Genomic DNA, 56,768 nt, shown 5'->3' on the forward strand with positions numbered 1-56,768 from the left:
CGTCGCCGTCGCTGTGCGCAAGCACGCCGCGGTCATGAGGCACGCGTATGCCGCCCAGCATCACGTGGTCGCCCTCGCCGAAGGCGTGCACGTCGTAGCCCTGGCCGATCCGGACGTTCATGAGGTGGCGCCGTCCCGCGGGCCGCGGGACAGCACGAACTCGAATCGCGCCAGGTCGCCCGCGGTGGTGATCTTGAAGTTCTCCTCGTCGCCCTCGACCAGCAGCGGACGCATGCCCAGCAGTTCCATCGCCATCGCCTCGTCGGTCACCGCGACGCCGCCCTCGCGCGCGGACTCCAGCGCGCGGGTCAGCTGCAGGCGCCGGAACAGCTGCGGCGTCAGCGCGCGCCAGAGCCGCTCGCGCGGCTCGGTACGGTCGATGCCGCCATCGTCCCCGGCGCGCTTGAGCGTGTCGCGCACGGGCGCGGCCAGGATCGCGCCGACCGGATCGGCGCGGCCGCGCTCCAGCAGTGCGGTCAGGTCGTCGTGCCGCAGGTTCGGGCGCGCGGCGTCGTGCACCAGCACGAAATCGTCCACGCGCACCTCGTCCGGGAGCGCCTGCAGGCCGGCCAGCACGGAGTCGGCGCGCGATTCGCCGCCCGTGCAGCGCAGCAGCGGCGTCCCCGCCATCGCATCCCAACCCGGCCAGTGCGCATCGTCCGCCGCCAGCACCACCATCGCGCCGCGCACGCCGGGGTGCGAACACAGTGCCGAGAGCGTGTGGCCGATCAGCGGCTGCCCGGCGACCGGGGTGTACTGCTTGGGCAGGCCCGTGCCGAAGCGCGTGCCGCGCCCGGCGGCCACCACGATCGCCCACACCCCGCCGCTGCGCGCGGACTCCTGGGTCATGGCGTCTCCTCCGGTTCGTCCTCGGCCGCGGGCACCGGTGGCGCACCGTCCTCGTCGACCACCCGATAGAAGGTTTCGCCCGGCCGGATCATGCCCAGCTCGTTGCGCGCGCGTTCCTCGATCGCCGCCTCGCCCGACTTGAGGTCGGCCACCTCGGCGGCCAGCGCGGCGTTGCGCTGCTCCAGGCCCTCGTTCTGGCGCCGCTGCTGCTCCACCCGCGCGTCGAGCTCCTCGACCGCGCGGGTGCCGCCGACGCCGAACCACAGGCGATACTGCAGCCAGCCCAGCAGCACCACCAGCGCCAGCAGCAGCACGCGCAACCAGCGCATTGTCGCGGATCAGCGCTTGAGCGAAACGAACGCGTCGCGGCCGGCGTACGTCGCGCCCGCGCCGAGCTGCTCCTCGATCCGCAGCAGCTGGTTGTACTTGGCGACGCGGTCGCTGCGGCACAGCGAGCCGGTCTTGATCTGGGTGGCGGTGGTGGCCACGGCGATGTCGGAGATGGTGGTGTCCTCGGTCTCGCCAGAGCGGTGCGACACGACCGCCGCATAGCCGGCGGCATCGGCCATCGTGATCGCCTCCAGGGTCTCGGTCAGGGTGCCGATCTGGTTGACCTTGATCAGGATCGCGTTGGCGGTGCCGCTGTCGATGCCTTCGCGGAAGATCTTCGGGTTGGTGACGAACAGGTCGTCGCCCACCAGCTGCACCGTGCCACCGACGCGACCGGTCAGCTGCTTCCAGCCGTCCCAGTCGTCCTCGGCCATGCCGTCCTCGATCGACACGATCGGGTACTGCGCGGCCCAGTCGGCCAGGAAATCGACGAACTGCTCGCTCGTCAGGCGCTTGTTCTCGCCCACGAGGTTGTACTTGCCGCTGTCGAAGAACTCGCTCGACGCCACGTCCAGGCCGAGCAGCACGTCCTCGCCGGCGCTGTAGCCGGCCTTGCCGATCGCCTCGAGGATGGTGTCGAGCGCTTCGACGTTGCTGCGGAAATCCGGGGCGAAGCCGCCCTCGTCGCCCACCGCGGTGCTCAGGCCGTGGCCCTTGAGCACCGACTTGAGCGCGTGGAAGATCTCGGTGCCGCAGCGCAGCGCTTCGGAGAACGAGGCCGCGCCCACCGGCAGCACCATGAACTCCTGGAAATCGACGTTGTTGTCCGCATGTGCGCCGCCGTTGATGATGTTCATCATCGGCACCGGCAGCACCGGCGCGCGGTCGCCGGCCAGATGCTTCCACAGCGGCAGCTTCCGCGAAGCGGCCACGGCGTGCGCGTTGGCCAGCGATACCGCCAGCAGCGCGTTGGCGCCCAGCCGGCCCTTGTTCTCGGTGCCGTCGAGGTCGATCAGGCGCTTGTCCAGGCCGGCCTGGTCGGCGGCATCGAAGCCGGCCAGTGCGTCGGCGATCGGGCCGTTGACGTTGCCCACGGCCTTGAGCACGCCCTTGCCGAGGTAGCGCGTCTTGTCGCCGTCGCGCAACTCGACCGCTTCCTTGGCGCCGGTGGAGGCGCCCGACGGCACCGCCGCGCGGCCGAAGGATCCATCGGCCAGCGTCACTTCGGCTTCGAGGGTGGGATTACCGCGGGAATCGAGGATTTCGCGGGCGTGGATCTTGGCAATCGTGGTCATGGCGTGGAGTCGTGTTGAGGGAGAGTTCGGACGAAGTCGAGCAGTCTGGCTGACGCGGGCGTAGACGGATCGAGCCGGATAGACAACGGGTGCGGCATTGGTCCTATCGCGTCAGGATAACGCGTGACGAACACCAGATAGGTGCCGCCGGTGTTGCCAGGCGCGACGACCCAGGGACCACATGGCGCGGGCGGTATGCCTTCGATGGCCGGCAAGCCGGTCGACTCGAACAGGACGCCGCGAGTGGCCGGATCGCCCTTGATGGTTTCAAGTACAACGTATTTCATGCGCCCCATCTGGTAACGGGCGCCAAACGGCACGAACTGCGAGTAGCCGGCCAAATTCGCAACGAATACCTGGTCGCTCTGGCGTACGACCTGTGGCAGGTCCTGCTCAAGCACGCCACTGCCGATGGAACAGGCAACCAGATCCGGCGGTGACAGCAACAGGCCCAAGGAGAGCATTGCCGCGCACGATCGCATGGACTCAGAGGCTCGATTCGATGAACCCGTGCTGCTTGGTCACGCGGTCGAGCTCCAGCAGGGTCGCCAGCAGCGCTTCCATGCGGTCGAGCGGCCAGGCGTTGGGGCCGTCGCTGAGCGCGTTGGCGGGATCGGGATGGGTTTCCATGAACACGCCGGACACGCCCACCGCGACCGCCGCGCGCGCCAGCACCGGGACGAACTCGCGCTGGCCGCCGCTGGAGGTGCCCTGCCCGCCCGGCAGCTGCACCGAATGGGTGGCGTCGAACACCACCGGGCAGCCGGTGTCGCGCATCACGCTCAGGCTTCGCATGTCGGAGACCAGGTTGTTGTAACCGAAGCTGGCGCCGCGCTCGCAGACCATGATCTGGTCGTTGCCGGTGGCCTTCGCCTTCTCCACCACCGGCTTCATGTCCCAGGGCGCCAGGAACTGGCCCTTCTTGATGTTGACCGGCTTGCCGGCGCTGCAGACCTTGCGGATGAAATCGGTCTGGCGCACGAGGAAGGCGGGCGTCTGCAGCACGTCGACCACCGAGGCCACCTCGTCCATCGGCGTGTACTCGTGCACGTCGGTCAGCACCGGCACGCCGATCTGGCGCTTCACCTCGCCCAGCACGCGCAGGCCTTCCTCCATGCCGGGGCCGCGGAAGCTGGTGCCGGAGGTGCGGTTGGCCTTGTCGAAGCTGGACTTGAAGATGAAGTCGATGCCCAGGCGGCCCGTGATCTCCTTCAGCCGGCCGGCGACGTCGAGCTGCAGCTGTTCGCTCTCGACCACGCAGGGTCCGGCGATCAGGAAGAACGGCCGGTCCAGGCCGACCTCGAATCCGCACAGCTTCATGCCGACGCCTCCTTGAGCAGCTTGCCGCCGGCCGATCCTTCGTTGACCTTGTGCTCGCGCGCGGCGCGAACGAAGCCGATGAACAGCGGGTGCCCGCCGCGCGGGGTGGACAGGAATTCCGGATGCGCCTGGCAGGCGATGAACCAGGGGTGGTCCGGCAGTTCGATCATCTCCACAAGCAGGTCGTCCATTGACTTGGCGCTGATCACCAGGCCCGCGTCCTCGAGCTGGGTGCGGTAGCGGTTGTTGAACTCGTAGCGGTGGCGGTGGCGCTCGCCGACCACGCCCCGGCCATACAGCTCGCGCGCCTTCGTGCCCGGCTTGAGCCGCTGTTCCTGCAGGCCCAGGCGCATGGTGCCGCCGAGGTCGGACTTCTCGTCGCGCTTCTCGACCTCGCCCGAACTGGTGCGCCACTCGGTGATCAGGCCGATCACCGGGTGCGGGGTCTGGCGGTCGTTCTCGGTGCTGTTCGCGCCTTCCAGGCCGGCGAGATGGCGGGCCACGTCGACCACCGCCGCCTGCATGCCGTAGCAGATGCCGAAGTACGGGATGCCCTGCTCGCGCGCGTATTGCGCCACCAGCACCTTGCCCTCGAAGCCGCGGTCGCCGAAGCCGCCCGGCACCAGGATGCCGTCGACCCGGCCCAGCGCCTTCGCGGCGCCGTCGCGCTCGATGTCCTGCGATTCGATCCACTTCAGGTTCACGCGCGTGCGCTGGCGGATGCCGCCGTGCTTGAGCGCCTCGCCGACCGACTTGTACGCGTCCTTGTGGTCGACGTACTTGCCGACCACCGCGATGGTCACCTCGTCGATCGGATGCTCGGCCGCGTCCACCACGGCCAGCCACTCGGACAGGTCGGCCGACGCGGCGGCCTTGCCGTCCAGCCGCAGGCGCTCGACCACGATCTGGTCCAGCCCCTGCGCGTGCAGCCACATCGGGATCTTGTGGATGTTGTCCAGGTCCACCGCCGAGATCACCGCCTTCTCGGACACGTTGGTGAACGAGGCAATCTTGCGGCGCTCGCCGTCGGGCAGCGGCTGCTCGCTGCGGCACAGCAGCACGTCGGGCTGGATGCCGATCGAACGCAGCTCCTTGACCGAGTGCTGGGTCGGCTTGGTCTTGAGCTCGCCCGCCGCGGCGATGTACGGCACCAGGGTCAGGTGCATGAACATGGCCTTGTCCGGGCCGCGGTCGGTGCGGATCTGGCGGATGGCCTCGAGGAACGGCAGCGACTCGATGTCGCCCACCGTGCCGCCGATCTCCACCAGACCCACGTCGAAGCCCTGGGTAGCGGCGTCGATGCAGCGCTTGATCTCGTCGGTGATGTGCGGGATCACCTGCACGGTCGCGCCCAGGTAGTCGCCGCGGCGCTCCTTGCGGATCACGGCCTCGTAGATCTTGCCGGTGGTGATCGAGTTCCTGCCCGACAGGCGGACATTGATGAAGCGCTCGTAGTGGCCGAGGTCGAGGTCGGTCTCGGCGCCGTCGTCGGTGACGTACACCTCGCCGTGCTGGAACGGGCTCATGGTGCCCGGATCGACGTTGATGTACGGGTCCAGCTTCATCATCGTCACGGTCAGGCCGCGGGCCTCGAGGATCGCGGCCAGCGAGGCCGCCGCGATGCCCTTGCCGAGCGAGGACACCACGCCGCCGGTGACGAAAACGAGCGGAGTGACGGAACTGGGGGAAGTCATGGGGAGTGGGCACCCGCTGGAAAGCCCCATTCTACAGGGTCGCGCCCCACCCTGCCGGCCGGGACCGGTCGCAGCCCGCGCGACGGCCCGCCGCGATCCTTGACCACCCCGACGCCGGCCCGCATCCTGCGCGCCACCGCCGCCGCCGCTGCCGCATTCGCCGATGAATTCCCGCTACAACGCCGCCGACATCGAAGTCCTGTCCGGCCTGGATCCGGTCAAGCGCCGCCCCGGCATGTACACCGACACCACCCGCCCCAACCACCTGGCGCAGGAGGTGGTGGACAACGCGGTGGACGAGGCCCTGGCCGGCCATGCGCGCGAGATCGCGGTGACCCTGTTCAAGGACGGCAGCTGCGAGGTGTCCGACGACGGCCGCGGCATGCCCGTCGACATCCACCCGGAGGAGAAGATCCCGGGCGTGGAGCTGATCCTCACCCGGCTGCACGCCGGCGGCAAGTTCAGCAACAAGAACTACACCTTCTCCGGCGGCCTGCACGGCGTGGGCGTGAGCGTGGTCAACGCGCTGTCCACGCTGGTGGAAGTGCACATCAAGCGCGACGGCAGCGAGCACCGCATCAGCTTCCGCAACGGCGACCGCGCCAGCGCGCTGGAGGTGGTGGGCACGGTCGGCAGGAAGAACACCGGTACCCGGGTGCGGTTCTGGCCCGATCCGAAATACTTCGACTCGCCGAAGTTCGCGGTGCGCGCCCTGCGCCACCTGCTGCGCGCCAAGGCCGTGCTCTGCCCCGGCCTGACCGTGACCCTGCTGGACGAGGCCAGCGGCGAGCGCGACCGCTGGCACTACGAGGACGGCCTGCGCGACTACCTGCGCGGCGAGCTGGAGGGGCGCGAGCTGCTGCCGCCGGAGCTGTTCGTCGGCCAGCAGAAGAAGGACACCGAGATCGTCGACTGGGCGGTGGCCTGGGTGCCCGAGGGCGACCTGGTGCAGGAGAGCTACGTCAACCTGATCCCGACCGCCCAGCATGGCACCCACGTCAACGGCCTGCGCACCGGCTTCACCGACGCGCTGCGCGAGTTCTGCGACTTCCGCAACCTGCTGCCGCGCGGCGTGAAGCTGGCGCCCGAGGACGTCTGGGACCGGGTCTCGTTCGTGCTGTCGTTGAAGATGACCGACCCGCAGTTCAGCGGCCAGACCAAGGAGCGGCTGTCCTCACGCCAAGCCGCGGGCTTCGTCGAGGGCGCGGCGCACGACGCCTTCAGCCTCTGGCTCAACAGCCACACCGAGTTCGGCGAGAAGATCGCGCAGCTGGCGATCGAGCGCGCCAGCGCGCGGCTCAAGACCGAGAAGCAGATCGTCCGCAAGAAGGTCACCCAGGGCCCGGCCTTGCCGGGCAAGCTGGCCGACTGCATCAGCCAGGACCTCTCGCGCACCGAACTGTTCCTGGTGGAAGGCGACTCGGCCGGCGGTAGCGCCAAGCAGGCGCGCGACAAGGATTTCCAGGCGATCCTGCCGCTGCGCGGCAAGATCCTCAACACCTGGGAAGTGGCGTCCGGCGGAGTGCTCGCCTCGCAGGAGGTGCACGACCTGGCCGTGGCGATCGGCTGCGATCCGGGCAAGGACGACATCTCCGGCCTGCGCTACGGCAAGGTCGTGATCCTGGCCGACGCCGACTCCGATGGCCTGCACATCGCCACCCTGCTCTCGGCGCTGTTCCTCAGGCACTTTCCTGCGCTGGTGCGCGCTGGCCACATCTTCGTGGCGATGCCACCGCTGTTCCGCGTCGACGTGGGCAAGCAGGTGTTCTACGCGCTGGACGAGGAGGAGAAGCGCCTGCTGCTGGAGAAGATCGAGCGCGAGAAGGCGGAGTCGAAGAAGGGCCTTGGGCAGGTCAACGTGACCCGCTTCAAGGGCCTGGGCGAGATGAACCCCTCGCAGCTGCGCGAATCCACGATCCACCCCGACACCCGCCGCCTGGTGCAGCTGACCATCGACGACGACGGGGAAACCCGCGGGCTGATGGACATGCTGCTGGCGAAGAAGCGGGCTTCGGACCGGAAGGCGTGGCTCGAACAGAAGGGCGACCTGGCGACGCTCGAGGTCTAGGCAGGCGATTCGTTCGCGTGGGCCGTCGCGACGGCCTCGCCGTCATCGCGGCGCATCGCGTCCGGCGGCCATCGCGTCGGCTGACACACGGCAGCCCGTCGCGACCGGACAGGCCACGCCGCGACCGGGAGGCCTTTGCGGCGAATGTCCCCCGATCGCGACGCGGCTCGGCTGACGGCCGATCGCGTATCGGATGTCTTCTGGCCGGAGCTACCGCGCGAGGGGGCATGCCGGATCGGGGTGTGACCGGGATGAAACCAAGGACGCATCGTGCCCTTGCTCGATCCGGCGCTGAAGACTTGCATTCGTCCTGCGCTGCCGATGGACGAGACGCATGTAAAAGGAATATCCGCAGGGCTGATGCGCTCGGCCCCTTTCTCCGAGCTCCCGCGGATTCAGACACGCTGGCTGCGGGTGTGCCCGGGGACGAAATCAAGGAGGAGGCGACGCCCTGCAGGGCGTCGTCGGGGGACATTCGTCACCGGGCGCACCCGCAGCCGGCGTCACCGCGCGTCGACCCGGTGGCAGCGGCTTTGCCGCGCTCGATCCGTCCACGCATGAACCGGTCGCAACACGACCGATGCTCGAAGGCGATCGAAATACAACTCTGCTCCGGGCATCGCCCGAAGGCTCGACTCAGTCCGCGGCAACCGCCTGCCACCGCAGCACGGTGCCGTCCTTGCGGTCGGGCCGGGGACCCGGCCGGTCGGCGGCATAGGGTTCGCCGCTCTCGGGCAGGATGCCGAGGTAGCGGTTCGTCTTCAGCGACAGCAGCATGAACTCGCCGCGCAGCAGGTCCTGCCACAGGAACAGGCTGGCGTCGGACTCGGGCAGCAGGCGCACGTCGGCCGACAGTCCGATGCCGACCACGGTCAGGAAGCCGCTGCCGTCCATCGCCTCCAGCGCCACCCGGCCACGGCCGCGGTCGTGCACGCGGAAACGCGCACCCGCTTCGCCCGCTTCCTTCGCATCGGCCGCCACCGGCTGCAACACGCCCAGCGGATGCACGCGCGCCACCGTGCCGTCGCCCAGGTTGTGCAACGCGACCACCTGTCCCAGCGCCAGGTTGCGCGAACGGTCCGCCAGCGGCTCGTCGACCCGGAATTCGTCGAAGTCCGCATGGCCGCCATCGCGGCCTTCCGCGTTGTAGGCGAACAGCGCGTAGCGCGTGCCCTGGAAGGTCTTGAGCTGGTAGGGCAGCCGCACCGGCCCGCCGATGTCGGTGAAGCGCTCGCCGTCGGCGCTCCACGAGAACTGCGCCAGGTCCTGGTCGTAGTCGCCCGCGACGCGCAGGAACACGCGCGGCGATGCCAGCGGCACGTCGACATGGCGATCGCCCAGCTGCGAATGCCAGCGCAGCGTCGCGCCTTCGCGGCCCTGCACCACGCCCAGCCACGCCGCCGGCATGTTGAGCAGGCCGAGGCCGGCGACGTCGCCATCGGTCAGGGCTGATGCATCCAGCTGGACGGTCGCCGTGGACTCCGGCCCGATCACGCGCTGGGTCAGCGTGTTGCGTGCCCACAGGAAACCGTCGGCCGGCCGGGCGTGCAGCCGCAGCGCGCCCGGCCGCTCATCGAGCGACCAGCGCCCGCCCAGCGGCGCATGGTTCCACTGCCACACCGGCTGCAGCGTGGGCGCGGAGAAATCGTCGCTGCGCGTATAGGTCGCGCGCGGCGCGGTGTCGGTGCCCACGTCGGGCTTGAACCAGGTGCGCGGCGAACGGCCAAGGTTGCCCGCCAGGCCGAAGTACGGCCAGCCCTCGTGCCAGGTCACCGGCGAGAGGTAGGTGGTGCGGCCGATGGATTTGACGTCCATCATCGAGAAGCCCCACCAGCTGCCGTCGGGCGCCTGCACGATGCCGCCCTGGTGCAGCGGCACCGCCCCGAGCGCGTTGTCGCCCGGCTTGTGCATCGAGAACGCGGTGGCGCCGGTGGGCACCGGCGTGCGCTGGCCCACGCCGTTCTCCCACCAGCCGCGCTGGGTGCCCATGGTTTCGCTGGCGCTGATCGCCACCGTCTCCCACGGCCCGTCGAGCGCATCGGCGCGCGCGGCCTGCATGCGGCCCACCGGCGCATAGTTCGCGCTGATGATGTAGTAGCGTCCGTCCACCTTGTAGAAGTGGTGGCCCTCGCCCATGCCGTTGCCGGCCGGGATGATCACCCGTTCACTGCCCTCGACCACGCCGCTCAGGTCCGGCTTCAGCTCGACCAGGCGCACCTCGTTGTAGTTGAACACCGCCCAGACGCGGCCGTCGTCGTCGAACAGCACCGACAGGTCGTGCAGGTTGCGCTCGATCACCGAACGGGTCCACGGCCCGGCGGCATCGCGGGCGCTGAACACGTGCAGCCCGCGCCCGTTGATGTTGGCGAAGATGTGGAAGCGGCCATCGTGGTGGCGCAGGCTCGGCGCCCAGATGCCCTGCCCGTACAGGTCGCGGCCGTCCTCGAGCCGGTACTCGGCGCCGGGCGGGAAATCGGGCATCGCGTAGGAGACGAACTCCCAGTTCACCAGGTCGCGCGAGCGCAGCACCGGCAGCCCGGGCACCGCGTGCATGGTGGTGCCGGTCATGTAGAACCAGTCGCCGACCCGGATCAGGTCGGGGTCGGAGAACTCGTCGTGGAACAGAGGGTTGGTGTAGGTGCCGTTGCCGTTGTCGGCCATCCAGGTGGCGGCAGGCGGCCCGGAGGCCTGAACGGCGCCCAGCGCGAACAGCAGGACCAGCCAGACACCGGACGCACGCATCAGCCTGACTCCTCCACCGCATCGCGTGACGCGCGGCCGGCCGACGCGCCGGTCCGGCACACCAGGCGGCCACCGAGCGCCACGTGCGTCCGCCCCGCGCCCGGCATCGGACAGGCATCCCAGCCGCCGCATGCGGACCACCGTGCGTCGCGGCGCTCGCTCACACGGCTCCGTCGCGGCGCGCCAGCAGCCGCTGCATCAGGCAGAACGCCAGCAGCAGCGCGCCGATCGCGATCCGCGTCCACCACGAGCTGAGCGTGCCGTCGAACACGATCAGGGTCTGGATCAGGCCAAGGACCAGCACGCCGAACACCGTCCCGAGCACGTACCCGCTGCCGCCGGCCAGCAGGGTGCCGCCGATCACCACCGCGGCGATGGCGTCGAGCTCCAGCCCGCTGGCGTGCAGGCTGTAGCCGCTGAGCATGTAGAACGTGTAGACCACGCCGGCCAGCGCCGAGCAGAAGCCGCTGAGCGCGTACACCCGCACCAGGGTGGCGTCGACCGCCAGGCCCATCAGCCGCGCCGACTGCTCGTTGCCGCCGATCGCGTACACCGTGCGCCCGAAACGGGTCAGCCCCGCCAGCACCGCGCCGGCGGCCACCACCAGCAGCGCGATCACCGCGCCCACCGACAGCGACGCCCCGCCGCCGACCGGGATCCGCAGTCCCGCCACCGCCACGTGGAACGCGTGGTCGATGCCGATCGAATCCACGCTCACCAGCGTGGCCGCGCCGCGCGCCAGGAACATGCCGGCCAGCGTCACCACGAACGGCTGCAGCCGGTAGCGCTGGATGATCGCGCCCATCGTCCCGCCGAACGCGGTGCCGGCCACCAGCACCGCCGCGATCGCCGCCAGCGGGTGCCAGCCGTGGTGCTGCACCAGGCTGGCCAGCAGCACCGTGCTGAAGGCGACCACCGCGCCCACCGACAGGTCGATGCCGCCGGTGAGGATCACGAACGTCATGCCCACCGCCACGATCAGCACGAAGCCGTTGTCGATGAACAGGTTCAGGAACACCTGGGGGCGCAGGAAGCCGTCGTACAGCACGCCCCCGGCGACCGCCATCGCCACGAACAGCGAGACCGTCACCGCCAGCGAGAGGTAGCGCGGGTCGCGCCAGAGGCGCCCGAGCCCGCCGGCGTGCAGCAGCCCGCGCACGGGCACGGCGCTCATGCCGGCGCCCCGCGCGTGCGCCACAGCAGCGAGCGCGCCTGCGCGCGGAACTGCGGCGACTGCAGCAGCAGCACCACCAGCACCAGCAATGCCTTGACCACCAGGTTGACCTGCGGCGGCACGCCGATGGCGTAGATGGTGGTGGTCAGGGTCTGGATGATCAGCGCGCCGACCAGGCTGCCGGCGAGGCTGAAGCGCCCCCCCGCGAGCGCGGTGCCACCCAGCGCCACGGCCAGGATCGCGTCGAGTTCCAGCAGTTGCCCGGCGTTGTTGGCGTCGGCGCTGGCCACGTTGGCGCTCACCAGCACGCCCGCGATGCCCGCGCACAGCCCCGAGAACACGTACAGCGACAGCATGATCGCCCGCGCGCGCACGCCGGCCACGTGCGCGGCCACGGGGTTGTGGCCGATCGCGCGCACGAACAGGCCGAGCGCGGTGCGCCCCAGCAGCGCCTGCAGCGCCAGGAACAGCGCCAGCACCACGAACAGCGCGATCGGCAGCCCGAGCACGAAGCCGGTGCCGAGGAACACGTAGGGCGCGTAGTAGATCGTCAGGATCTGGCCGTCGCTGACGAGCTGCGCGATGCCGCGCCCGGCGACCATCAGGATCAGGGTGGCGATGATCGGCTGCATGCCCACCTTCACCACCAGCAGGCCGTTCCACAGGCCGCACAGCGCGGCGGCCGCGAGCGCCGCGGCCACCGCGGCGAACAGCGGCGCGAGGCCCTCGCCGCCGCCGGCGGTCATGCGCGCGATGGTCCAGGCCGCGACGGTGGCGGCGATCGCGAGCACCGCGCCGACGGAGATGTCCAGGCCGCGCACCGCGATCACCAGGGTCATGCCGAGCGAGACCAGGATCAGCGGCGCCGCGCGGTTGGCGATGTCGACGAGGTTCCCGTACAGGCGGCCATCGCGCCACTCCAGCGCCAGGAAGCCGGGGTTGAACAGGCCGTTGCCGAGCAGCAGCAGGGCCAGCGCGAGCAGCGGCCACGCCAGCGGATGCGCGACCGCGCGGCGCCACAGCGGCGCAGGGACCATCGGCCGGGGGTCGGGTGGTGCGCTCATGCGTGCCCCGCGATCAGGTCCATGACCTGCGCGCCGTCGCAGCCGCCGGGCAGTTCGCCCGCCTTGTGGCGGTCGCGCATCACCGCGATGCGGTCGCCCAGGCGCGTGAGTTCCTCGATCTCGGCGGAGATGAAGAGCACCGCCATGCCGGTGCGCGCGAGGCGCACCACCTCGGCCATGATGTCCTGCTTGGCGGCGATGTCGATGCCGCGCGTGGGTTCGTCCAGGATCAGGAGCGACGGCTGCGTCGCCAGCCAGCGCGCCAGCACCACCTTCTGCTGGTTGCCGCCGGACAGCGACCCGGCGGGCGCTTCGGTGCCGGCGGTGCGGATGCCCAGCAGTTCGACGTAGCGCCGCGCCAGTTCGTCCTGCGTCGCGCGCGGCAGCGAGCGCCGCCAGCCGCGCCGGGCCTGCAGCGCGAGCACGATATTCTCGCGCACCGACAGGCCGGCGACGATGCCTTCGGTCTTGCGCTCTTCCGGGCACAGTGCCAGCCCGCGCGCGACCGCCTCGGCCGGATGCCGGAACTGCACCGGACGGTCGTCCACGCGCAGTTCGCCCGCGTCGGCGCGATCGAGCCCGAACAGCAGCCGCGCCAGTTCGGTGCGGCCCGATCCCAGCAGCCCGCCCAGTCCCATGACCTCGCCCGCGCGCAGCTGCAGGTCGACCGGCTTGAGCGCACCTCGCCGCGCGAGTCCATGCGCCTGCAGCACCACCGGCGCGTCGCCGGGCACGGGCGTGCCCGCCTCGCGGCCGCCGGCCAGCGCGACTTCGCGCCCCACCATCGCCTTCACCAGCGCCGCGTGCGGCAGGTCGGCCGGCGCGTACTCGCCCACCAGCGTGCCGTTGCGCAGCACGGTGATGCGGTCGGACACCGCGTAGACCTGGTCGAGGAAGTGGGTGACGAACAGGATCGCCATGCCGCGCTCGCGCAACCGCCGCATCACCGCGAACAGCTGCCGCACTTCGTCCTCGTCCAGGCTCGAGGTCGGCTCGTCCAGGATCAGCACCTTCGCCGATACCCCCAGCGCACGCGCGATCGCCACCATCTGCTGGATCGCCACCGGATAGCCCGACAGCGGACGGTCCACGTCCAGCTCCAGCTGCAGTTCGGCCAGCAGCGCGCGCGCCTGGGCCCGCACCCGCGACCACCGCACCAGGCCGTAGCGGCGCGGGAAGCGGCCGGCGAACAGGTTCTCCGCCACCGACAGGTTCGGGCACAGGTTCACTTCCTGGTAGACCGTGCTGATGCCCAGGCGCTGCGCGTCGAGCGGGTCGGCCGGCGCGATCGTGCGACCGTCCAGCGTCACCGTGCCCGCGTCCGGCGCCTCGACGCCGGTCAGCAGCTTGATCAGGGTCGACTTGCCGGCGCCGTTCTGGCCCATCAGCGCGTGGATCTCGCCGGCGCGCAGGGTCAGCCCCGCGCCGTCGAGCGCGCGCGTCGCGCCGAAGCGCTTGCCGAGGCCTTCGGCATGGAGCACCACCGCGCGGGAGTCGCCGCCTTGCACGCTCATGCCGGCGTCAGTACTTGCGGTTCGGCAGCTCGGCCTCGGCCTGGTCCTGGGTGAACACGCCCTCTTCCACCATCACCCGCTTGGGCACCTCGCGCCCGGCGTGCACCTCGCGGATCAGGTCGGCCAGCTGCGGCCCGAGCAGCGGGTTGCACTCCACGGTGGCGTTGAGCTTGCCGGCCTTCATCGCCTCGAACGCGCCGCGCACGCCGTCGATCGAGACGATGCGGATGTCGGTGCCCGGCTTGCGCCCGGCTTCCTCGATCGCCTGGATCGCGCCGATCGCCATGTCGTCGTTGTGCGCGAACAGCACGTCGATGTTGTCGCCCTCGGCCTTGAGGAAGGCTTCCATCACTTCCTTGCCGCGGGCACGGGTGAAATCGCCGCTCTGCGAGCGCACGATCTGGAACCGGCTGTCGCCGTCGATCACTTCCTTGAAACCGCGCATGCGGTCGTTGGCCGGCGCCGAGCCGACGGTGCCCTGCAGTTCGACGATCCGGATCGGCCCCTGCTTGCCCTGGCTGTCCTCGATCACCCAGCGCGCGGCGCGGCGGCCTTCCTCGACGAAATCCGATCCGATCAGGGTCGCGTACAGCGAATCGTCGGCCACGTTGACCGCGCGGTCGGTCAGCACCACCGGGATGCCGGCGGTCTTGGCTTCGCGCAGCACGTTGTCCCAGCCGGTTTCGACCACCGGCGAGAACGCGATCACGTCCACGCCCTGGGCGATGAACGACCGCAGCGCCTTGATCTGGTTCTCCTGCTTCTGCTGCGCGTCGGAGAAGCGCAGGTTGAACTCGGGCGCCGCCAGCGCCTCGCGCACCGAACGCGTGTTGGCGGTGCGCCACTCGCTCTCCGCGCCCACCTGGCTGAAGCCGACGGTGATCGCATCGTCGCCGGCCGCCGCCTGGCCGCCCTCGCCGCCGCCGGAGCACCCGGCGAGCACCGCGGCGCACAGCAGCGCCGCCACTCCCACAACCTTCCGCATCATGTCCTCCCGGGACTCGAAACTGCTAGAGCGCTGCCGCCATGCTGCCATGGCGTGGCCGCGCGTGCGCCGCCTTCATCGGCGCGGTGGCCGTCGTCGCAACCGCTGTGGCCCGGCCGATCCATCGCGTCTTCGCTACAGCGCGCGCACGCCGCCGGGCGCGAAGCCCGCGGCCACGCTGCGCAGCGGGTTGCGCAACGGCGCGCCGAGCCCCGGCAGCTCGATCTCGAACACGTCGCCATCCTGCGCGCGCACGCCGTCGGCGAAGCTCAGCGTCGCGGTGCCGAAGAAGTGCAGGTGCACGTCGCCCGGCCGCCGGTGCGCGGCGTACTTGAAGTGGTGGTACTCGAGGTTCTCCAGCGAATGGCACATGTTGGCCTCGCCGGTGAGGAACGGCTTCTCCCATACCACCTCGTCGCCGCGGCGCAGGCGGCTGGTGCCGCGCAGGTCGCGCGGCAGCCCACCGGTGCGCAGCTCGGGCCCCACCGCGCAGGTGCGCAGCTTCGAGTGTGCCAGGTATAGGTAGTTCTGGCGCTCGGTGACGTGGTCGGAGAACTCGTTGCCGATCGCGAAACCCAGCCGGTGCGGCGTGCCGTCCGGACCGATGAGGTACAGGCCGACCAGTTCGGGCTCCTCGCCGCCGTCGAGCGCGAAGTCGGGCGACTCGAGCGGTGCGCCGGGCGCCACCACGTGGCTGCCGTCGCCCTTGTGGAACCACTCCGGCTGCGCGCCCGCGCTGCCGGCGGCCGGCATGCCGCCCTCCACGCCCCACTGGAACATGCGCATCGAGTCGGTGAGCGTGCCGTCCTGCGCCTGCTGCTGCAGCTTCTGGTGCATCGCGTCGCGCGCCGCGGCGCTGCCCAGGTGGGTCAGGCCGGTGCCGCTGACGTGGCAATGCGCGGGATCGGGATGGTGCAGCGGCGACAGCACCCGACCGTCGCGCAGCAGCGCGGCGTAGGCCAGGTGGGCGCCGCCGGGCACCTCGGCTGCGGCTTCGGCCAGGCTGGTGCCGGCCGCGATCGCGGTGCCGGCCAGGGCGTACATGCTTGCCGGACCGTCCAGCACGCGCACGCTCTGGCCTTCGGCGTCGACCACGCCCACGCGCACCTGGCCCGCATCGTCTTTCAGCTGGATCAGTCGCATGCGTCGCGGCCCATCGGTCCGGTGGAAGGTCGAACCCCGATTCTGCCGGCTCGATGGATATGCATCCAATTCATTCCGGCAAGAACACGATACCTGTTCTGGTATGGATCGACTCAGTCGTGGAACGCCTCCACCATCTCGCGCCGGCCAAGCATGAACGCGTCGGCCACGTGCCGCAGCGGCGCCAGGTCCACGTCCGAGCGCCCGGCCCGGACCAGCGCGGCGAAGTGCCGGTACAGCGAGGGGTATTCCTGCTCGGGTTCGGCGTGCACGGTCATTCCGTCGACCGACAGCGTCGCCCCGCCTCCGGACAGCCGCATCGTGCCGGCCCCGGTCTCGGCCTCGATATCCCAGGACTGCGGACCGGTCTGGCGCCAGTCGAACTCGGCCAGCAGGTCCAGCCCGTCGGCATCGGAGAAGCGGATCGTCGCGGCGATCGGCGCGTCGCGGTTCTCCGGGAATTCCAGCGTCGCTTCCGTGGCGAACACCGGCTGCGCCAGGATCCGGGTGACGATCGACAGCGCATTGATGCCCGGGTCGAACACGCCCAGCCCGCCGGGCTGCCAGATCCAGTCCTGCCCGGGATGCCACTGGCGCACGTCCTCCTTCCACGACACGCGCATCGAGCGCACCCGCGTACCGGCCAGGAACGCGCGCGCCGCCTCGACCGCCGGCGCATGGCGCGAATGCCAGCTGGCGAACAGGCTCACGCCCTTCGCATCGGCGCGCGCGGCGAGGTCCTCGACCTCCGACAGCGTGGCCCCGGGCGGCTTTTCCAGAAACACGTGCTTGCCGGCTTCGAGCGCCTGCACCGCGGCCGTGTAGCGGTACTGCGGCGGCATGCACAGCGAGACCGCATCGATCGACGGCACCGCCGCCAGCATCGCCTCGATCGTGCCGAAGTTCTCGATCCCCTCCACCCGCCCGTTGCGGCTGGCCGCCGCCACCAGCCGGTAATCGGCATTGCCGGCCACGGCGGGCAGGTGCTGGTCGCGCACGATCTTGCCGATGCCGACGATGGCGAGGTGGATGGTCATGGATGCGGTCTCCAGAAGCAGGCGCGAAGGCGCGGATGATGGCGGGGATGGCGGCGACGCGGGCGGTGCCGCCGGATCACGCGCGCTCGAGCGACGCGGCCACCTCGTCCCAGGCGCGATCGCGCCCCGGGCAGGCGAAGCGGTACACGATACGGCGCCGGTACGCCGTGCCCGGCCGCAACACCGCCGGCGGGAAGGCCGGCTGGTTGGGCGCGTCGGGATAGTCCTGCGGCTCCAGGCACAGCCCGTCGCCCAGCCCCGGATGCTGGCGCGCCAGCCCCTGGCCGCCGTAGAGCTGCAGCGCCGGCGCGTCGCAGTCGATGCGCATCGCCACGCCGCTGTGGGGCGAATACAGCTGCGCGGCGCAGGCGTGCCCGGCGTCCAGCACCAGGCAGTGGTCGAAGCCGCCGGCGATGCGCAGCTGCGGGTCGTCCCCGCCCAGCTGCGCCTGCAGCGTGGCGGCGGTGCGGAAATCGAACGGCGTGCCCGCGACCGGCTGCACCCGCCCCAGCGGGATGAGGGCATCGTCCACCGGCAGCATGCCCGCCACCGGCACCTGCAGCACCTGCGCAGCGGCCGGCACCGCCGCGCTGCCGGACAGGTTGAAATACGGGTGGTGGGTGGGATTGAACGCCGTGGGCGCATCGCTGCACGCCTCGAACACGAGCTCCAGCCGCGTGCCGTGGACGCGGTAGGTCGCGACCACGTCGAGGTTGCCCGGATACCCTTCCTCGCCATCGGGCGAATGCAGCCGCAGCACCAGCGCGTCGGGGCCGTGCGACTGCACCTCCCACAGCCGGCGCCCGAAGCCGAGGTGGCCGCCATGCAGGTGGTTGCGGCCTTCGTTGGCCGAGACCGCGTGGTCGCGGCCGTCGAGCGCGAAGCGCGCGCCGCCGATGCGGTTGCCGTAGCGCCCCACCAGGATCCCGAGGTAGGCGGGATCGGCGAAGTAGGCCTGTGCATCGGGCAGCCGCAGCACCGCATCCACCCGGCCGCCCGCGCCCGGCACCTGCAGCCGCGCGAGGATGCCGCCGAGGTCGAGGATCTCGGCGCACAGGCCGTCCGCGTCGCCAAGGCGACAGGAGTGCACCGTGCGACCGTCGTCGAGTTGCCCGAAGGGCCGGATCCGTTCCACGCGTGCATGTTCCCAGCGGCCATGGCCGGAGCGCGGCAGGATAGGGGCTGCAAGGCCTGGCGAGCCAGCCGGCTTCTGGCATGTCAGGCGCCGGGAACGGAATACGGGCCACGCTGCATGCGCCCGGGGCGCGAGGCGCCGGGCCACGCGGCCCCGCGGAGGCCGTGTCGTATCCTGCCCCGCATGCCACCGGGCCCGGGGACCCACACGTGAGCCACGAAGCCAAGCCCACGCCCGCGTCCACCGTTGGCGGGGATCGCGGAACCGACCATGCCGACGCGCGCGGCGACGCCGGCGCGGGGGACTTCATCGCACGCTGGCAGGGTGTGGCCGCCTCCGAGCTGTCCACCTCGCAGAGCTTCCTGATCGACCTGTGCCGCCTGCTCGGCGTGGACGCTCCGCATCCCACGCCCGAACAGGACTACATGTTCGAGCGGCCCATCAGCTTCGCGCATGGCGACGGCAGCACCAGCGCCGGCCGCATCGACCTGTATCGCCGCGGCGCCTTCGTGCTCGAATCCAAGAAAGTGCGCCTGGGCAGCCATACCAAGGGCTTCGACGATGCCCTGCTGCGCGCGCGCAGCCAGGCCGAGGGCTACGCACGGGCGTTGCCGGCGGCCGAGGGACGTCCGCCGTTCGTGGTGGTGGTGGATGTCGGCCAGCGCATCGAGCTGTATTCGGAGTTCAGCCGCTCCGGCGCCACCTACGTGCCGTTCCCCGACCCGCGCAGCCACCGCATCGCGCTGGACGACCTGCGCCGGCCCGAGGTCCGCGAGCGCCTGCGCCGGGTGTGGCTCGATCCGCTCTCGCTCGACCCCAGCCGCGAGTCCGCGCGCGTCACCCGCGAGATCGCCGACCGCCTCGCGCGGCTGGCGCGCAGCCTGGAGAAGGGCGCCGACGGCCAGCCCGGCCACGATCCCGAGGCCGTCGCCCGCTTCCTGATGCGCTGCCTGTTCACCATGTTCGCCGAGGACGTGGAACTGCTGCCGCGCGACAGCCTGCGCGACCTGCTGGCCCGCCATGCCGACCAGCCCGACGTGGCCATGCGCATGCTGGCCCAGCTGTGGCGTGACATGGACGCGGGCGGCTTTTCCGCCGTGCTGGCCGGCGAGGTGCTGCGCTTCAACGGCAAGCTGTTCAAGCAGCCCGACACCCTGCCGCTGGACCGCGACCAGATCGGCCTGCTGCTGGAGGCCGCCCGCGCCGACTGGAAGCACGTGGAGCCGGCCATCTTCGGCACCCTGCTCGAACGCGCGCTCAGCCCGAAGGACCGCCACAAGCTCGGCGCCCACTACACCCCGCGCGCCTACGTCGAGCGCCTGGTGCTGCCCACCGTGATCGAGCCGCTGCGCCGCGAGTGGAGCGAGGCCCAGGCCGCCGCCGGCACCCTGGCCGCCGAGGACAAGGCTGATGCCGCCGTAGCCGAACTGCGGCGCTTCCACCACCGCCTGTGCACCATGCGCGTGCTCGACCCGGCCTGCGGCTCGGGCAACTTCCTCTACGTGACGCTCGAACACCTCAAGCGGCTGGAGGGCGAAGTGCTCAACGCCCTGGACGAGCTGGGCGACCGCCAGACCGGCCTGGCCATCGGCGGGGAGCGCGCCGACGCCACCGCCGGCGAGACCGTCGATCCGCACAACCTGCTGGGCATCGAACTCAATCCGCGCGCCGCGGCGATTGCCGAGGTGGTGCTGTGGATCGGCTACCTGCAGTGGCATTACCGCACCCGCGGCGACGTGCACCCGCCGCAGCCGGTGATCCGCGACTTCCGCAACATCGAATGCCGCGACGCGGTGCTGGCCTTTGATCGCATGGAGTACGTCACCGACGAGCGCGGCGTGCCGGTGACCCGCTGGGACGGCGAAACCATGAAGCCCTCGCCGGTGACCGGCGAACCGGTGCCGGACGAAGCCGCACGCAAGCCGGTGGAGCGCTACGTCAACCCGCGCAAGGCCGCGTGGCCGGAGGCGGATTTCGTGGTGGGGAATCCGCCGTTCATTGGCAACAAGCGCATGCGCACGGCGCTGGGCGATGGCTATGTAGAGGCACTGCGTGGCGCTTGGCCGGAGGTGCCCGAAACCTCGGACTTCGTCATGTACTGGTGGCACTTCGCCGCGCAGCTCACGCGTCGCGGCGCCGTCGAGCGCTTCGGCTTTATCACCACCAACTCGATCCGTCAGGCTTTCAACCGTCGTGTCATAGAGACTGCACTAGCTTCGCCCGCATCCAAGGCAGCACAAACACCGTCTTCCCCGCGAAAGCGTGGATCCACTCTCGCCGAAGCCGCCACTGCAGACACAACCGAAGCGATCAAAAACAAGCCCGATCGTCCTTTGTGGCTGGTCTTCGCGATTCCTGACCACCCATGGGTCGATGCGACCGATGGCGCCGCAGTGCGTATCAGCGTGACCGTCGGGGAACGGAAGCCGCGGAGCGAAGGTACGCTGGGACGTCTAGCAAAGGTGATTGACGAGCGGCCTGGCGCGGAGCAGGAAACCGAAGTGACCCTCCAAGAGAAGCGGGGCGTATTGCAGACCGATCTGTCCGCCGGCGCCAACGTGGTCGGAGCGATGCGCCTGCAATCCAATCGCGGCATGTCGTTCATGGGCGTGATCCTTGTGGGCGGTGGCTTCGTGGTGGCGGCCGATGATCCTTTGCTTGCCGCTGAACCGGGCGCACTCCGCCGATACGTCAACGGACGTGATTTGGCGCAAAGCCCACGCAATGTCTGGGTGATCGATTTCTTTGGTCTGTCGGACGAGGCAGCGCGGCTACGTTATCCCGCCTCTTTCCAGCGAGTCTACGACCGCGTTCGACCGGAGCGACTGGAGGTAAAGCGCCAGTCCCATCGACGGGACTGGTGGCTTTTCGGCGAGAAGCGTCCCGCGATGCGCGAGGCACTTGCGGGTTTGCGTCGGTTCATTGGGACGACTGAAACCGCGAAGTTCCGCAACTTCGTCTTCCTGGACAGCGAGCTCCTGCCGGATCAGAAGGTGAGAGTAATTGCGGACGACAAGGGAGAAACGCTGGGCGTGCTGTCTTCCATCGTCCATGACCGCTGGGCATCTGCCGCAGGCGCACGCATGGGGGTCGGTAACGACCTCGTCTATAACAACACGACGTGCTTCGATCCTTTCCCCTTCCCAGACCTTCACGCTGCCGACAAATTCGGCGGCCCCATCGGCGTCGCCCTGGCCAACCCCGACGGCACCACCAGCGAAACGCACACCTACGGCGACTCTCCCTCCGACCGCATCCGCAACCTCGCCGAACAGCTCGACGCGCACCGCAAGCGCCAGCAGGCCGCGCATCCCGGCCTCACCCTGACCGGCATGTACAACGTGCTGGAGAAGCTGCGCAGCGGCGAGGCGCTGACCGCGAAGGAACGCAGCATCCACGAGCAGGGCCTGGTCTCGGTGCTGCGCCAGCTGCACGACGAACTCGACGCCGCCGTGCTGCAGGCCTACGGCTGGGGCGACCTGCTGCCGCTGCTGCGGGTGGCGCACGGCAACGACGCGCCCGCCGAAGGCCAGTCCCGCGAGGACGCGAAGCGCGCCTTCGACGAGGCCGTGCTGGAGCGGCTGGTGGCCCTCAACGCCGAGCGCGCGGCCGAGGAGGCCCGCGGCCACGTGCGCTGGCTGCGCCCCGACTTCCAGGCCCCCGACGCCCGCCGCGCGCCCGAACAGCAGGCGCTCGCCACCGTGGACGCAGCCACCGACGACGAGGCCGACACGCCCGCCGCCGCCGCCGCCGCGAAGCCGCAGCCCTGGCCGAAGGACACGGTGGAACAGGTGCGCGCCGTCGCCGACCTGCTCGCGGCCAGCCCGGTGCCGCTGTCCATCGACGACATCGCCGCGCGCTTCACCGCCCGCGGCCCCTGGAAGAAGCGGCTGCCGCGCCTGCTCGACATGCTGGTCGCGCTGGGCCGCGCGCAGGAACAGGAAGGCCGCTACGGTGCATGACGACCCCGTCGACTTCAGCCAGGTGCGGTTCCGCGACACGGACGTGCGCCACCTCCCGCGGCGCGAGGAGGCCCAGGGCACGCCGTTCTGGCGCATCGTCGGCGCGGTGTTCGTTGCCCTGTGCCTGTACGGGCTTCTACAGACGCTGGTGACGGTGGCGGTGGTGCGCCATGCGGTGAAGGACCTCGAACGGCAACTGCATGCGCTGCTGTCCGAACCGGCGCCATCCGCGCCCGCGGCTCCACCCGCCTACCACCATGCGCCCGCGCCGCGTCCCGCCACACCTCCGCTGCCGGCCTACGCCGGTCCGGTCGAGGCCCGCAGGGCCGGCCACGCCCGGGCCTGCATCGGCGGCTTCGTATCGAACCGCGTCGAGGGCGGCTGGAGCCAGACGCGCCGGCGCTGCACCGCCACCAGCGAATAACGGGCCGCCGCGGCGTTAACAACTCCTCCACCTGCACCAACGCCAGCTGAAGGCAGGACGGGACGTCAACGCAAACGCCGCTATATTCCGGTTCCCCAAGACGAAGGAGCACTGGCATGCCCAGCACCAAGCAGCGGTTCCCGAGCGCGCGCGTGGCCATCCTGGCGGTCGTCGCCGCCGTCGGCCTGTCCGCCTGCGCGACCTACGACGACGAATTCGCCGGCATCAACTCGCGCCTCGACCAGCTCGACACCCGCGTGCAGGGCGCGGCCCAGAGCGCGGAGTCGGCCAACCAGTCCGCGCAGCAGGCCAACCAGCGCCTGGACCAGCTGGAAGGCCGCGTGCAGCAGCTTGAGTCCTCGCCGCGCCGCACGCCGCGCGGCTGATCGCGGGGAGCCCCCTGCGTCCGGAACCGGTGCCGCCCCCGCGGCACCGGGTTCCCGCACTGCATCGCTGCATTAGAAGGAATCGCCCATCACCACCTGTCTGCCATCCATGATCCGTGCCCTCGCCGGCGCCCTTGCCCTCGCGTTGGCGAGCGGCGGCGTCGCCCATGCCGATGAATCCGCCGCACCGCCCGTCGAGAGCGTGGACCTGCTGCCGAAAGGCCAGGACGTCTCCGAGGCGGTGATCGAACTCGCGGGTTGGGTGGTGGCCAGCGAGGACACCCAGGGCTATCCATTCGCGGTCATCGACAAGGCTGCGGCCCAGATCCTGGTGTTCGGCGGCGACGGCCGCCTGCGCGGCGCCGCGCCGGGACTGTTCGGCTCGGCGGTCGGCGACCACACCGCCCCCGGCATCGCCGGCCTCGCGCTGCGCGAGATCCCGGGGCGCGACCGCACCACCCCGGCGGGCCGCTTCATCGGCGGCTACGGGCCCTCGATCGATGCCGGACGCGTGCTCTGGGTGGACTACGATTCGGCGGTATCGATCCATCCGACGGCCGCGGGCGTGCCGTCCGAGAAGCGCGCCGAACGCCTGGCCTCGCCCACGCCGGACGACAACCGGGTGACGCACGGCTGCATCAACGTGGCGCCGGAGTTCTACGACGCGATCGTCCGTCCCACGTTCGAACGTGGCGGCGTGTTCTACATCCTGCCCGACGAAGACTCGCTCGACGAGACTTTCCCGGAATTCGCGCAGAGCCGCGCGGCTGCGCAGGGTGGCGATACAGGAAGCAACCGGTCCGCGAGCCAGTGAACCCGGCTCCAGCGTTGCGCCGGGACACCAGGCGCGGAAGACCGCGCTTCGGCACCGGCGTTGCCCGTTCCGGCCGCCGGGTGGCGGCATGAGCGTCCTGGCCGAAATCGGTCGCGCACTCGCCCTCGAGTACGCGCTGCCGAGCGTGGCCACGCTGACGATCGTCGTGGCGCGCGTGCTCACCGCCGCCGTCCTCGGCGGCCTGATCGGCTTCGAACGCGAACGCAAGGGCCGGTCCGCCGGGTTCAAGACCCACATCCTGGTGTCGATCGGGTCGGCCCTGTTCGTGCTGGCGCCGGCCATGTCGGGCGTGCCGATGGAGGACATCACGCGGGTGATGCAGGGCATCGTGTCGGGCATCGGCTTCCTGGGTGCGGGCGCCATCATCAAGATGGACAAGGATGCGCGCGTGGAAGGCCTCACCACCGCGGCGGGCATCTGGATGACCTCGGCCGTCGGCATGGCGGCCGGCATGGGCATGGAGATCGTGGCCCTGGTCACCACGCTCGTGGCGCTGATGGTGGTCGGCGTGATCCCCCGGATCATGGGGCAGGAGGACGCCGCTTCGGACCTGACCAGGCCCTGAGCATCGTCCTGTCCTTCCCTGCCGGGCGGGGACGGGAAAGCTGGAGCACGACGCTGGACACGTCACCGCATGTTGCGTGGCGACACGCATGCGCCTGGCCGTTCGCCCATCAGGCCGGGGCAGGGTCGGCGCCCGGCTCCCGTCCGTGCGCGCAATATGCAACATCGGCCAGAATCGTGATAATCGATATCGATCACGACATAGGACGCCCGCCGTGCCCCCTCCGCCCTGGTATGTCCGCGCGCGGCTGAAGACGCGCCAGCTGATGCTGCTGATCGCGATCGAGGAACACGGCAACATCCACCGCGCGGCCGAATCGCTGGCGATGTCGCAGCCGGCGGCGTCGAAGCTGCTCAAGGACCTCGAGGACCTGATCGGCGTGCCGCTGTTCGAGCGCCTGCCGCGCGGCATGCGCGCCACCTGGTACGGCGAGAGCATGATCCGGCACGCGCGCATCGCGCTGTCGAGCCTGGGCGAGGCCGGCGCCGAGATCGAGGCGCTCAAGGCCGGACACGCGGGCCAGGTATCGATCGGCGCGATCGCCGGGCCGGCGATGACGCTGGTGCCGCCGGCGCTGGCGCGGCTGGATCGCGAGCATCCGGATTTGCGTATCTCGGTGCTGATGGAAAGCAGCGACGTGCTGCTCGAACAGCTGTCGCAGAACCGGCTGGACCTGATGGTCGGGCGGCTGTTCGCGCGCCACGACAAGCGCAACCTGCACTACGAGCCGGTGGCCGAGGAAGAGGTCTGCGCCATCGCCCGCCCCGGCCACCCGCTGCTGTCGAAGCGCAAGCCGACCCTGGCCGAACTGGCGAAGCTGCCCTGGGTGGTGCCGCCGGAAGGCAGCGTGCTGCGGCACCGGTTCGAGCTGATGTTCCAGAACGCCGGGCTGCAGGCGCCGCGCAAGGTCACCGCCACCGCGGCCCTGGTGCTGCTGCCGAGGCTGCTGGAGGACGGCGAGCGGCTGGCGGTGGTGCCGGTGGATGTCGCGCGCTACTACGTGGCACACGGCATGGTGGGCATCGTGCCGATCGACCTGTCGTGCCGGATGGACTCGTTCGGCTTCATCACCCGCACCGACTGGCTGCTCTCGCCCGGCGCGCGCACGGTGCTGGACACGCTCAAGGCGGTGGCGGTGCAGGTGTATCCCGCGGCGCGGGCGGGGCCACGCCGCGGCTGACCCGCCGGGCACGCGCAGCCATAGCGTTACGCGTATCGCAAGGGGCCGGATTGTTATTTTTCCGGCATCCCGGCTGCCGTTAGCATCGCCGCACGGGGCCTTGCCCGGCACGGGCGCCCCACCCTTCCACGGGCAGGACTCCCGACCGCATGAGCGCACCCAGCAAGCCCCCACGCCGCAGCCAGGCGTGGTTCGGCCGCGACGGCAAGCAGGGCTTCTACTACCGCAGCTGGCTCAAGGGCCTGGGCCTGCCGCACGAGATGTTCGACGGCCGTCCGGTGATCGGGATCTGCAATACCTGGTCCGAACTCACGCCCTGCAATTCCTCGTTCCGCGAGCTGGCCGAGCACGTCAAGCGCGGCGTCTACGAGGCCGGCGGCTTCCCGCTGGAGTTCCCGGTGATGTCGCTCGGCGAAACCCAGATGCGGCCGACCGCGATGCTGTTCCGCAACCTGGCCTCGATGGACGTGGAGGAATCGATCCGCGCCAACCCGATCGACGGCGTGGTGCTGCTGATGGGCTGCGACAAGACCACGCCGGCGCTGCTGATGGGCGCGGCCAGCGTCGACCTGCCGGCCATCGGCGTGTCCGGCGGGCCGTCGCTGTCGGGCAACTGGCGCGGCCAGCCGGTGGGCTCGGGCACGGGCGTGATCGAGATGTCCGAGATGGTGCGCGCCGGCACGCTGTCGCAGGCCGAGTTCACCGAGGCCGAGGCCTGCATGCAGCGCTCCAAGGGCAGCTGCATGACCATGGGCACCGCGTCGACGATGGCGTGCATGGTCGAGGCGCTGGGCATGTCGCTGCCGGAGAACGCGGCGATCCCCGCGGTGGACTCCCGCCGCTTCCGCCTGGCGCACCTGTCGGGCCGGCGCATCGTCGAAATGGTGCGCGAGGACCTGCGCATGTCGAAGGTGCTGACGCGCCGGGCCTTCGCCAACGCGATCCGCGCCAATGCCGCGATCGGCGGCTCGACCAACGCGGTGATCCACCTGCTGGCGATCGCCGGGCGCCTGGGCGTGGAGCTCACGCTCGAGGACTGGGACGCGATCGGCTCGCGCCTGCCCTGCCTGGTGAACCTGAAGCCCTCGGGCCAGTACCTGATGGAGGATTTCTTCTACGCCGGCGGCCTGCCCGCGGTGCTGCGCGAGATCGCGCCGCATCTCGACCTCGAGGCGAAGACGGTCAACGGCCGTACGCTGGGCGAGAACATCGGCGAGGCGCCGTGCTGGAACCGCGACGTGATCCGCCCGCTCGACGCGCCGCTGCGGCCGGAGGCCGGCATCGCCGTGCTGCGCGGCAACCTCGCGCCCGACGGCGCGGTGGTCAAGCCCTCCGCCGCCTCCCCGCACCTGCTGCGCCACCGCGGTCGCGCGGTGGTGTTCGAGGACATCGACGATTTCAAGGCGCGCATCGACGACGAGGCGCTCGACATCGACGAGCATTCGATCATGGTGCTCAAGCACTGCGGGCCGCGCGGCTACCCGGGCATGGCCGAGGTCGGCAACATGCCGCTACCGCCGAAGCTGCTGCGCCGCGGCATCACCGACCTGGTGCGCATCTCCGACGCGCGCATGAGCGGCACCGCCTACGGCACGGTGGTGCTGCACGTCTCGCCCGAAGCCGCCGCCGGCGGCCCGCTGGCGCTGGTACGCGAGGGCGATGTCATCGAACTCGACGTACCGGGCCGGCGCCTGCACCTGGATGTGACCGACGCGGAACTCGCGCGCCGTCGTGCCGAATGGACGCCGCCACCGGCGCCCGCGCGCGGCTGGAGCAAGCTCTACGTCGACCACGTGCAGCAGGCGCACCTGGGCGCCGACCTCGACTTCCTGGTCGGCGGCAGCGGCGACACGGTCGCCGGCGACTCGCACTGACGGCGGAGTCTTGCGATCGCTTCCCGCCATCTGCGACCCCCATCCGACCCTCCGGGCCACCTGCCCCGTCGAACAAGGGCAGGTCGACTGTGCTGCCGCCCGAACCTCCACTGAAGGCTCGCAGGTCCGGTGACTGATCCGCACGCTGCCCCGCAGCTGACCCGCCGCCACTTCGTCGCCGCGCTCGGCGCGGGCGCGCTGCTGCCCCTGGCGCCTGCGCTTGCGCACGCCGCGACGCAGGCCGCAGCGCCGGCTTCGCATCCTTTCCCGCTCTCCGCCATCCGCCTGACGGGGGGGGCGTTCGCGCATGCGCAGGCGCTGAACCTGCGCTACCTCGCCGCGCTCGATGTCGATCGCCTGCTCGCGCCGTTCCGGATCGAGGCGGGATTGCCCGCGCCGGGCGGCAAGTACCCGAACTGGGAATCGATGGGGCTCGACGGCCACACCGCCGGCCACTACCTCACCGCGCTCGCGCAGCAGGCCGCGCAGGGCGACGCCGCCATGCGCGCGCGCTTGGACGTGATGGTCGCCGGGCTGGCCGAATGCCAGCGCGCGAACGGCGACGGCTACCTCGGCGGCGTACCCGACGGGCGCGTGCTGTGGAACCGCATCGCCTCGGGCACGTTCGAGGCCGGGGCGTTCTCGCTCGAGGGCGCCTGGGTGCCGTTCTACAACCTGCACAAGACCTTCGCCGGCCTGCGCGATGCCTGGCTGATGGTCGGCCATGCGCAGGCGCGCGAACTGCTCGTGCGCTTCGCCGACTGGTGCGACGCGCTAGTGGCCAACCTCGACGACGTGCAGCTGCAGCGCATCCTCGACACCGAACACGGCGGCATGAACGAAGTGCTCGCCGACGTCCATGCCATCACCGGCGAGCGAAAGTATCTGGCGCTGGCGCGGCGCTTCTGCCACCGCGCCATCCTCGACCCGCTGCTGCGGCGCGAGGATGCGCTCGACGGCCTGCACGCCAACACCCAGATCCCGAAGGTGATCGGCTTCGCCCGCATCGGCGAACTCGACGACGAGCCGGCGTGGATCGAGGCCGCGCGCTTCTTCTGGGAGACGGTGGTCGACCGGCGCAGCATCGCCTTCGGCGGCAACAGCGTGCGCGAGCATTTCAACCCGGTGGACGACTTCGGCCCGATGGTCGCTTCGCGCGAAGGCCCGGAAACCTGCAACAGCTACAACCTGCTGCGGCTGACGATGCTGCTGCACCGCATCGCCCCGCAGGCGCGCGACGCCGACACCTACGAGCGCGTGCTCTACAACCACATCCTGTCCACCCAGCATCCCGGCCACGGCGGGCTGGTGTACTTCACCCCGATCCGGCCGCGCCACTACCGCGTCTACTCGCAGCCCACGCAGTGCTTCTGGTGCTGCGTGGGCACCGGGATGGAGAACCACGGCCGCCACGGCGCATTCGCCTACGGCCACGGCGACGATGCGCTGGCGGTGCACCTGTACCTGCCCTCCGAGCTGTCGTGGCCCGAACGCGGGCTGCGGCTGCACCAGGAGACCGCGTTCCCGGAACGGTCGTCGACCACCCTGCGCCTGTCGCTGGACGCACCGCAGGCTTTCGCCCTGCAGCTGCGGCACCCGCAGTGGCTGGACGGGCCGTTCGAGGTCTCGGTGAACGGCGAACGCTGGCCGCTGGCGTCCACGCCGGGCACCTACGCCGCCATCGCGCGCACCTGGACCGACGGCGACCGCATCGACATCGCGCTGCCGATGCGCACCCGCATCGAAGGCCTGCCCGACGGCTCGGACTGGGTGGCGGTGATGCACGGCCCGCTGATGCTCGCCGCGCGCACCGGCGAGGAGGATCTCGAGGGACTGATCGCCGACGACGGCCGCGGCAGCCATATCGCGCCCGGCCCCTACCAGCCGCTCGACGGCGCGCCGATGCTGGTCGGCGAGCGCGGCGCGCTGGCCGCCGGCATCGTACCGATCCCTGGCGCGACGCTGGAGTTCACCGCCTCAGCGCTCATCCGCCCCGACGAGTACCGCAAGCTGCGGCTGGAGCCGCTGTCGCGCGTGCACGACGCGCGCTACATGGCGTACTGGCGCACGGCCACCGCCGACGCCTACCCGGCCGTGGTGGCCGCCGCCGAAGCCGCCGAGCGCGCACGCGAGGCGCTCGACGCGCGCACCCTCGACGAGGTGCAGCCGGGCGAGCAGCAGCCCGAGGTCGAGCACGGCTACACCGGCGAGGATTCGGCCACCGGACAGATGCTCGGACGCCCGTGGCGCGATGCCGGGCGATCGTTCGGCTATCGCCTGGCGGCCCGGCGCGCGGTCGCGGCCGACGCGCCGCTGGCCCTGCAGTTGACCCTGTTCCCGGCCGAATGGGGCGCGGCGATGGACGTGGAGGTCGAGGGCCGGGTGCTGGAGACGATCGTGTTCGACGGGTCGGGGCGCGACGAGTTGCAGCCGCGCGAGATCGCGCTGCCGGACGCGTTCGCCCAATTCGCGCGCGGCGACGGCCTCCGGCTGCGCTTCATCGCCCGCGACGGCAAGCGCACGCCGCGCGTGTTCGGCGTGCGCCTGCTGCGGGCCGGGGCGGGCGGCGACTGATGTGCAGCGGGCGCCTCGGCGACGCGACGCGCGCAGGCCCGCGCGAGCATGCGCACGTCGCGGGCGTCACCGTCGTGGACGGTCCGCACGCAGCGCCGGAGCGGACTCCGGCCCACGCGGCGACATGGCCCTCGGCGGGGTTCGCGTCGTCGGCACACGGCGCCCGGTCGGGACCGGGCCTCGCCTCAGTCGCCCGCCAGCGCCGCCTCGACCAGCGCCTGCAGCACCGGCTGCAGCTGCGCGGCGCGGGCGTCGTCCCAGGCGAAGCTGTCCTCGTCCATGTAGATGCGCTGGCTGATCTCCAGCTGTACGGCCTGGATGCCGCGCGCCGGGTCCGCATAGTGGCGGGTGATGTAGCCGCCGCGGAAGCGGCCGTTGTGCACCCAGTCGTAGCGCGCCTGCCCGGCCAGCACCGCCTCCAGGCGCCGCTGCAGCGCCTCGCCGGCGCTGGCGCCGCCGGCGGTGCCCAGGTTGAGGTCGGGCAGCCGGCCGTCGAACAGGAACGGCAGTTCGCCGCGGATCGAATGGCCTTCCCACAGCACCACCGCGCCATGCGCGGCGCGCAGGCGCGCGAGCTCCTCGCCCAGCGCGGCATGGTACGGGCGCCAGTAGCTGTCCACCCGCGCGCGCACCTCGTCCTCCGACGGCTGCTGGCCATCGCGGTAGACCGGATCGCCGCTGAAGCGCACCACCGGGCACAGGCCGGTGGTGTTCCGGCCCGGATACAGCGAGACGTCGTCCTCGCCACGGTTGAGGTCGATCACGTAGCGCGAATGCGTGGGCACCAGGACCGAGGCGCCGAGCCCGCGCGCGAACGCGTACAGGCGCGCGATGTGCCAGTCGGTGTCGGGCACCCGCCGCGCCGCGTCGGTCAGGCGCGCGGCGATCGCCTCCGGCACATGCGTCCCGTCGTGCGGCAGGCTGACCAGCAGCGGGGCGCTGCCGCGGTGCAGGCTGAAAAGTTCCATGCCTGCGATTGTACGACCGGCGCCGGCCACATTCGCGCGACGCACCCGCGCGCGTCGCCGGAACGCGTTGCACGGCACCGTGGCCGGCGCCCGCGCCGCGCCTGCATCGTCGCGGTCCCCGTTCGCGCATCCCGTCGCTCCGGTCGACCCACCTCCCTTTTCCCTACTCTGAGGCCTCGCCCATGAAATCCCTGCTGCTGTCGGGCTGCTGCATTCTGCTGATGGCCTGCTCGACCGGTCCCGTCGCGCCCGTTTCGTCGGACGATGCCGCGCCGCGCGCCGCCACCAATCCGCTGTTCACCGATCGCCATACCGCGGATCCCGCGCCGCTGGTCGTCGGCGACACGCTGTATCTCTACGTCGGGCACGACATGGCACGCGGCGACGAGATGTTCAACATCACCGAGTGGCTGGTCTATTCGACCACCGACATGGCGACGTGGACCGCGCACGGCCCAATCATGAAGCCCACCGACTTCAAGTGGGCCAGTCGCGATGCCTGGGCCGCGGAAGCGATCGAGAAGGACGGCAGGTTCTACTTCTATGCCACCGTGGAACACGACGCCACCCGACCCGGCAAGGCGATCGGGGTGGCGGTGTCCGACAGCCCGACCGGCCCGTTCGTCGATGCGCGCGGATCCGCGCTGGTCAGCAACGACATGACCCCGCAGGGCCCGCACACCTGGGACGACATCGACCCGACGGTGTTCATCGACGACGACGGCAGTGCCTGGCTGATGTGGGGCAACGCCAATTTCTACTACGCCAGGCTCAAGCCGAACATGATCGAGCTCGACGGCCCGATCCTGCAGGCCGCGCTGCCCAAGTACGAGGAAGGCCCCTGGCTGCACAAGCGCGGCGATCTCTACTACCTCACCTACGCGTCGCGGGACAGGTCGGTCTCGGAGGACGAGCTGATTTCCTACGCCACCGCCCCGTCCGTCACCGGGCCGTGGACCTATCGCGGCGAGATCAGCGGCCCGGCGCAGAACAGCTTCACCATCCATCCCGGGATCGTGGAGTTCAAGGGCGAGTGGTACTTCTTCTACCACCACGGCGGGCTGACCGTCGGCGACCAGCCCGGCGGACTCGGCCGCCGCGCGGTGGCGGTGGAATACCTGTCCTACGGCGAGGACGGCCGCATCCTCCCGATCACCCACACCGTGGAAGGCGTATCGCGTCCGCGAACGCGGTGAGCGCGCCGCGGGGGGCGGTCCGTCGTCGCAGCGGCCCGCCATCGCGCGGCCGCCCGGCCGCTCGACCGCCCCGCCGACACGCGGCACGGCCACCGCCCGCTCAACGCATCAGCACCACTTCCTCGGCGCTGGTGGGATGGATCGCCATGGTCGCGTGCAGATCGTCCAGGGTGATGCCCTTCTTCAGCGCGACCGCGAAGCCCTGCAGAATTTCGTCCGCGCCCTCGCCCAGCAGGTGCAGGCCGACCACGCGCCGCTCGGCACCGGTGCACACCAGCTTGAACAGGCTGTGCTGCGGGCGGTCGGCCAGCGCCTGCAGCATCGGCCGGAAGGTGCTGCGGTAGACGCGTACGGCGTCGCCGTGGCGCTCGCGCGCCTGCGCCTCGGTCAGGCCGACCGCCGCCAGCGGCGGATGCGCGAACACCACGCTGGGGATGTTTGCGTAGTCGACCTTTGCGTCGGGCTGCCCGCCGAACACACGGTCCATCGCCCGCCGGGCCGCGGCGATCGCCACCGGCGTCAGCGTGACCTGCCCGGTCACGTCGCCGACGGCGAGCACGTGCTCCACGCTGCTGCGCTGGAACGCGTCGACGACGATGTTGCCCTCCGCATCCAGCGCGACGCCCGCGGCCTCCAGCCCGATGCCGCGGGTGTTGGCGGCGCGCCCGACCGCCAGCAGCACCTGGGCGTAGTGCCCGCTGGTCTCGCCGTCGGCGTCGCGCAGCCGCAGCGCGCCGGCCTCGCCCTCGATCGCCGCCAGCGAATAGCCGAAATGCATGCCGATGCCCTGGTGGCGGTAGTTCTCCTGCAGCGCTTCGGCCAACTCGGCATCGGCGTGGCCGAGCAGGCGCTCGCTGCGCGCGAAGATATCGACCCGGCTGCCGAGCGCCTGCAGCACGCCGGCCAGTTCGACCGCGATGTAGCCGCCGCCCACCAGCGCCACCCGCGGCGGCGCCTCGCACAGGGCGAAGAAATCGTCCGACACCCCGGCCAGCTCCGCACCCGGCACGCGCGGCCGCCGCGGCGACGAGCCGGTGGCGAGCAGCACGTGCGCGGCCCGTAGGCGGGTGCCGTTGGCACATTCCACCGTGTGCGCGTCAAGCAGCCGGCCCCGCGACGGCAGCAGCATCACGCCGGCCGCATCCAGGCGCCGCAGGTAGCTGGCGTGGATGCCGTGGATGTAGCGCTGGCGGCTGGCGATCAGGGTCGGCCAGTCCAGGGCGGGATGCGCGGGCACGTCGAAGCCGAGCTCCGCCGCCAGCCGCACGTGTGCCGAGACCTCCGCCGCCAGCCACATCGCCTTCTTCGGCACGCAGCCGACGTTGACGCAGGTGCCGCCGAGCTCGCCGGGTTCGAGCAGCGCCACGCGCGCGCCGTGCGCCGCGGCGCGGAACGCGCCGGCCAGGCCGCCGCTGCCGCCGCCGAGCACGACCAGGTCGAAATCGAGGGAATCGTCGCTGCTCATGCGAAGCGTGCCGGCGTGTAGGGCGTCGGATCGATGTGCGGCGATTCGCCGCAGACCAGTTCGGCCAGCAGCCGCCCGCTGGCCGGGCTCATGCTCACGCCGAGCATGCCGTGGCCGGTGGCCAGCCACAGCCGTTCGAAGCCCGGCGCGCGGCCGATCAGCGGCAGGTCGTCCCACGTCAGCGGGCGCCAGCCGTACCACTCCTCGCGCTTCACCGGGCCGACGGGTTCGTGCAGGTATTCGGCCGCGCCGCGTTCGAGCGCATCGAGGCGGCGGCGGTTGAGGCGGGTGTCGTGGCCGGAGAATTCCATCGTGCTGCCGAGGCGGAAGCCGTCCTCCCACACGGTCACGCAGACGCGGCGCTCGTGCAGCGTCATCGGGCGTTTCGGCACCAGGCCGGGGCGCGAATAGGTGATCGAGTAGCCCTTGCCCGGCTGCATCGCGTCGCGCAGCCAGCGCAGCCGCAGCGCGCGCGCCAGCAGCGGCGACCACGCGCCGGTGGCCAGCACCACCTCGCGCGCGCTGCGCATGCCGTTGCGGGTCTCGATGCGCACGCCGTCGCCCTCCTCGACCAGGCCGGTGGCTTCGCACTGGTCCTCGATCGTGCCGCCGGCGTCGCGCACCGCGCGCGCGAGTTCGGCCACGTAGCGGTCGGGACGCAGCTGCGCATCGCCCGGGTAGCGCACCGCGCCGGCCACGCCGTCGCGCAGCGCGGGTTCCTGCGCCTGATAGGCGGCGCCGTCGATCACTTCCGACGCGACCCCCAGCTCGGCCAACGCGGGCAGCTGGCGGACGTAGGCCTCAATCGCGGCCGGGTCGCGGAACACGCAGTCGGCGCCGGGTTCGGCGAACTCGCAGTCCAGCCCGTGATCGGCGATCCACGCCGGGAACGCCGCGCGCGAGGCGTTGAGCAGCTGCGCGCGCGGCCGCGCCGAGGCGTTCCAGTCGCGCGGATTGCAGCGCCCCGCGAAGCGCAGCATCCATTGCCACAGCGACGGATCCAGCCGCGGACGGACGTAGAACGGCGCGTCCGGCGTGAGCATCCAGCGCAGCGCGCGCGCCACCATGCCCGGCGCGTGCAGCGGGCCGGCGTGGCTGGGCGTGAGCGTGCCGCAGTTGCCGTGCGAACTGCCGCCGCCGATGCGACCGGCGTCGATCACGCGCACGCTGCGCCCGCGTTCGAGCAGGCACAGCGCGCTGGCCAGGCCCGAGACGCCGGCGCCGATGACCAGGATGTCGCTGCGCTCGCTCATGCGTGGAGTGTAGCGGCCCACGCCGCGCCCCCGGTCACCCCGCCGCTGCGCGCACGCGCATCGGCGGCCGCGTACCGTAGGTCAGCCAGCGCCACAGCCACTCCATCGGGCCGAAGCGGAACCGTGCCAGCCACCAGTGGCTCATCGCGACCTGCAGCGCGAACACCACCAGCACCAGCAGCACCTGGCCCGCGCGTCCCACCTGCCCCCACAGCCCGAAGCCGTAGCCGTAGAACAGGGTCGAGGCGACCAGCGACTGCAGCAGGTAGTGGGTCAGCGCCATGCGCCCGGCCGGCGCCAGCCATGCCAGCGGACGCGCCAGCGCGCGCGTGCCCAGCCCCAGCATCAGCAGCGACAGGTAACCCAGCGCGAGCGGCAGGCTGGCAAGCATCGCCAGGCCGTTGGCCAGCAGCATCGGCCCGGCCTCGCGCATGCCGTCGAAATGCGTGCCCACCGCCAGCGACAGCGCCATCAGCACCGCGCCCGCCGGCAGCGTCCACGCCGCGAGCCGCGCGAACCAGCCGCGCTGCGCGCGAGGATCGTCCATGCGCCCGCTGCGCAGCAGCCAGGCGCCGAGCATGAACACGCCCAGGGCCATCGGCAGCAGCAGCATCAGCCCCTGCAGGGCGACCCCGAGGAAATCGTGCGCGCGTTGCGCGGTGGCCTGCCACCAGCCGCCGTGCGCGAGCGCGGCCGTCGCCGCGGCGGCATCGGCATCGACTTCGTCGGCCAGCGCCGCGAACGTCGCGCCGGCCTCGGGCAACGCCGACAGCAGCGCACCACCCGCCAGCACGAACAGCGCGAGCATCGAGTACAGGCCCGCGCCCAGCCATGGCCAGACGCGTCGGTCGATTCCGTCCAGCGCCAGCAGCATCAGCCCGGCGATCGCGTAGGCGTGCAGGATGTCGCCACTCCAGAGCAGGATCGCGTGCAGCACGCCGAAGGCCAGCAGCGCCGCGCAGCGGCGCAGGTAGCGGCCCCTGAACGCCGGGCCGGATCCGCCGCGCGCGGACATCACCGCGAAGCCCATCCCGAACAGCAGCGAGAACAGCACCCAGAACTTGCCCTGCACGAACACGTACACCGCCCACGCCACGGCGCGGTCGGGCCCGGTCGCGCCCGGGTCGATCCCGGTCCCCATGGCCTGCAGCGGCCGCGAGAACCATTCGATGTTCATCAGGAAGATGCCCAGCAGCGCGACGCCGCGCACCACGTCCAGCGCCTGCAGGCGCCGTGACGATTCGACCGGGCCATCGGCCGCCGACGGCCGCGCGGGCAGTGGCGGCGGCGCGGTCGCGCCTGTGCCCTGCACGGCGGCCATCGTGGTCAGCCGGTCGGAGCGCCGGTCAATGGTGGTGGCCGCCCTCGCCGTGCACGTGGCCGTGCTCGACTTCCTCGGGGCTGGCCTCGCGCACATCGACGATCTCGATGTCGAAGTGCAGGTCCTTGCCGGCCATCGGGTGGTTGAGGTCGACGTCGACCACGCTCATGCCCACCTTCTGCACCGTCACCGCGCGCGGGCCGAAGTTGGTGTTCAGCACCACCTGGTCGCCGGGCGTCAGCTTCTGCGCGCCGAAATGCTTCTTCGGCACGCGCTGGGTGAGGTTGTCGCGGCGCTCGCCGTAGGCGTCGGCCGCGGGCACGTCGACGCCGAAGCTGTCGCCGGCCTCGTGGCCGTCCAGCGCCTTCTCCAGGCCCGGGATGATGTTGCCGTGCCCGACCAGGATCGACAGCGGCTCGCCGCCTTCCTTGGACGACTCCAGCGCCGGCTGGCCGGCTTCGGAGACGGTGTAGTGGAAACGGACGACGCGGTCTTTCTCGATCTTCATGGGCGCTCGCAGGCGCGGCGCGGGCCGCGGCTTGTCTGGACGGGAAGGCCGGGGCAGGATGCCGCGCATGGAATCGATCCGCTGCAGCTCCGCCCCGGTCGACGGGGCCGCGCATTATCCGGCCTCGGCCGCGGCAACGCCAATCCGCGGGCATCTCGCGCTCGCGGCAGCGGCGCTCGCCGCGCTCCTGCTGGCCGGCTGCGGCCGCGAGGACGTGCGCCCCACCCCGCGCGCCGCGGCCACCGTGGCTACGCGCGACTGGCCGGTGGTGGCCCCGGCCGATCCGGCGTCGGCCAATGCGGTGCTGATGCGCGCCATCAGCCTGGTGGGCACGCCCTACCGCTACGGAGGCAACACGCCCGAGGGCGGCTTCGACTGCAGCGGGCTGGTCAACTACGTCTACCGCGACATGCTCGACCTGCGCCTGCCGCGCACCTCGCGCGACCTGGCCGCGTTCCAGGGCCCGAAGATCGAACCGGCGCGGCTGGCGGCCGCCGACCTGGTGTTCTTCGGCAGCGGCGCGCAGGTGACCCACGTCGGCATCTATGTCGGCGAGGGCCGGTTCGTCCATGCCCCCAGCACCGGAGGCACCGTGCGCCTGGACCATCTGGACGGCAGCTACTGGCGCCGGCACTACAGCGGCGCGAAGCGGGTCCTGCGCTGATCGGGCCTGCCGGGCAGCGGCGGGGAGGCCCCCGGCTGCGGTCGCTGGCGAGCCCCGATCGCACGGGACGCGGATGGGAGCGCTCACCGCGACACGCGGGCTGCCGGGCGGATTCGCCACAAAACTGAACCGAATTGTGAGCAGAATCACGGACTTGGACAGGTTTGTCTAACCGGGATTTAACATCACGCGGTCTTCACTCGTGCAAACTCCGCCGCTGATCCGGAAGACGTGAAGCCCGCGTGACGAACCCAACCGCCCCGTCCGGCCACCGCCCCACCCGTTCCCACCCGCCCGGACAGGGCCTGCGACTCGCGCTGATCGGCGCGCTGCTCGCGCTGGGGTCCGCCCCCGCCTTCGCCGGCCCGGGACTGGCCGCCGATTCGGCCGATACGCTCTCCGCCCCCGCTTCGGTCACCAGTAACCTGCTGGCCGATCCGCTGCGCGCGGCCGACCGCGAGGTGGTGTTCGCCAGCGACGTCGACCAGCAGATCGCGGCCGCCGCGGCGGCGCTGCAGGCCGCGCAGGTCGCCGAGCAGAAGCAGGAGGGCCGCGCGCAGACGCTGCTCAAGCGCGGCCTGGCCCTGCTCGGCACGCCTTATCGCTGGGGTGGCGCGAGCCCGGAAGCGGGCTTCGACTGCAGCGGCCTGGTGGGCTACGTGTTCCGCACCGCGCTGGGCATCGAACTGCCGCGCGTCTCGCGCGACATGGCGCGCGACGGCCAGCAGGTCGAGCGCACCTCGCTGGTGCCGGGCGACCTGGTGTTCTTCGGCCGCCGCGGCAAGCGCGTCGACCATGTCGGCATCTACATCGGCGAGGGCCGCTTCCTGCATGCGCCCCGCACCGGCCGCGACGTCACCGTGTCCGAGCTCAACACCGGCTACTGGAGCGGCAAGTTCCTGCAAGCGCGACGCGTCGCGGGCCTCGGCACCGAGAGCTGACGCCACCGGGTTCGACCTCCGACCAAGGCCGCCGCGAGGCGGCCTTTCGCGTTCGGGGAGGCGTGCGCGAACGGCCGCACGCGATGCCGATGCTAGTATCGCCACGCTCCGCGCATCGCCGCGGACCCGGGGAGGACGCATGATCCGCACGACGCTCGCCGTGCTGCTGGGCCTGGTGGTCGCGCTGGCGACCATGCTGCTGCTCGAATACCTCGGCATGTCGCTGTTTCCGCTTCCGCCCGGCCTTCGGCTCGACAACGAGGACGACCTCGCGCGCCTGGTCGACTCGGCCTCCATGGGCAAGAAGCTGTGGGTGCTGGCCGGCTGGACGCTCGCGGCGTTCGTCGGCGGCTGGGTGGCGGCGAAGGTGTCGCGGCGCCACCGCACCGGCGCCGCGCTCGCGGTGGGCGTGCTGATCGCCGGCGGCGTGGTCCTCAACGCGCTGCTGCTGCCCCACCCGGCCTGGATGACGGTGGTCGGCGTGCTGCTGCCGCTGCCGGTCGCCTGGTGCGGGTCGCGACTGGCGACGCCACGCACCGCTGACGTATCCGCCGGCTGATCCAGAGGAACCGACCATGCAGGCTTCGCTGCTGACCACCGTGCTGCTGCCGCTCGCGCTGGGCGTGATCATGCTCGGCCTGGGCCTGGGCCTGACGCTGGACGACTTCCGCCGCGTCGCGCGCTATCCGCGTGCGGTGCTGGTCGGCCTGTTCCTGCAGACCGGCGTGCTGCCGTGGGCCGCGTTCGCGCTGGCGCTGCTGTTCCGGCTGCCGCCCGAGCTCGCGGTGGGCCTGATGCTGCTCGCGGCCTCGCCCGGCGGCGCGACGGCCAACATCTACAGCCACCTCGCGCACGGCGACGTGGCGCTCAACATCACCCTGACCGCGATCAACAGCCTGCTGTGCCTGGTCACGCTGCCGGTGATCCTCAACCTGGCGCTGGAGTATTTCCTCGGCGCCGGGCAGTACGTGCCGCCGCCGGTCCGCAAGATCGTGGAGGTGGCGCTGATCATCGTGCTGCCGGTGGCGATCGGCATGCTGGTGCGGCGCTTCGCGCCCGGCTTCGCCGCCCGCATGGAAAAGCCGATCCGGCTGCTGTCGGTGCTGGTGCTGGCGCTGCTGATCGTGGCTGCGGTGGCCCAGGCCTGGAGCACGCTGCTGGCCTGGTTCGCCGTGGTCGGCGTGGCCTGCCTGCTGTTCAACCTGGCGAGCATGGGCGCCGGCTACGCGGCGCCGCGCGCGCTGAAGCTGCCGAAGCGGCAGGCGATCGCGATCGCGATGGAGATCGGCATCCACAACGGCACCCTGGCGATCTTCATCGCGCTCAACGTGCTGGGCAACGCGGCCATGTCGATCCCGGCGGCGGTCTACAGCCTGCTGATGTTCTTCACCGCCGCGGTGTTCGCCTGGTGGGCGTCGCGGCGGGACACGGCCGCCGCGCACTAGCCCGCGCTAGACGTAGGCGATCATCCGCCCGGCGACGACGATCGCCGGCCATGCCAGCAGCGACACCACCGCGCACGCACGCGCGGCAACGGGCACGGTCGCGGTCCAGGACGCGCGTTCGCGCCCGGCCCAGGCATGGAACAACGCGACGTTGGCCAGCGCCAGCAGCACCAGCGCCAGCTTGAGCCGCATCAGCGGATGGGTGGACAGCGCCACCGCATCGGCCGAGAACAGCGCCACGCCGCTGCAGACCGCCAGCACCAGTCCGGCGCCCGCCACGCGGCCGAGGCAGCGCACGGTCTCGGCGAGCGGAAAGGCGCGGCCCAGGCCCAGCAGCCGCAGGTCCATCAGCAGCGCCGGCCCCACCAGCAGGGACAGGCCCAGCAGGTGGACCACGTTGGCCACCGCATATGCCTGGCCGGCGCCGCGGATCCACTCGCCCAGCGCCGAGGCCTCGAACGCGGCCGCGGCCGCGGCGATCGCCATGGCTCAGCGCAGCTCGATCGTCCTGCCGTCGATGACGATGCGCTCGGCGCGGATTTCCGCAGTGCCGTCGTTGCGCGGATAGCCTTCGATGGTGATGGTCTTGCCCTCGGCCAGGTCGCCCTCGCCCATGCCGCGCGCGGTCATGCGCGAGACCGGTGCCAGGATCACGTCCCAGCGCCGGCCCTCGTGCTCGACCACCGCCTGGGCATGCGGGTTGGCGATGCGGACCTCGGCCAGCGCGGCGTCGAAGCGCATCACGCGTTCGGCGTCGTAGGCGCCCCAGCCGTGGTGCGCGAGGACCGGCAGGGCGGCCAGGGCGGCAGCGAGGGCGAGGCTACGGATCAGCGTGGGGCGCATGGCGGCAGGTCCTGGGCGGGGCGGACGACAGGGGTAGCACAGGCGGGGTCAATGCGCCGTCGCCGATGGGGGTGCGGCAGAGTCCGGCGTGCAGGGGACGGTCATTCGTCCGCGCGGAACGGCCCGAACGGCTCCAGTTGCGCGGCGACCGCCGCGGCGTCACCGACCACGACGACCGACTGGTCCTTCGGGTCGAAGTACTTGCGCGCCATCGCCTGCACCTGGGCCGCGTCGACCTCGCGGATGCGCGGCACGTAGCTGGCCAGGAACTCCGATGGCAGGCCGAGCAGCCAGTTCGAGGCCAGGGTCGCGGCCACGGCGCCCTGCATCTGGTTGCTGATCAGGTAGCCGCCGGCGACGTAGCGCTTGGTGTCCTCGAGTTCCCGGGCCGGCACCGGCTCGCTGGCCAGCCGTTCGAATTCGGCGAAGAACTCGCCCAGCGCGGCGCCGGTGACCTCGTTGCGCACGTCGGCGCCGGCCTGCACGCGGCCGCCGGCACGCGAGGGCGCGAAGCCGGCGCTGGCGCCGTAGGTGTAGCCCTTGTCCTCGCGCAGGTTCTGGTTGACGCGGCTGCTGAAGCCGCCGCCGAGCACGGTGCCGGCCAGGACCGCCGGCACGTAGTCCGGATCGGTGGCGGGAATCGCCGGGCGCCCGATCCTCAGGGTCGCCTGCACGCTGCCGTCGCGCTGGATCAGCACCCGGCTGGGTTCGACGCTGCGCGGCGCGGGCGCCGTCTCCGGCGCTTCGGCGCCGGGCACGCGCCAGTCGCCGAACGCGGCCTCGGCAAGGCGGAAGGCCTCGTCGGGCGCGAGGCGGCCGGTGACCACCAGCAGCGCGCGGTCTGGATGGAAGCGCAGCCCGTGCGCCTGCCGCAGCGCGGCGGGGGTGACGCCCGTGATCGAGGCTTCGGTCTGCTGGGTGCGGGCGTAGGGATGGTCGCCGAAGGTCGCGGCCAGCAGCGCGCGGGTGGCGCGGAACGACGGCTGCGCCTCGGCCGCCTTGAGCGCCTGCAGCGCGTTGGCCTGGGCGAGCTTCACCTCGTTGTCGGGGAACGCCGGCGAGCGCGCGATCTCCGCCAGCAGCTCGAGCATCGGCGCGGCGTGGCTGGTCAGCGCATCGGCGTACACCAGCACGCCGTCGTTGCTGGCGCTGGCGCCGACGCTGCCGCCGAACGACTGCGCGGTCTCCGCGATCGCACGCGAATCGCGCCGCGCCGTGCCCTCGGCGAGCAGGCCCGCGAACAGGCTGGCGAAGCCCGGCGCATCGGGCGCGTCGGCGGCGTAGCCGGCATCGCGCACGGCCAGCACGTAGTCCACGCGCGGGATGCCGTCGCGCGGCACCACCCACACCTCCAGGCCGTTGGCGAGGGTCTGCTTCTCGATCTGCGGCACCGGCAGCGGCTTGTCGGCGCCGTAGGCGGGCAGGTCCTTGGGCAGGTCGGCGCCCGGACCGGCGGCGGCGGGCAGCGACACGAGGCCGGCCACGGCCAGCGCGAGGGCATGCAGGGTCCTGGTCATGGCGGTCACTCCTGGGCCTTCGGGGCGGCGGCGCGCGCGGCGAGGATCGCCTCGGGCACGCGGTCGATCACGGTGCGGTTGGCGGCGGTGAGGTAGGTGCGCGCTGCGCGCTGCACGTCGGCCGAGGTCACGCCCTCGATCCAGCCGGGGATGCGGTTGGCCACCTCGGCATCGCCCCACAGCAGCTGCAGCTTGGCGAGCGTGTCGGCGCGCGAGATGAACGACTCCATCCCGTTGTACCAGTCGGCCAGCAGTTGGGTCTTGACCCGCGCCAGGGTCGGCGCGTCCACGCCGTCGGCGACGATCGCCGCGATCTCCGCATCGACCGCCGCCACCACCGCGTCGGCATCGGTGGTGGGCTTGTACAGCGCGAACACGGTGAACAGCGTGGGCCCGTTGTACTCCCATTCGCTGGTCAGGCCGTAGAGCGAATCGACGTTGAGCGCCAGCTCGCGGCCCTTCACCAGCCCCTGGTACAGCCGCGAGGCGTCGCCGTTGGCGAGCAGCGCGCCGAGCACCGACATCGCCGGCTGGTCGTCGCTGCCGCGGTCGGGCATCTTCCAGGACATCGCGATCGCCGGTACCTGCGCCAGCTTGTCGGGCTGCTGGATGCGCTTTTCCTGCGTGTTCAGACCTTCGCTGAAGTCCGGGCCCTCCGGCACCGGGCGCGCGGGAATCTCGCCGAAGTACTTTTCCGCCAACGCGAAACCTTCCTCCGGCGACAGGTCGCCGGCCAGGCCGAGCACGGCGTTGTTGGGGCCGTAGTAGTCGCGGTGGAAGGCGCGCACGTCGTCGAGCGTGGCGTTCTCCAGGTCCTCGAAGCTGCCGTAGCCGTCGTGGTTGTTCTCCCACTTCTGGAACGCGTTGAAGCCCACGTCCAGCCACATGAAGCCGCCGTAGGGCTGGTTCTGCACGTTGACCCGGATCTCCTCCTTCACCACGTCCTGCTGGTTCTTCAGGGTGGCGGGGTTGAAGTCGAGCATCTTCATGCGGTCGGCCTCGAGCCACAGGATCGGCTCGATCGCCGAGGACGGCGCGATCTCGATGTAGTTGGTGAAATCCGGCCGGGTGGAGCCGTTGTTGCGTCCTCCGCCGCCGGTGATGACGCGGTCGAACACGCCCTCGGGCGCGTTCTCCGAGCCTTCGAACATCAGGTGTTCGAACAGGTGCGCGAACCCGGTGCGGTTGCGCGGTTCGAGACGCATGCCGATCCCGTAGACCACGCTCACGCCCACCACCGGCGCGCTGCGGTCCTCGGAGACCACCACGGTCAGGCCATTGTCGAGCTTTTTCACCGCGACCGGGATGTCCCAGTGGTCGGCCGCGGCGGCCAGCGCCGGCAGCGCGCACAGCATCATCGCCAGCAGTGTGCCGGCCGCATTGCGCTTCATGGATTCCCCTCCAGGACCCGATCGATCGCCATACCCTACCGCAGCGTCCGTGCGCCGCGGCGGGCCGGAAGTCATGCCCGAACGGCGGGTGCCAGCACTCAGGGGCGCGCGGGATCCTCGACGCCGACGTTGCTCGACGCACGCTCGTACACCGCGCGGTCCAGCAGCCCGGTCTGCCGCGCCACCAGCACCGGCACCAGGACCTGGCCGGTGACGTTGGTCATCGTGCGCATCATGTCCAGCACGCGGTCGATCGCGTACAGGATGCCGATCGCCTCCAGCGGCAGGCCCGCCGCGCTCAGCACCACGGTGGCCATGATCACCGCGGTCCCGGGCACGCCGGCGGTGCCGAAGCTGCCCAGCACCGAAGCCAGGGCGATGATGAAGTACTGGCCGGCCGAGAGCTCCAGCCCCATGTACTGGGCGATGAACACCGCCGCCAGCGCCGGATAGATCGCGCCACAGCCGTCCATCTTGATGCTCGCGCCCAGCGGTACGGCGAAGCTGGCGTAGTCGCGGTCGACGCCTAGGTTGTGGGTGGCCGAGGTCAGCGACAGCGGCAGCGCGGCGAAGCTGCTGGAGGCCACGAATCCGATCTGCATCGCCGGCGCCGCGCCGCGGAAGAACTTCAGCGGATTGAGCCCGTGCGCCAGCAGCAGCCCGCCATACACCACCACGATGTGGAAGGCGCAGGCCGCGTACAGCGCCAGCACGAACTTGCCCAGCGGCACCAGCTGCTCGAAGCCGTAGCTGCCCACCAGCGCCGCGATCAGGCCGAATGTCCCGATCGGAGTGGCCTCGAGCACGAAACGCGTGACCTGGATCATCAGCTCGCGCGCCTGGTCGGCCAGGCCGCGCAGGCCGGCGGTCTTCTCGCCCAGCCGCACCAGCGCGAATCCCGCCAGGCCGGCGAAGAAGATCACCTGCAGGATGGTGAAGTTGCTCGGTACGATCACGTTCTGGCCGTCGTCCGTGCGCCCCGCGCCCAGCGCGGCCAGGGCCCGGAACGGATTTTCCGGCACGATGTTGAGCAGCACGTCGAGCGGCCCGGGCACCTCGCGCTGGCGGTAGTTCTCCGCCACCTGCAGGCTGGCCATGTCGACCCCGGCGCCGGGCCGGAACAGCCAGCCGAAGGCCAGGCCGACCGTCACCGCGAGCACCGCGGTGATCGCGAACCACAGCAGGGTGCGACCGCCGAGCGCGGCGATCGAGCGCTGTCCCGACAGCGCCCCGACCGCGCTCACCACCGCGAAGAACACCAGCGGGATCGCGATCATCTTGATCAGGTTGACGTAGACCGTGCCCAGCGGACCGAACCAGGTCTGCGCGGCCGGGCCCATCAGCCAGCCCGCCAGCACGCCGAGCACGAACCCGGCGGCGACGCGCTGCCAGAACGGGATCTTCAGCCAGGTGCGGACCAGGGACATGCGGCTCGCGGAACATTTGCCTGCAGGCGGACGCGCCACCTTAGCCGACGCGGCGCGCGATGGCGACGTGGCCCCTGGAACAGGCGGGTGTCATCGACAGGACACCGTGGGCATGCATGCTGCGCGCCGCCCGGGGCGAAGGCGCAGGCGGGACCGGATGGACCGCCCCGATGGCGGACAATGCGCCAACGCCTGCGCGTCGCCGCGCGTGAACCGGCCACGCAGCGCCGCCCGCCCGGGTCGGCCGCGAGGCCTCCACACCTCGCGTCGCGCCTGTGCGGGCACACACCTTCGCTTCCACCGGATACCCGATGCCTCGCCCCGACCGTACCGCTCTCCCGCCCCGTCCGCTGCCGATCCTCGCCACCCTGCTCACCAGCCTGCTCGCCGCCTGCGCGGGTACGCCGCAGCCTGCGGACCAGCGCGTCGTCGCGGTGGACGTTCCGCCCATCAGCCACCCCGACGGCGAGACCCCGCAGTGGTGGTATCGCAGCGGCGCCGCGCGCGCCGCCGCCAACGGTGCGATGGCCGGGCGGGCGAAGAACGTCATCATCTTCCTCGGCGACGGCATGAGCCTGACCACGGTCGCCGCCGCGCGCATCCACGACGCGCAGCGGCAGGGGCGGCCGGGCGAGGAGCACCTGCTCTCCTGGGAGCACTTCCCGCACACCGCGTTCGCCAAGACCTACAACACCGACTCGCAGACGCCCGACTCGGCCGGCACCATGACCGCGATCGCCACCGGGGTGAAATCGCACATGGGCGCGATCGGCGTCTCGGCGGGCCGGCGCGACGACTGCGCCGGCAGCCGCGGCCGCGCGCTGCTGTCGTCGCTGCGCCTGGCCGGCGATGCGGGCATGGCGACCGGCATCGTCACCACCACCCGGCTCACCCACGCCACGCCCGCGTCCACCTACGCCCATGTGCCCGACCGCAACTGGGAATCCGACGCCAACCTGCCGGACGCCGCGCGCGCCGAGGGCTGTCGCGACATCGCCGCGCAGCTGCTGGACTTCGCGCCGGGCCGGGGGCCGTCGGTGCTGCTCGGCGGCGGCCGCGCGCAGTTCCTGCCGACGACCGTGCGCGATCCGGAATACGCCGACAAGGCCGGCGTCCGCCTGGACGGCCGCAACCTGGTCGACGAGTGGCGGCAGCGCACGCCTGGCGGCGCGTTCGTCTGGAACAGCGCGCAGCTGCAGGCCGCCACCGACGCGCCGGCGGTGCTGGGCCTGTTCGAGGCCGACCATATGCGCTTCGAGCACGATCGCCCGGCCGACGTCGCCGGTGAGCCGGATCTGGCGGCGATGACCCGGTTCGCGATCCGTCGGCTCGCGCGCGACGAGGAGGGCTACGTCCTGCTCGTGGAAGCCGGCCGCATCGACCACGCCCACCACGAGGGCAACGCCTTCCGCGCGCTCGAGGACACCGTCGCGCTGTCGCGGGCGGTGCAGGCCGCGGTGGAGTCGACCTCGGAAGACGACACCCTGATCGTGGTCACCGCCGACCATTCGCACACGCTGGGCTTCGTCGGCTATCCGCGCCGCGGCAATCCGATCCTCGGCAAGGTGCGCGGCCCCGCGACCGAGGACGACGATCCCGACGCCTATGCGCGGGACCTGCTCGGCCTGCCGTTCACCACCCTGGTCTATGCCAACGGTCCCGGCTACGCGGGCGCCAGTGCGCGCCAGCCGGCCGGCCCCAAGCGCCATCACCACGTCCCCGGCACGTTCGAGCCCGCGCACGGTCGCCCCGACCTCGCGCAGGTGGACACCACCGACCCGGACTTCATGCAGGAGGCGCTGGTGCCGCTGGGCTCGGAATCCCACGGCGGCGACGACGTCGGCATCTGGGCACGCGGACCGGGCAGCGCAGCCCTCCGCGGCACGCTCGAGCAGCACGTGATCCACCACGTCATCGTCCAGGCCACGCCGCGGCTGCGCGCGCGGCTGTGCGCGGCCGGCACCTGCGACGGCAACGGCGTGCCGGTGGAACTGCCCGATCCCGCGGCGTTCTGACGCGGCCCGCGCACCTGCCCGCGGCGGGTGGATGCGCGGTCTCGCGGCCACCACGCGGCCGGAAGTTCCGGACTATCCTGATACGCCCCCTCCCCAAGGCATCCGTTCCCATGAACCGACTCGACGGCAAGGTCTGCCTCGTCACCGGCGCGGCCAGCGGCATCGGCAAGCGCATCGCCGAGGTCTACGCACAGGCCGGCGGCCGCGTGGTCATCGCCGACCTCAAGCTCGACGCCGCCGAGGCGGCCGCCAGCGCCATCCGCGACGCCGGTGGCGAGGCGATGGCGGTGGCGATGGACGTCACCGACGAGGCCCAGGTGGTCGAGGGCGTGGCCGCGGCGGTGGCGCGGTACGGGCGGGTCGACGTGCTGGTGTCGAACGCCGGGATCCAGATCGTCAACAAGCTCACCGACTTCAGCCTCGCCGACTGGAAGAAGATGCTCGCCATCCACCTGGACGGCGCGTTCCTGACCACGCGCGAATGCCTGCGCGACATGGAACGCCGCGGCGAGGGCGGCGCGATCGTCTACATGGGCTCGGTGCACTCGCACACCGCGTCGAAGCTGAAGGCGCCCTACGTGACCGCCAAGCATGGCCTGCTGGGCCTCGCGCGCACGGTGGCCAAGGAAGCGGCCGCCTACGGCGTGCGCGCCAACGTGATCTGCCCGGGCTTCGTGCGCACGCCGCTGGTCGACAAGCAGATTCCGGAGCAGGCGCAGGAGCTCGGCATCAGCGAGGAGGCGGTGGTGCGCGACGTGATGCTCAAGGACACGGTCGACGGCGAGTTCACCACCGTCGACGACGTCGCCAACGTCGCGCTGACGCTGGCGGCGTTCGAGACCAATGCGCTGACCGGACAGAGCATCGTCGTCAGCCACGGCTGGTTCATGCAGTAGCCGTCGTGGACGAGGCGACCGAAGCGCCGCTCGACCCCGCGATCGCCCGCGACATCGCGCGCTATCCGACCATCGCGCTGGTGCTGCAGGGCGGCGGCGCGCTGGGTGGCTACCAGTGCGGGGTGTACGAACGCCTGCACGCCGCGGGCATCGCGCCGACCTGGATCGCGGGCATCTCGATCGGCGCGATCAACGCCGCGATCATCGCCGGCAGCGCGCCGGACGAGCGCGTGCAGCGGCTGCGCGGCTTCTGGGACGTGGTCTCCGAACCGGCCGGACCGCTGGCGCTGCCGGCGCTCGGCGTGCGCGCGGCGCTGGCGGCGATGCCCGAGGACCATGGCCTGCTGTCGTGGGCGCGCAACCTGAGCGCGATGGGCGCGCTGGCGCACGGGCAGCGCGGCTTCTTCCGCGCGCGCACGCTGTCGCCGTTCCTGTTCAGCGACGGCAGCGACGCGGCCACCAGCTTCTACGACACCGGGCCGCTGCGCGAGACCCTGCTGCGCTTCGTCGACTTCGCGCGCATCAACCGCGACCGGCGCGTGCGCCTCACCGTCGGCGCCACCCACGTCACCCGCGGCAACTTCCGCTACTTCGACAGCGCGCTCGAACCGGTGCGGGTGGAGCACATCCTCGCGTCCGGGGCCCTGCCGCCGGCGTTTCCCGCGGTGGAGATCGACGGCGAGCCGTACTGGGACGGCGGCGTGGTCTCCAACACGCCGCTGGAGTACATCCTCGGCTGCCGCCCGCACGAGGACACCCTGGCCTTCCAGGTCGACCTGTGGAGCGCGCGCGGTTCCCGGCCGAAGACGATGCTCGACGTGCTCGAGCGGGTGAAGGACATCCGCTATTCCAGCCGCACCCGTCACGGCACCCAGATGGTGGAGATGGCGCAGCGGCTGCGCACCTCGCTGCGCGAACTGATCGACCACCTGCCCGGCCGCGCCCTGCCGCCGCACCTGGAGGACGCGCTCTCGCCCTGGCTGGACGACCGCGTGTTCAACATCATCCACCTGATCTACCAGGCCAAGCCGCACGAGCAGGAAAGCAAGGACTACGCCTTCGGCACGATCCCGCTGCGCGAGCACTGGGACAGCGGCCTGCGCGACATGGCGCTCACCCTGCAGCGGCCGGACTACTTCGCGCTGCCCGACCGCGCGACGGGCGTGGCCACCCACGACGTGCACCGCGACACGCGATCGCGCGCGTCCGGCTGAACGGCGCGCGCGCCGCGCTCAGAACGGCTTGGCCAGCACCAGCCAGATCACCACCAGCAGCCCGAACACCGGCACCTCGTTGAACCAGCGCAGCGCGCGCGTCGACGGCAGCGGTCCGCCCTGCGCGTGGCGCCTGAGCCAGCGCCCGCCCACGATGTAGTGCGCCAGCAGCAGCGCCACCAGCGCCAGCTTGGCGTGCAGCCAGCCGCCGCTGACGCCGAAGTGCAGCCACAGCGCCAGGCCCGCGACCACGGCGAAGCCGAACATCACGTGCCCGAAGCGGTACAGCCGCCGGCCCATCAGCCACAGCCGTTCCTGCACCGCGCGCTCCGGCCCGGCCTCGACCAGGTTGATCAGGATCCGCGGCAGGTAGAACGCGGCCGCCACCCAGGCCATCACGAACAGCAGGTGGGCGGACTTGGTCCACAGGTAGGCGTGCATGCGGCTCTCCTGCGCGGCGCAGGCCGGCATCGGGCTATTGTAGCGGCCCCTCCACGACCGATCGCCGATGGCCAAGCGCTACGACCGCCACTACTTCGACACCTGGTACCGCGGTGGCGGCATCGGCGGCACGCAGCGGCTGGCGCGCAAGGTGGCGCTGGCCGTGGCCACCGCCGAATACCACCTAGAGCGTCCGCTGCGCAGCGTGCTCGACATCGGCTGCGGCGAGGGCGCCTGGCGCGCGCCGCTGCTGCGGCTGCGGCCACGCCTGCGCTACCTGGGGTTCGACGCCAGCGAGTACGCGGTCGCGCGCTTCGGCGCGCGCCGCAACCTGCACCTGGCCCGGTTCGCCGACTTCGCGACGCTGCGGCCCTGCCCGCCCGTCGACCTGCTGGTGTGCAGCGACGTGATGCACTACCTGCCGCTGAAGGAACTCGACCGCGGCCTGCCCGGGCTGGGCGAGCTGTGCGGCGGGGTGGCGTTCCTGGAGTGCTTCACCCGCGAGGACCACACGGTGGGCGACGACGTCGACTTCCAGCCGCGGCCGGCGCGCTTCTACCGGCGCCGCTTCGAGGCCCTGGGCCTGCGCCAGCTCGGCTCGCACTGCTGGCTCTCGCCGACGCTGGCGGGGGACGTCGCCGCGCTGGAGCTCGCCGACCGGGGCCGCTGAGCCGCGCCGGACCGGGCTGGCGTCCGTCCGCGCCGCCCCGCCCGCTGCAGCCCCGCGCGGCGCGGCCGTTACCGGGGACTGGAGGAGTTTCCGGGTGCCTCGCGGCAACCCGCGGGCCCCTCCGCAACCTTGACTCGCCCTTCCGACCGATGCGCTATGCTGCGTTGCAGCAGCCGCCAACCGTGACGCCGATGCTCCTGTACCAGTTCCACGAACTCGCCCGCTCCTGGATGGCGCCGCTCACCTACTGGGCCGACGCCAACGCCCGCGCGTTTTCCGCGCCCGGCAGCTGGTTGTCCTCGACGCCCGGCGCCGAGCGCATCGCCGCGGCCAACGAGCTGCTGTATCGCGTGGGCAAGGACTACGAGAAGCCCGCCTTCGACATCCACTCGATCGAGTGGGAAGGCGAGGTGTACCCGGTGGTCGAGAAGACCGTGCTGGCCACGCCGTTCTGCAACCTGGTGCGCTTCAAGCGCTACACCGACGATGCCGGCACCATCTCCGAGATGCGCGGCCAGCCGTCGGTGCTGATCGTGGCGCCGCTGTCGGGCCACCACGCCACCCTGCTGCGCGACACGGTGCGCACGATGCTGCGCGACCACAAGGTGTACATCACCGACTGGATAGACGCGCGCATGGTGCCGCGCTCGGCCGGCACGTTCACCCTCGACGACTACGTGCACACCATCGAGGACTTCATCCGCCACATCGGCGCCAGCGAGCTGCACGTGATGAGCGTGTGCCAGCCGACCGTGCCGGTGCTGGCGGCGGTGTCGCTGATGGCCGCGCGTGGCGAGGCCGTGCCGCGCTCGCTGGTGATGATGGGCGGACCGATCGACACGCGCGAATCGCCGACCTCGGTCAACAACCTCGCCACCCAGAAGCCGCTGTGGTGGTTCGAGCACAACGTCATCCACCCGGTGCCGCAGAACTATCCCGGCGCAGGGCGTCGCGTGTACCCCGGCTTCCTGCAGCACACCGGCTTCGTCGCCATGAATCCCGAGCGGCATTTCATGTCGCACTGGGACTTCTACCAGAACCTGCTCAAGGGCGACCTCGACGACGCCGAGTCGCACCGCCGGTTCTACGACGAGTACAACGCCGTGCTCGACATGCCGGCCGAGTACTACCTGGACACCATCCGCGTGGTGTTCCAGGAGCATCTGCTGCCGCGCGGGCTGTGGGACGTGGGCGACGAGCGGGTGACGCCGTCGGCCATCCGCGGCACCGCCCTGCTGACCATCGAGGGCGAGCTGGACGACATCTCCGGCCTCGGCCAGACCCGCGCCGCGCATGCGCTGTGCACGGGCATCGATGCCGACCGCCACCACCACCTGACGGTCAAGGGCGCCGGCCACTACGGCATCTTCAGCGGCCGCCGCTGGCGCGAGCAGGTCTACCCGAAGGTGCGCGACTTCATCGCCGCCAACGTCGCCGACGGACGCCCGGCTGCGGCGGCGCGCAAGCGTGCGGCCGCAGCCGTGAAGACGCCGGCCCCGAAGCGGGCCGCGCCCCGTCGCGCGGCGAAGCCCACCGCACGGCGCCAGCCGCGCCGCTGAGGCGGGCGCGGGCCGGCGCCGCGGCGCCCGCAATCCCTGCGACAACCGGCTGCCGCTCCCGTTGCCAAGCCGCCGTATCCAACGGCGCACGTCCCCGGTCCCGGCACCACGGATCCGGGCGCGGCCCCACGCGGGCAGTCCGCACTAGGGCGACGGCGCGCTCTTGACCAGCAGGTGCTTGGCCAGCTGCCCGTGCAGGTGGCCGATGCCGCGCGCCAGGTGCAGCGTCAGGAACAGCAGCAGCAGGCCGAGCACCAGCACCACGGGCAGCAGCCACAGCGACAGCGAGGTCAGCAGGATGCCGTCGTGCACGGTGAGGATCTGCCAGCCGTCGATGTCCATCGCCACCTGGGCCGCGCCGAACCAGACCAGGAACGGGGTCGCCACCAGGGCGAGCGAGACGCTGAGCAGCGTCACCACCACGGTGAAGTAGGCCGTGCCCAGCGGCAGCATCAGCAGCATGTACAGCATGGTCGACCAGGTGCGCGCATCGGTGAACATGTCGCCGATGCGCTGCCAGATGCTGCGGCCGCGCGCGGTGTAGAGCGGGCGGCGCGGCATGCGCTCACCCAGCATCACCTCCACGATCCGCCCTTCCACCAGCGACAGCACCCGCACCGATCCGAAGAACAGGATCAGCAGCGGGATGCCGATGATCGTGATCGACAGCCCGAGCGAGAGCGAGAAGCCCGTCACCACCCAGGTGAAATAGAACACGCCCGTCGCCAGCGACAGCAGCATGTACAGCAGGCAGGCGTAGGCGCGTGGGTCGGCGAACACACCGAAGAAGCGCCCCAGTGCGGAACGGCGCGACGGCGGCGGCGGCGCGCGCAGCGCGGTCTGCACCTTGACCTCGGTGTCGCGGTAGATGTCGGCCACCTCGTCCGGCGCGCCGTAGCTCGACGCCACCGCGGCGATCACCTCCGCCTCGCTGCGGCCCGGGTTCTCGGCCAGTTCCGAGCGCAGGTACTCCTCGGCGTCGTAGAGCGCGTCCTGCACCAGCGCCGGGTCGGCGCCGGCCAGGGACCGGCGCAGCTGTTCGAGGTATTCGGGAATGGTGGTGGGCAGGGCGTGGATGTTCATGCGCGGGTCCCCTCCAGGACGGCGTCGACGGAGTCACGGGTGGCGCGCCAGGCGGCGGCCCAGTCGCGCAGGGCGGCATGCCCGGCGCCGGTGATGCGGTAGTAGCGGCGCGGCGGGCCGGCATCGGACGGTTCGACGAAACTGTCCAGCAGCCCGGCCGACTCCAGGTTCCGCAGCACCGGGTACAGCGCGCTCTGCTTGCCGCTCAGCACGCCCTGGCCCACCTGTTCGAGCCGCTTGGCGATCTGGTAGCCGTACATCGGCTCGCCGGACGCCGCCAGCACGGCCAGCAGCGCCAGCGCCACCGTGCCGGCGCTGAGCTCCTTCTGGAACTTGCGCAGCTGCGGATCGCCGGGTGCCTCGCCTTCGACCATGTCGGATCTCCCGTATGGACCGGATACTAGTGCGGAGTTCTCTATAGTGGATGTGCCATTAGTCGCGGATGGCCGCAACGGGCCACAATCGGGGCCCGCTCCCGCACCGGACCGCCGCATGACCCGATCGAGCCTGCTGACCGCCGCCCTGGTGGCGACCCTCCTCGCCCCTGCCGTGGCCGCCGACGCGCCGGGCGCCGCCGCTGGCGCGCGCACCACGCAGGAAGTGCTGGAGGCGTCCACGCCCGCCGACTGGCGCACCCCCGATCCGGCCGACACGCTGTACCTCGATCTGGAGGCGGGCCGGGTGGTGATCGAACTGGCGCCCGCCTTCGCGCCGGCGCACGTTGGGAACATCCGCACCCTGGCGCGCGAAGGATTCTGGAACGGCACCAGCCTCTACCGCTCGCACGACAACTTCGTGGTCCAGTTCGGCGATGCCGACGCCGACGACGCGGCGAAGGCGAAATCGCTCGGGACGGCGAAGACCACCCTGCCCGCGGAGTTCGATCGCGACGCGCGCGGGCTGGCCTTCCATCCCCTGCCCGATCGCGATGGCTGGGCGCCCGAAGTCGGTTTCGCCGACGGCTTTCCCGCCGCGCGCGACGGCGCCGATGGCCGGGCCTGGATGGCGCACTGCTACGGCGCGCTCGGCGCCGGCCGCGGCAACGAGGCCGACAGCAGCAACGGCGCCGAGCTGTACGTGGTCACCGGGCAATCCCCGCGCCAGCTGGACCGCAACATGAGCGTGGTGGGGCGCGTGATCCGCGGCATGGAACTGCTCAGCGTACTGCCGCGCGGGCCCGCGCCGCTCGGCGTGTACGAGGACGCCGCGCAGCGCACGCCGATCCGCGCGATCACCCTGGCGGCCGACCTGCCCGAAGCCGAGCGCGAGCGCATCGAGGTGCTGCGCACCGACACGCCGACGTTCGACGCCTACGTCGAATCGCGCCGAAACCGCCGCGATGCGTTCTACAAGCGCCCCGCCGGCCATGTCGACCTGTGCAACATCGCGATCCCGGAACGCACGCCGGAGGCCCGCGACGGCGGCTGACCGGTGAACGCAAATCCAGCGCCGTCCTCACGCAGCGTTTGCCGGACGCGACCTAGGCTGCCGCTGCCCCCACTGCAGTCGAGACTCCGATGGCCCTGCTCCGCCTCCGCATCTCCGGCGACGACGACCATGTCCGCGCGATCATGAACCTGCTCCAGAGCCTGGACGGGATCGAACACGTCGAGGAGATCGACGACCTGATGCCGCACATGGACGACGCCGACTCCAGCTCGGCCGGCCTGCACGACGTGCGCGGCGCCAATACGCACGAGGTCGAGGTGGAGGTGCCCAACCCGTCGACTGCGCGCAAGGTGCGCGAAGCGGTCGAGGCGCTGGCCTTCGACCTCGACGCGCTGGTCGAGATCGAGGAAGACGAAGCCTGACCGGACGCGTTCGCCCGCGCGCGGTCAGTCCGCCGCGGGCAGCGCGTCGATGAACTCCGCCATGCGCCGGCGCTGGTCCGCATCCGGCAGCCGGCCGCGCCCGCCGCCGAGGTTGTCGGCCATGTTGCGCGCCTTGCTGGTGGCGGGCGTCACGCACGTCACCGCCGGATGCGCGGCGACGTACTTGATCATGAACTGCGCCCACGAGGCGGCGTCGAATTCCGCCGCCCAGTCCGGCAGCGGCCGGTCGCCGATCCGGCTCCACAGCCGCGTGCGGCCGAACGGCACGTACACCAGCACGCCGATCCTGCGCTCCTGCGCGAGCGGCAGGATGGTCTCCTCGACGTCGCGGTTGTCGACCGCGTAGTCGACGCCGATGAAATCGATCTCCTCGTTGCGCATCACCTCGATCAGGCGCGGATACGCCGGCTTGCTGGTCGAGGTGACGCCCACGTAGCGGATGCGGCCATCGGCCTTGTACTGCTGCAGCAGCGGCAGCTGGGTCCCGATGTCGGCCAGGTTGTGCACCTGCACCAGGTCCAGGCGCTCCTTGCCCAGGCGCCGGAACGAGGTCTCGAGCTGCTCGCGCGCGGCCGCCGGATCGGCCTTTTCGCCGCCGCGCGGCACGGCATTGAGCTTGGTGGCCCAGAACACGCGCCCGGTGAGGCCCAGTTCGCGCGCGATGGTGCCCGCGACCTCCTCCGATGCGCCGTAGGCCGGCGCGGTATCGAACACGCTGCCGCCGCCGGCGACCAGCGCCTGCAGCACGTCGCGCAGCGCGGACACGTCCTCGCTGCGCGCGACCTGGGCGAAGGTCGCCGAACTGCCGAGCCCCACCAGCGGCAGGGCCTCGCCGCTGGACGGGATCGCGCGCGTGAGCAGCGGCGATGCGTCCGCGGCGAACGCGCGACCGTGAGGGAACGCTGCGGCAACCGCGGCGGCAAGCGAGAACTTCAGGCAGTCGCGTCGGGTGGTCATGCGGGGCTCCGCAGAAGTCGAGGGGCCGCCAGAGTGTGGTCAATAACCGGCGCCACTTCAAACTGGCGTTCCCGCAGTCCGGGGCGCTTGACACGCCGCGTCAGACATCATAACTTAACTAATAAGTTAATTCTCTAATTCATTATGTCCCTCGACAAGGTGTTCGAAGCCCTGGCATCGCGCCCCCGCCGCGAGATCCTGGCCTACCTGTCCGCGCAGGAGCTCACCGCGGGCGAGATCGCCGGGCGCTTCGCCATGAGCGCGCCCGCGATCTCGCGCCATCTGTCGGTGCTCGAGGGCGCAGGATTGGTCGTCAGCGAACGCCGCGGCCAATTCGTGCACTACCGGCTCAGGCCCGACAACTTGATGAACTCCCTCACCGGCTTCGCGCTGGAGATCTGTCCCACGGGCGGGCCGCTCAAGCGCGAGTCACGCACGTTGGCGAAGGCACGCACCCCACGCTGAAAGGATCTTCCATGCATGCCCTGGTCCACCCGGCGCGCGGCTTTCCGATGGTCCGTCTCCCCTCGTCCGACGGCGGTCGGCCCGTCGAAGTGTGCCTGGTCGCACAGCTGTCTCCGGGCAGCGGCGACCACCTGTTCGCGCGTGCCAGCGGCTGCCAGCAACACCACGAAACGTTCGTCGATGCGCTCGACGAGCCATCGGCGAAGCTGTTCGGCGTCGACTTCGATCGTGGCGAGCGGACCGCGGTCTACTCGTTTGCAGTCGACGCCCCCGGACATCCCTTTCATCGCCACGCAGGGCACCGCGTGTTCACGGCCATCAGCGGGAGCGGCGGCGCGCAATTGCGGTTCTGCACGATCGACGACGACATCCTGGAGCGCGATCCGCACGCGTTTCTCGATTCACTGCAAGTGGTCGACGTGCCGCCGGACAGCCTGTTCACCGTGCGCTTCGCAGGCGGTACCTGGCACCAGTTTGCCCCCCGCAGCGCCGGCAGTCCGCATCCCGTGTTCTTCGCCCTGTCGTGCCACACCGACGAACTCGGCGG

52 protein-coding genes (2 of these 52 cut by a window edge) are annotated in these 56,768 nt (G+C 71.3%); 23 read left to right on the plus strand and 29 right to left on the minus strand.

Annotated features, from left to right (window positions below):
* The 7 genes in view from ispF to pyrG are tightly spaced (at most 31 nt apart) and all read right to left on the minus strand, a layout consistent with a single transcriptional unit that may run on beyond the window.
* Positions 1-121, minus strand: partial view of a 2-C-methyl-D-erythritol 2,4-cyclodiphosphate synthase gene (gene ispF / locus QFW80_RS03305; RefSeq protein ID WP_280599733.1) — the beginning only. 365 nt of this gene lie to the left of the window's left edge; the window shows 121 of its 486 coding nt (coding positions 1-121); it begins with the start codon at positions 119-121; its stop codon lies off the left edge, out of view.
* Positions 118-849, minus strand: a complete 732-nt coding sequence (gene ispD / locus QFW80_RS03310) for a 2-C-methyl-D-erythritol 4-phosphate cytidylyltransferase (protein ID WP_280599735.1) — start codon at positions 847-849, stop codon at positions 118-120. The genes ispF and ispD overlap by 4 nt, the downstream gene beginning before the upstream one ends.
* Positions 846-1,178, minus strand: coding sequence for a cell division protein FtsB (ftsB, locus tag QFW80_RS03315; RefSeq protein ID WP_280599737.1), 333 nt, complete (start codon positions 1,176-1,178; stop codon positions 846-848). The genes ispD and ftsB overlap by 4 nt, the downstream gene beginning before the upstream one ends.
* Before the next feature lie 9 nt (positions 1,179-1,187).
* Complete coding sequence (eno, locus tag QFW80_RS03320; protein ID WP_280599739.1) at positions 1,188-2,474, minus strand: phosphopyruvate hydratase; 1,287 nt, start codon at positions 2,472-2,474, stop codon at positions 1,188-1,190.
* Complete coding sequence (locus tag QFW80_RS03325; RefSeq protein WP_280599741.1) at positions 2,471-2,929, minus strand: hypothetical protein; 459 nt, start codon at positions 2,927-2,929, stop codon at positions 2,471-2,473. Before QFW80_RS03325 ends, eno begins: the two co-directional genes overlap by 4 nt.
* Before the next feature lie 31 nt (positions 2,930-2,960).
* Entirely contained in the window at positions 2,961-3,794 is an 834-nt protein-coding gene (gene kdsA / locus QFW80_RS03330; RefSeq protein ID WP_280599743.1) for a 3-deoxy-8-phosphooctulonate synthase, read from the minus strand.
* On the minus strand, positions 3,791-5,488 hold the full coding sequence (gene pyrG, locus QFW80_RS03335; RefSeq protein WP_280599744.1) for a CTP synthase: 1,698 nt from the start codon (positions 5,486-5,488) through the stop codon (positions 3,791-3,793). The genes kdsA and pyrG overlap by 4 nt, the downstream gene beginning before the upstream one ends.
* A gap of 163 nt (positions 5,489-5,651) precedes the next feature.
* Here pyrG and parE point away from each other — a divergent pair, with 163 nt between their 5' ends.
* A complete protein-coding gene (gene parE, locus QFW80_RS03340) occupies positions 5,652-7,556 on the plus strand; it encodes a DNA topoisomerase IV subunit B (RefSeq protein WP_280599745.1) in 1,905 nt (634 codons plus the stop codon).
* Between the two features lie 636 nt (positions 7,557-8,192).
* Here the strand turns inward: parE and QFW80_RS03345 are convergent.
* From QFW80_RS03345 to QFW80_RS03380, 8 genes are all read right to left on the minus strand, one after another.
* Positions 8,193-10,298 (minus strand): glycoside hydrolase family 43 protein, encoded by a 2,106-nt coding sequence (locus QFW80_RS03345; RefSeq protein ID WP_280599746.1) that lies wholly within the window; start codon positions 10,296-10,298, stop codon positions 8,193-8,195.
* 160 nt (positions 10,299-10,458) lie between these two features.
* Complete coding sequence (yjfF, locus tag QFW80_RS03350; protein ID WP_280599748.1) at positions 10,459-11,472, minus strand: galactofuranose ABC transporter, permease protein YjfF; 1,014 nt, start codon at positions 11,470-11,472, stop codon at positions 10,459-10,461.
* Positions 11,469-12,536 carry an ABC transporter permease gene (locus QFW80_RS03355; protein WP_280599749.1) on the minus strand — a complete coding sequence of 356 codons (1,068 nt, stop codon included), beginning with the start codon at positions 12,534-12,536 and terminating at the stop codon, positions 11,469-11,471. The genes yjfF and QFW80_RS03355 overlap by 4 nt, the downstream gene beginning before the upstream one ends.
* The gene (locus QFW80_RS03360; protein ID WP_280599751.1) at positions 12,533-14,050 is read right to left on the minus strand and encodes a sugar ABC transporter ATP-binding protein; all 1,518 of its coding nucleotides are present in this window, start codon (positions 14,048-14,050) and stop codon (positions 12,533-12,535) included. The genes QFW80_RS03355 and QFW80_RS03360 overlap by 4 nt, the downstream gene beginning before the upstream one ends.
* A gap of 7 nt (positions 14,051-14,057) precedes the next feature.
* Positions 14,058-15,035, minus strand: coding sequence for an ABC transporter substrate-binding protein (locus QFW80_RS03365; protein WP_280599753.1), 978 nt, complete (start codon positions 15,033-15,035; stop codon positions 14,058-14,060).
* 135 nt (positions 15,036-15,170) lie between these two features.
* Positions 15,171-16,178, minus strand: a complete 1,008-nt coding sequence (gene araD1 / locus QFW80_RS03370; RefSeq protein ID WP_280599754.1) for an AraD1 family protein — start codon at positions 16,176-16,178, stop codon at positions 15,171-15,173.
* A gap of 113 nt (positions 16,179-16,291) precedes the next feature.
* Positions 16,292-17,215 (minus strand): Gfo/Idh/MocA family protein, encoded by a 924-nt coding sequence (locus tag QFW80_RS03375; protein WP_280599755.1) that lies wholly within the window; start codon positions 17,213-17,215, stop codon positions 16,292-16,294.
* A gap of 76 nt (positions 17,216-17,291) precedes the next feature.
* Complete coding sequence (locus QFW80_RS03380; protein ID WP_280599757.1) at positions 17,292-18,350, minus strand: aldose epimerase family protein; 1,059 nt, start codon at positions 18,348-18,350, stop codon at positions 17,292-17,294.
* A 209-nt stretch (positions 18,351-18,559) separates the two neighbouring features.
* Between QFW80_RS03380 and QFW80_RS03385 the strand changes: the two genes are divergently transcribed.
* From QFW80_RS03385 to QFW80_RS03420, 8 genes are all read left to right on the plus strand, one after another.
* Positions 18,560-22,312, plus strand: a complete 3,753-nt coding sequence (locus QFW80_RS03385) for a class I SAM-dependent DNA methyltransferase (protein WP_280599759.1) — start codon at positions 18,560-18,562, stop codon at positions 22,310-22,312.
* Positions 22,305-22,736, plus strand: coding sequence for a hypothetical protein (locus QFW80_RS03390; RefSeq protein WP_280599761.1), 432 nt, complete (start codon positions 22,305-22,307; stop codon positions 22,734-22,736). Before QFW80_RS03385 ends, QFW80_RS03390 begins: the two co-directional genes overlap by 8 nt.
* 116 nt (positions 22,737-22,852) lie before the next feature.
* Positions 22,853-23,122 (plus strand): hypothetical protein, encoded by a 270-nt coding sequence (locus tag QFW80_RS03395; protein WP_280599763.1) that lies wholly within the window; start codon positions 22,853-22,855, stop codon positions 23,120-23,122.
* Between the two features lie 109 nt (positions 23,123-23,231).
* Positions 23,232-23,936 carry a L,D-transpeptidase gene (locus QFW80_RS03400; RefSeq protein ID WP_280599764.1) on the plus strand — a complete coding sequence of 235 codons (705 nt, stop codon included), beginning with the start codon at positions 23,232-23,234 and terminating at the stop codon, positions 23,934-23,936.
* 88 nt (positions 23,937-24,024) lie between these two features.
* Positions 24,025-24,522: an MgtC/SapB family protein gene (locus QFW80_RS03405; protein ID WP_280599766.1), complete on the plus strand. Its 498-nt coding sequence runs from the start codon at positions 24,025-24,027 to the stop codon at positions 24,520-24,522.
* Positions 24,523-24,787: 265 nt separating this feature from the next.
* The gene (locus QFW80_RS03410; RefSeq protein ID WP_280599947.1) at positions 24,788-25,702 is read left to right on the plus strand and encodes a LysR family transcriptional regulator; all 915 of its coding nucleotides are present in this window, start codon (positions 24,788-24,790) and stop codon (positions 25,700-25,702) included.
* A gap of 149 nt (positions 25,703-25,851) precedes the next feature.
* On the plus strand, positions 25,852-27,576 hold the full coding sequence (locus tag QFW80_RS03415) for an IlvD/Edd family dehydratase (protein ID WP_280599767.1): 1,725 nt from the start codon (positions 25,852-25,854) through the stop codon (positions 27,574-27,576).
* A gap of 129 nt (positions 27,577-27,705) precedes the next feature.
* Positions 27,706-30,150, plus strand: coding sequence for a glycoside hydrolase family 127 protein (locus QFW80_RS03420; protein ID WP_280599769.1), 2,445 nt, complete (start codon positions 27,706-27,708; stop codon positions 30,148-30,150).
* 185 nt (positions 30,151-30,335) lie between these two features.
* Here QFW80_RS03420 and hutG read toward each other — a convergent pair whose 3' ends face one another.
* Positions 30,336-31,118 (minus strand): N-formylglutamate deformylase, encoded by a 783-nt coding sequence (gene hutG, locus QFW80_RS03425; protein WP_280599771.1) that lies wholly within the window; start codon positions 31,116-31,118, stop codon positions 30,336-30,338.
* 182 nt (positions 31,119-31,300) lie between these two features.
* Between hutG and QFW80_RS03430 the strand changes: the two genes are divergently transcribed.
* Positions 31,301-32,314, plus strand: a complete 1,014-nt coding sequence (locus QFW80_RS03430) for a glycoside hydrolase family 43 protein (protein WP_280599772.1) — start codon at positions 31,301-31,303, stop codon at positions 32,312-32,314.
* A gap of 100 nt (positions 32,315-32,414) precedes the next feature.
* On the opposite strand, the gene gorA is transcribed toward QFW80_RS03430, so the two are convergent.
* The 4 genes from gorA to QFW80_RS03450 are packed head-to-tail and all read right to left on the minus strand — an operon-like array spanning position 32,415 to position 36,861.
* Entirely contained in the window at positions 32,415-33,779 is a 1,365-nt protein-coding gene (gene gorA, locus QFW80_RS03435) for a glutathione-disulfide reductase (RefSeq protein WP_280599773.1), read from the minus strand.
* Complete coding sequence (locus QFW80_RS03440) at positions 33,776-35,032, minus strand: NAD(P)/FAD-dependent oxidoreductase (protein WP_280599774.1); 1,257 nt, start codon at positions 35,030-35,032, stop codon at positions 33,776-33,778. Before QFW80_RS03440 ends, gorA begins: the two co-directional genes overlap by 4 nt.
* A gap of 34 nt (positions 35,033-35,066) precedes the next feature.
* A complete protein-coding gene (locus tag QFW80_RS03445) occupies positions 35,067-36,353 on the minus strand; it encodes a DUF418 domain-containing protein (RefSeq protein ID WP_280599776.1) in 1,287 nt (428 codons plus the stop codon).
* A gap of 25 nt (positions 36,354-36,378) precedes the next feature.
* Positions 36,379-36,861, minus strand: coding sequence for an FKBP-type peptidyl-prolyl cis-trans isomerase (locus tag QFW80_RS03450; protein WP_280599777.1), 483 nt, complete (start codon positions 36,859-36,861; stop codon positions 36,379-36,381).
* Positions 36,862-36,928: 67 nt separating this feature from the next.
* On the opposite strand from QFW80_RS03450, the gene QFW80_RS03455 reads away from it, so the two are divergent.
* The 4 genes from QFW80_RS03455 (at position 36,929) to QFW80_RS03470 (ending at position 39,911) form a co-directional block, all read left to right on the plus strand.
* Positions 36,929-37,525: a C40 family peptidase gene (locus QFW80_RS03455; RefSeq protein WP_280599779.1), complete on the plus strand. Its 597-nt coding sequence runs from the start codon at positions 36,929-36,931 to the stop codon at positions 37,523-37,525.
* Between the two features lie 242 nt (positions 37,526-37,767).
* On the plus strand, positions 37,768-38,466 hold the full coding sequence (locus tag QFW80_RS03460) for a C40 family peptidase (protein ID WP_280599781.1): 699 nt from the start codon (positions 37,768-37,770) through the stop codon (positions 38,464-38,466).
* A 139-nt stretch (positions 38,467-38,605) separates the two neighbouring features.
* Entirely contained in the window at positions 38,606-39,025 is a 420-nt protein-coding gene (locus tag QFW80_RS03465; RefSeq protein WP_280599783.1) for a hypothetical protein, read from the plus strand.
* Between the two features lie 16 nt (positions 39,026-39,041).
* Positions 39,042-39,911: a bile acid:sodium symporter family protein gene (locus tag QFW80_RS03470; protein WP_280599784.1), complete on the plus strand. Its 870-nt coding sequence runs from the start codon at positions 39,042-39,044 to the stop codon at positions 39,909-39,911.
* 6 nt (positions 39,912-39,917) lie between these two features.
* Here the strand turns inward: QFW80_RS03470 and QFW80_RS03475 are convergent, their stop codons facing one another.
* The 5 genes from QFW80_RS03475 to QFW80_RS03495 form a co-directional block, all read right to left on the minus strand.
* Positions 39,918-40,397 (minus strand): hypothetical protein, encoded by a 480-nt coding sequence (locus QFW80_RS03475; RefSeq protein WP_280599786.1) that lies wholly within the window; start codon positions 40,395-40,397, stop codon positions 39,918-39,920.
* 3 nt (positions 40,398-40,400) lie between these two features.
* A complete protein-coding gene (locus QFW80_RS03480) occupies positions 40,401-40,754 on the minus strand; it encodes a DUF6152 family protein (RefSeq protein ID WP_280599788.1) in 354 nt (117 codons plus the stop codon).
* Between the two features lie 101 nt (positions 40,755-40,855).
* The gene (locus tag QFW80_RS03485; protein WP_280599790.1) at positions 40,856-42,271 is read right to left on the minus strand and encodes a M16 family metallopeptidase; all 1,416 of its coding nucleotides are present in this window, start codon (positions 42,269-42,271) and stop codon (positions 40,856-40,858) included.
* 5 nt (positions 42,272-42,276) lie between these two features.
* Complete coding sequence (locus QFW80_RS03490; RefSeq protein WP_280599792.1) at positions 42,277-43,662, minus strand: M16 family metallopeptidase; 1,386 nt, start codon at positions 43,660-43,662, stop codon at positions 42,277-42,279.
* Between the two features lie 98 nt (positions 43,663-43,760).
* A complete protein-coding gene (locus QFW80_RS03495) occupies positions 43,761-45,089 on the minus strand; it encodes a dicarboxylate/amino acid:cation symporter (protein ID WP_280599794.1) in 1,329 nt (442 codons plus the stop codon).
* A 311-nt stretch (positions 45,090-45,400) separates the two neighbouring features.
* Between QFW80_RS03495 and QFW80_RS03500 the strand changes: the two genes are divergently transcribed.
* From QFW80_RS03500 to QFW80_RS03510, 3 genes are all read left to right on the plus strand, one after another.
* Positions 45,401-47,104 carry an alkaline phosphatase gene (locus QFW80_RS03500; RefSeq protein WP_280599796.1) on the plus strand — a complete coding sequence of 568 codons (1,704 nt, stop codon included), beginning with the start codon at positions 45,401-45,403 and terminating at the stop codon, positions 47,102-47,104.
* 110 nt (positions 47,105-47,214) lie between these two features.
* Positions 47,215-48,000 (plus strand): 3-hydroxybutyrate dehydrogenase, encoded by a 786-nt coding sequence (locus QFW80_RS03505; RefSeq protein WP_280599797.1) that lies wholly within the window; start codon positions 47,215-47,217, stop codon positions 47,998-48,000.
* A gap of 5 nt (positions 48,001-48,005) precedes the next feature.
* The gene (locus QFW80_RS03510; protein WP_280599799.1) at positions 48,006-49,214 is read left to right on the plus strand and encodes a patatin-like phospholipase family protein; all 1,209 of its coding nucleotides are present in this window, start codon (positions 48,006-48,008) and stop codon (positions 49,212-49,214) included.
* 18 nt (positions 49,215-49,232) lie between these two features.
* Here QFW80_RS03510 and QFW80_RS03515 read toward each other — a convergent pair whose 3' ends face one another.
* Complete coding sequence (locus QFW80_RS03515) at positions 49,233-49,655, minus strand: CopD family protein (RefSeq protein WP_280599949.1); 423 nt, start codon at positions 49,653-49,655, stop codon at positions 49,233-49,235.
* Between the two features lie 67 nt (positions 49,656-49,722).
* On the opposite strand from QFW80_RS03515, the gene QFW80_RS03520 reads away from it, so the two are divergent.
* Positions 49,723-50,325 carry a methyltransferase gene (locus QFW80_RS03520; protein WP_280599801.1) on the plus strand — a complete coding sequence of 201 codons (603 nt, stop codon included), beginning with the start codon at positions 49,723-49,725 and terminating at the stop codon, positions 50,323-50,325.
* Between the two features lie 191 nt (positions 50,326-50,516).
* Complete coding sequence (locus QFW80_RS03525; protein WP_280599950.1) at positions 50,517-51,884, plus strand: polyhydroxyalkanoate depolymerase; 1,368 nt, start codon at positions 50,517-50,519, stop codon at positions 51,882-51,884.
* A gap of 144 nt (positions 51,885-52,028) precedes the next feature.
* Here QFW80_RS03525 and QFW80_RS03530 read toward each other — a convergent pair whose 3' ends face one another.
* Both QFW80_RS03530 and QFW80_RS03535 read right to left on the minus strand, forming a co-directional pair.
* Complete coding sequence (locus QFW80_RS03530) at positions 52,029-52,967, minus strand: sensor domain-containing protein (protein WP_280599803.1); 939 nt, start codon at positions 52,965-52,967, stop codon at positions 52,029-52,031.
* Positions 52,964-53,341 carry a PadR family transcriptional regulator gene (locus QFW80_RS03535; RefSeq protein WP_280599804.1) on the minus strand — a complete coding sequence of 126 codons (378 nt, stop codon included), beginning with the start codon at positions 53,339-53,341 and terminating at the stop codon, positions 52,964-52,966. Before QFW80_RS03535 ends, QFW80_RS03530 begins: the two co-directional genes overlap by 4 nt.
* A gap of 118 nt (positions 53,342-53,459) precedes the next feature.
* Here QFW80_RS03535 and QFW80_RS03540 point away from each other — a divergent pair, with 118 nt between their 5' ends.
* Entirely contained in the window at positions 53,460-54,395 is a 936-nt protein-coding gene (locus tag QFW80_RS03540; RefSeq protein ID WP_280599805.1) for a peptidylprolyl isomerase, read from the plus strand.
* 89 nt (positions 54,396-54,484) lie between these two features.
* On the plus strand, positions 54,485-54,778 hold the full coding sequence (locus QFW80_RS03545; RefSeq protein WP_280599807.1) for a hypothetical protein: 294 nt from the start codon (positions 54,485-54,487) through the stop codon (positions 54,776-54,778).
* Positions 54,779-54,802: 24 nt separating this feature from the next.
* Here the strand turns inward: QFW80_RS03545 and QFW80_RS03550 are convergent, their stop codons facing one another.
* Positions 54,803-55,756, minus strand: coding sequence for an aldo/keto reductase (locus QFW80_RS03550; RefSeq protein ID WP_280599808.1), 954 nt, complete (start codon positions 55,754-55,756; stop codon positions 54,803-54,805).
* Positions 55,757-55,900: 144 nt separating this feature from the next.
* On the opposite strand from QFW80_RS03550, the gene QFW80_RS03555 reads away from it, so the two are divergent.
* Positions 55,901-56,221 (plus strand): metalloregulator ArsR/SmtB family transcription factor, encoded by a 321-nt coding sequence (locus QFW80_RS03555; RefSeq protein ID WP_280599809.1) that lies wholly within the window; start codon positions 55,901-55,903, stop codon positions 56,219-56,221.
* Between the two features lie 11 nt (positions 56,222-56,232).
* Positions 56,233-56,768, plus strand: the start of a protein-coding gene (locus QFW80_RS03560) for a DUF2867 domain-containing protein (protein ID WP_280599811.1). The gene runs 874 nt beyond the window's last position; 536 of the gene's 1,410 nt are visible here — the first part of the coding sequence; it begins with the start codon at positions 56,233-56,235; its stop codon lies beyond the right edge, outside the window.

Source organism: Luteimonas rhizosphaericola (genome assembly GCF_029888045.1).
GTDB classification, from domain to species: Bacteria; Pseudomonadota; Gammaproteobacteria; order Xanthomonadales; family Xanthomonadaceae; genus Luteimonas; species Luteimonas rhizosphaericola.

Bases quoted from the DNA above. Each gene is read 5' to 3' on its own strand.
- QFW80_RS03545 (WP_280599807.1), top strand. From the start codon at position 54,485: ATGGCCCTGCTCCGCCTCCGCATCTCCGGCGACGACGACCATGTCCGC.
- QFW80_RS03375 (WP_280599755.1), bottom strand. From the start codon at position 17,215: ATGACCATCCACCTCGCCATCGTCGGCATCGGCAAGATCGTGCGCGAC.
- QFW80_RS03505 (WP_280599797.1), top strand. From the start codon at position 47,215: ATGAACCGACTCGACGGCAAGGTCTGCCTCGTCACCGGCGCGGCCAGC.
- QFW80_RS03410 (WP_280599947.1), top strand. From the start codon at position 24,788: ATGCTGCTGATCGCGATCGAGGAACACGGCAACATCCACCGCGCGGCC.
- QFW80_RS03450 (WP_280599777.1), bottom strand. From the start codon at position 36,861: ATGAAGATCGAGAAAGACCGCGTCGTCCGTTTCCACTACACCGTCTCC.
- kdsA (WP_280599743.1), bottom strand. From the start codon at position 3,794: ATGAAGCTGTGCGGATTCGAGGTCGGCCTGGACCGGCCGTTCTTCCTG.
- hutG (WP_280599771.1), bottom strand. From the start codon at position 31,118: ATGGAACTTTTCAGCCTGCACCGCGGCAGCGCCCCGCTGCTGGTCAGC.
- QFW80_RS03515 (WP_280599949.1), bottom strand. From the start codon at position 49,655: ATGCACGCCTACCTGTGGACCAAGTCCGCCCACCTGCTGTTCGTGATG.
- QFW80_RS03395 (WP_280599763.1), top strand. From the start codon at position 22,853: ATGCCCAGCACCAAGCAGCGGTTCCCGAGCGCGCGCGTGGCCATCCTG.
- QFW80_RS03555 (WP_280599809.1), top strand. From the start codon at position 55,901: ATGTCCCTCGACAAGGTGTTCGAAGCCCTGGCATCGCGCCCCCGCCGC.
- QFW80_RS03405 (WP_280599766.1), top strand. From the start codon at position 24,025: ATGAGCGTCCTGGCCGAAATCGGTCGCGCACTCGCCCTCGAGTACGCG.
- QFW80_RS03470 (WP_280599784.1), top strand. From the start codon at position 39,042: ATGCAGGCTTCGCTGCTGACCACCGTGCTGCTGCCGCTCGCGCTGGGC.
- araD1 (WP_280599754.1), bottom strand. From the start codon at position 16,178: ATGCGACTGATCCAGCTGAAAGACGATGCGGGCCAGGTGCGCGTGGGC.
- QFW80_RS03550 (WP_280599808.1), bottom strand. From the start codon at position 55,756: ATGACCACCCGACGCGACTGCCTGAAGTTCTCGCTTGCCGCCGCGGTT.
- QFW80_RS03500 (WP_280599796.1), top strand. From the start codon at position 45,401: ATGCCTCGCCCCGACCGTACCGCTCTCCCGCCCCGTCCGCTGCCGATC.
- QFW80_RS03490 (WP_280599792.1), bottom strand. From the start codon at position 43,662: ATGAAGCGCAATGCGGCCGGCACACTGCTGGCGATGATGCTGTGCGCG.
- QFW80_RS03430 (WP_280599772.1), top strand. From the start codon at position 31,301: ATGAAATCCCTGCTGCTGTCGGGCTGCTGCATTCTGCTGATGGCCTGC.
- QFW80_RS03345 (WP_280599746.1), bottom strand. From the start codon at position 10,298: ATGCGTGCGTCCGGTGTCTGGCTGGTCCTGCTGTTCGCGCTGGGCGCC.
- QFW80_RS03365 (WP_280599753.1), bottom strand. From the start codon at position 15,035: ATGCGGAAGGTTGTGGGAGTGGCGGCGCTGCTGTGCGCCGCGGTGCTC.
- ispD (WP_280599735.1), bottom strand. From the start codon at position 849: ATGACCCAGGAGTCCGCGCGCAGCGGCGGGGTGTGGGCGATCGTGGTG.
- QFW80_RS03475 (WP_280599786.1), bottom strand. From the start codon at position 40,397: ATGGCGATCGCCGCGGCCGCGGCCGCGTTCGAGGCCTCGGCGCTGGGC.
- parE (WP_280599745.1), top strand. From the start codon at position 5,652: ATGAATTCCCGCTACAACGCCGCCGACATCGAAGTCCTGTCCGGCCTG.
- QFW80_RS03535 (WP_280599804.1), bottom strand. From the start codon at position 53,341: ATGGTCGAAGGCGAGGCACCCGGCGATCCGCAGCTGCGCAAGTTCCAG.
- QFW80_RS03520 (WP_280599801.1), top strand. From the start codon at position 49,723: ATGGCCAAGCGCTACGACCGCCACTACTTCGACACCTGGTACCGCGGT.
- QFW80_RS03525 (WP_280599950.1), top strand. From the start codon at position 50,517: ATGCTCCTGTACCAGTTCCACGAACTCGCCCGCTCCTGGATGGCGCCG.
- QFW80_RS03465 (WP_280599783.1), top strand. From the start codon at position 38,606: ATGATCCGCACGACGCTCGCCGTGCTGCTGGGCCTGGTGGTCGCGCTG.
- ftsB (WP_280599737.1), bottom strand. From the start codon at position 1,178: ATGCGCTGGTTGCGCGTGCTGCTGCTGGCGCTGGTGGTGCTGCTGGGC.
- yjfF (WP_280599748.1), bottom strand. From the start codon at position 11,472: ATGAGCGCCGTGCCCGTGCGCGGGCTGCTGCACGCCGGCGGGCTCGGG.
- QFW80_RS03400 (WP_280599764.1), top strand. From the start codon at position 23,232: ATGATCCGTGCCCTCGCCGGCGCCCTTGCCCTCGCGTTGGCGAGCGGC.
- QFW80_RS03480 (WP_280599788.1), bottom strand. From the start codon at position 40,754: ATGCGCCCCACGCTGATCCGTAGCCTCGCCCTCGCTGCCGCCCTGGCC.
- gorA (WP_280599773.1), bottom strand. From the start codon at position 33,779: ATGAGCAGCGACGATTCCCTCGATTTCGACCTGGTCGTGCTCGGCGGC.
- QFW80_RS03355 (WP_280599749.1), bottom strand. From the start codon at position 12,536: ATGAGCGCACCACCCGACCCCCGGCCGATGGTCCCTGCGCCGCTGTGG.
- QFW80_RS03360 (WP_280599751.1), bottom strand. From the start codon at position 14,050: ATGAGCGTGCAAGGCGGCGACTCCCGCGCGGTGGTGCTCCATGCCGAA.
- QFW80_RS03540 (WP_280599805.1), top strand. From the start codon at position 53,460: ATGACCCGATCGAGCCTGCTGACCGCCGCCCTGGTGGCGACCCTCCTC.
- QFW80_RS03485 (WP_280599790.1), bottom strand. From the start codon at position 42,271: ATGACCAGGACCCTGCATGCCCTCGCGCTGGCCGTGGCCGGCCTCGTG.
- pyrG (WP_280599744.1), bottom strand. From the start codon at position 5,488: ATGACTTCCCCCAGTTCCGTCACTCCGCTCGTTTTCGTCACCGGCGGC.
- eno (WP_280599739.1), bottom strand. From the start codon at position 2,474: ATGACCACGATTGCCAAGATCCACGCCCGCGAAATCCTCGATTCCCGC.
- QFW80_RS03440 (WP_280599774.1), bottom strand. From the start codon at position 35,032: ATGAGCGAGCGCAGCGACATCCTGGTCATCGGCGCCGGCGTCTCGGGC.
- QFW80_RS03495 (WP_280599794.1), bottom strand. From the start codon at position 45,089: ATGTCCCTGGTCCGCACCTGGCTGAAGATCCCGTTCTGGCAGCGCGTC.
- QFW80_RS03455 (WP_280599779.1), top strand. From the start codon at position 36,929: ATGGAATCGATCCGCTGCAGCTCCGCCCCGGTCGACGGGGCCGCGCAT.
- QFW80_RS03445 (WP_280599776.1), bottom strand. From the start codon at position 36,353: ATGGCCGCCGTGCAGGGCACAGGCGCGACCGCGCCGCCGCCACTGCCC.
- QFW80_RS03530 (WP_280599803.1), bottom strand. From the start codon at position 52,967: ATGAACATCCACGCCCTGCCCACCACCATTCCCGAATACCTCGAACAG.
- QFW80_RS03415 (WP_280599767.1), top strand. From the start codon at position 25,852: ATGAGCGCACCCAGCAAGCCCCCACGCCGCAGCCAGGCGTGGTTCGGC.